At 44.8% G+C, this 57671-nt stretch carries 57 protein-coding genes and 1 riboswitch (1 of these 58 only partly in view); of the genes, 52 read left to right on the forward strand and 5 right to left on the reverse strand.

Annotated features, from left to right (window positions below; translation table 11 throughout):
- From JOE45_RS19725 to JOE45_RS19740, 4 genes are all read left to right on the forward strand, one after another.
- On the forward strand, positions 1–1549 hold the 3' portion of the coding sequence (locus JOE45_RS19725; RefSeq protein ID WP_210022724.1) for an ABC transporter ATP-binding protein. It extends 284 nt beyond the left edge of the window; 1549 of the gene's 1833 nt are visible here — the last part of the coding sequence; its start codon lies off the left edge, out of view; the stop codon is at positions 1547–1549.
- Positions 1550–1627: 78 nt separating this feature from the next.
- A riboswitch (guanidine-I (ykkC/yxkD leader) is annotated at positions 1628–1725 on the forward strand.
- Between the two features lie 87 nt (positions 1726–1812).
- Complete coding sequence (locus tag JOE45_RS19730; RefSeq protein ID WP_210022723.1) at positions 1813–2160, forward strand: DMT family transporter; 348 nt, start codon at positions 1813–1815, stop codon at positions 2158–2160.
- Entirely contained in the window at positions 2157–2471 is a 315-nt protein-coding gene (locus JOE45_RS19735; protein ID WP_210022722.1) for a DMT family transporter, read from the forward strand. Before JOE45_RS19730 ends, JOE45_RS19735 begins: the two co-directional genes overlap by 4 nt.
- A gap of 214 nt (positions 2472–2685) precedes the next feature.
- Positions 2686–2976: a hypothetical protein gene (locus JOE45_RS19740; protein WP_210022721.1), complete on the forward strand. Its 291-nt coding sequence runs from the start codon at positions 2686–2688 to the stop codon at positions 2974–2976.
- Positions 2977–3000: 24 nt separating this feature from the next.
- Here the strand turns inward: JOE45_RS19740 and JOE45_RS19745 are convergent, their stop codons facing one another.
- Positions 3001–3768: a sulfite exporter TauE/SafE family protein gene (locus tag JOE45_RS19745; protein ID WP_210022720.1), complete on the reverse strand. Its 768-nt coding sequence runs from the start codon at positions 3766–3768 to the stop codon at positions 3001–3003.
- 323 nt (positions 3769–4091) lie between these two features.
- On the opposite strand from JOE45_RS19745, the gene JOE45_RS19750 reads away from it, so the two are divergent.
- Positions 4092–4715: a DUF3298 and DUF4163 domain-containing protein gene (locus JOE45_RS19750; RefSeq protein WP_210022719.1), complete on the forward strand. Its 624-nt coding sequence runs from the start codon at positions 4092–4094 to the stop codon at positions 4713–4715.
- Positions 4716–4779: 64 nt separating this feature from the next.
- Here the strand turns inward: JOE45_RS19750 and JOE45_RS19755 are convergent, their stop codons facing one another.
- Both JOE45_RS19755 and JOE45_RS19760 read right to left on the reverse strand, forming a co-directional pair.
- Positions 4780–5454, reverse strand: a complete 675-nt coding sequence (locus tag JOE45_RS19755) for an IS3 family transposase (protein WP_280874754.1) — start codon at positions 5452–5454, stop codon at positions 4780–4782.
- On the reverse strand, positions 5415–5594 hold the full coding sequence (locus JOE45_RS19760; protein WP_210022718.1) for a hypothetical protein: 180 nt from the start codon (positions 5592–5594) through the stop codon (positions 5415–5417). The genes JOE45_RS19755 and JOE45_RS19760 overlap by 40 nt, the downstream gene beginning before the upstream one ends.
- A 411-nt stretch (positions 5595–6005) precedes the next feature.
- Here JOE45_RS19760 and JOE45_RS19765 point away from each other — a divergent pair, with 411 nt between their 5' ends.
- From JOE45_RS19765 to JOE45_RS19885, 25 genes are all read left to right on the forward strand, one after another.
- Positions 6006–6314 carry a hypothetical protein gene (locus tag JOE45_RS19765; protein WP_210022717.1) on the forward strand — a complete coding sequence of 103 codons (309 nt, stop codon included), beginning with the start codon at positions 6006–6008 and terminating at the stop codon, positions 6312–6314.
- A gap of 186 nt (positions 6315–6500) precedes the next feature.
- Positions 6501–7160 carry an NAD(P)H-binding protein gene (locus JOE45_RS19770; RefSeq protein ID WP_210022716.1) on the forward strand — a complete coding sequence of 220 codons (660 nt, stop codon included), beginning with the start codon at positions 6501–6503 and terminating at the stop codon, positions 7158–7160.
- Positions 7161–7556: 396 nt separating this feature from the next.
- The gene (locus JOE45_RS19775) at positions 7557–7853 is read left to right on the forward strand and encodes a hypothetical protein (protein ID WP_210022715.1); all 297 of its coding nucleotides are present in this window, start codon (positions 7557–7559) and stop codon (positions 7851–7853) included.
- Between the two features lie 34 nt (positions 7854–7887).
- Positions 7888–8454 carry a UbiX family flavin prenyltransferase gene (locus JOE45_RS19780; RefSeq protein WP_210022714.1) on the forward strand — a complete coding sequence of 189 codons (567 nt, stop codon included), beginning with the start codon at positions 7888–7890 and terminating at the stop codon, positions 8452–8454.
- Between the two features lie 63 nt (positions 8455–8517).
- Positions 8518–9954, forward strand: coding sequence for a UbiD family decarboxylase (locus JOE45_RS19785; RefSeq protein WP_210022713.1), 1437 nt, complete (start codon positions 8518–8520; stop codon positions 9952–9954).
- A 62-nt stretch (positions 9955–10016) separates the two neighbouring features.
- The gene (locus JOE45_RS19790; protein WP_210022712.1) at positions 10017–10172 is read left to right on the forward strand and encodes a hypothetical protein; all 156 of its coding nucleotides are present in this window, start codon (positions 10017–10019) and stop codon (positions 10170–10172) included.
- 36 nt (positions 10173–10208) lie between these two features.
- Positions 10209–11843 (forward strand): UbiD family decarboxylase, encoded by a 1635-nt coding sequence (locus JOE45_RS19795; RefSeq protein ID WP_210022711.1) that lies wholly within the window; start codon positions 10209–10211, stop codon positions 11841–11843.
- A 124-nt stretch (positions 11844–11967) separates the two neighbouring features.
- Positions 11968–13143: an ABC transporter substrate-binding protein gene (locus JOE45_RS19800; RefSeq protein ID WP_210022710.1), complete on the forward strand. Its 1176-nt coding sequence runs from the start codon at positions 11968–11970 to the stop codon at positions 13141–13143.
- Between the two features lie 56 nt (positions 13144–13199).
- Positions 13200–14381, forward strand: coding sequence for an ABC transporter substrate-binding protein (locus JOE45_RS19805; protein WP_210022709.1), 1182 nt, complete (start codon positions 13200–13202; stop codon positions 14379–14381).
- Positions 14382–14426: 45 nt separating this feature from the next.
- Positions 14427–16160: an ABC transporter permease gene (locus tag JOE45_RS19810; protein ID WP_210022708.1), complete on the forward strand. Its 1734-nt coding sequence runs from the start codon at positions 14427–14429 to the stop codon at positions 16158–16160.
- A 19-nt stretch (positions 16161–16179) separates the two neighbouring features.
- On the forward strand, positions 16180–17625 hold the full coding sequence (locus JOE45_RS19815) for a UbiD family decarboxylase (protein ID WP_210022707.1): 1446 nt from the start codon (positions 16180–16182) through the stop codon (positions 17623–17625).
- A gap of 114 nt (positions 17626–17739) precedes the next feature.
- Positions 17740–18915 (forward strand): ABC transporter substrate-binding protein, encoded by a 1176-nt coding sequence (locus tag JOE45_RS19820; protein ID WP_210022706.1) that lies wholly within the window; start codon positions 17740–17742, stop codon positions 18913–18915.
- A 22-nt stretch (positions 18916–18937) separates the two neighbouring features.
- Positions 18938–20092, forward strand: a complete 1155-nt coding sequence (locus JOE45_RS19825) for an ABC transporter ATP-binding protein (RefSeq protein WP_210022705.1) — start codon at positions 18938–18940, stop codon at positions 20090–20092.
- Positions 20077–21804, forward strand: coding sequence for an ABC transporter permease (locus tag JOE45_RS19830; RefSeq protein WP_210022704.1), 1728 nt, complete (start codon positions 20077–20079; stop codon positions 21802–21804). Before JOE45_RS19825 ends, JOE45_RS19830 begins: the two co-directional genes overlap by 16 nt.
- A 7-nt stretch (positions 21805–21811) precedes the next feature.
- A complete protein-coding gene (locus tag JOE45_RS19835) occupies positions 21812–23302 on the forward strand; it encodes a UbiD family decarboxylase (protein ID WP_210022703.1) in 1491 nt (496 codons plus the stop codon).
- 17 nt (positions 23303–23319) lie between these two features.
- Positions 23320–23472, forward strand: a complete 153-nt coding sequence (locus JOE45_RS19840; RefSeq protein WP_210022702.1) for a hypothetical protein — start codon at positions 23320–23322, stop codon at positions 23470–23472.
- Between the two features lie 63 nt (positions 23473–23535).
- Complete coding sequence (locus JOE45_RS19845; RefSeq protein WP_210022701.1) at positions 23536–25458, forward strand: TRAP transporter permease; 1923 nt, start codon at positions 23536–23538, stop codon at positions 25456–25458.
- 56 nt (positions 25459–25514) lie between these two features.
- Positions 25515–27140 (forward strand): UbiD family decarboxylase, encoded by a 1626-nt coding sequence (locus JOE45_RS19850; RefSeq protein WP_210022700.1) that lies wholly within the window; start codon positions 25515–25517, stop codon positions 27138–27140.
- Between the two features lie 25 nt (positions 27141–27165).
- Complete coding sequence (locus tag JOE45_RS19855; protein WP_280874745.1) at positions 27166–28260, forward strand: TAXI family TRAP transporter solute-binding subunit; 1095 nt, start codon at positions 27166–27168, stop codon at positions 28258–28260.
- A gap of 306 nt (positions 28261–28566) precedes the next feature.
- Positions 28567–29781: an ABC transporter substrate-binding protein gene (locus tag JOE45_RS19860; protein ID WP_210022698.1), complete on the forward strand. Its 1215-nt coding sequence runs from the start codon at positions 28567–28569 to the stop codon at positions 29779–29781.
- A gap of 95 nt (positions 29782–29876) precedes the next feature.
- Positions 29877–30752 (forward strand): branched-chain amino acid ABC transporter permease, encoded by an 876-nt coding sequence (locus JOE45_RS19865; protein ID WP_210022697.1) that lies wholly within the window; start codon positions 29877–29879, stop codon positions 30750–30752.
- Positions 30753–30767: 15 nt separating this feature from the next.
- Entirely contained in the window at positions 30768–31781 is a 1014-nt protein-coding gene (locus JOE45_RS19870; RefSeq protein ID WP_210022696.1) for a branched-chain amino acid ABC transporter permease, read from the forward strand.
- A 1-nt stretch (position 31782) separates the two neighbouring features.
- Positions 31783–32553 (forward strand): ABC transporter ATP-binding protein, encoded by a 771-nt coding sequence (locus JOE45_RS19875; RefSeq protein WP_210022695.1) that lies wholly within the window; start codon positions 31783–31785, stop codon positions 32551–32553.
- Positions 32553–33287, forward strand: coding sequence for an ABC transporter ATP-binding protein (locus JOE45_RS19880; protein ID WP_210022694.1), 735 nt, complete (start codon positions 32553–32555; stop codon positions 33285–33287). Before JOE45_RS19875 ends, JOE45_RS19880 begins: the two co-directional genes overlap by 1 nt.
- Positions 33288–33313: 26 nt before the next feature.
- Positions 33314–34174 carry a DMT family transporter gene (locus tag JOE45_RS19885; protein WP_245247406.1) on the forward strand — a complete coding sequence of 287 codons (861 nt, stop codon included), beginning with the start codon at positions 33314–33316 and terminating at the stop codon, positions 34172–34174.
- 25 nt (positions 34175–34199) lie between these two features.
- Here the strand turns inward: JOE45_RS19885 and JOE45_RS19890 are convergent, their stop codons facing one another.
- On the reverse strand, positions 34200–35102 hold the full coding sequence (locus JOE45_RS19890) for a LysR family transcriptional regulator (protein ID WP_210022692.1): 903 nt from the start codon (positions 35100–35102) through the stop codon (positions 34200–34202).
- A gap of 141 nt (positions 35103–35243) precedes the next feature.
- Here JOE45_RS19890 and JOE45_RS19895 point away from each other — a divergent pair, with 141 nt between their 5' ends.
- The 22 genes from JOE45_RS19895 to JOE45_RS19995 all read left to right on the forward strand — a co-directional run bounded on the left by JOE45_RS19895 (position 35244) and on the right by JOE45_RS19995 (position 56920).
- Positions 35244–36503 carry a Rieske 2Fe-2S domain-containing protein gene (locus tag JOE45_RS19895; RefSeq protein ID WP_210022691.1) on the forward strand — a complete coding sequence of 420 codons (1260 nt, stop codon included), beginning with the start codon at positions 35244–35246 and terminating at the stop codon, positions 36501–36503.
- Between the two features lie 33 nt (positions 36504–36536).
- Entirely contained in the window at positions 36537–37631 is a 1095-nt protein-coding gene (locus tag JOE45_RS19900) for a zinc-dependent alcohol dehydrogenase (protein WP_210022690.1), read from the forward strand.
- 37 nt (positions 37632–37668) lie between these two features.
- Positions 37669–39099 carry a non-oxidative hydroxyarylic acid decarboxylases subunit C gene (locus JOE45_RS19905; protein WP_210022689.1) on the forward strand — a complete coding sequence of 477 codons (1431 nt, stop codon included), beginning with the start codon at positions 37669–37671 and terminating at the stop codon, positions 39097–39099.
- Between the two features lie 12 nt (positions 39100–39111).
- Complete coding sequence (locus tag JOE45_RS24280; protein WP_461479601.1) at positions 39112–39354, forward strand: non-oxidative hydroxyarylic acid decarboxylases subunit D; 243 nt, start codon at positions 39112–39114, stop codon at positions 39352–39354.
- 48 nt (positions 39355–39402) lie between these two features.
- Positions 39403–40368, forward strand: coding sequence for a TAXI family TRAP transporter solute-binding subunit (locus JOE45_RS19910; protein WP_210024695.1), 966 nt, complete (start codon positions 39403–39405; stop codon positions 40366–40368).
- 31 nt (positions 40369–40399) lie between these two features.
- Positions 40400–42274, forward strand: coding sequence for a TRAP transporter permease (locus JOE45_RS19915; RefSeq protein ID WP_210022687.1), 1875 nt, complete (start codon positions 40400–40402; stop codon positions 42272–42274).
- A gap of 31 nt (positions 42275–42305) precedes the next feature.
- The gene (locus JOE45_RS19920) at positions 42306–43517 is read left to right on the forward strand and encodes an MFS transporter (RefSeq protein WP_210022686.1); all 1212 of its coding nucleotides are present in this window, start codon (positions 42306–42308) and stop codon (positions 43515–43517) included.
- Positions 43518–43645: 128 nt separating this feature from the next.
- Complete coding sequence (locus tag JOE45_RS19925) at positions 43646–44788, forward strand: aromatic ring-hydroxylating oxygenase subunit alpha (RefSeq protein ID WP_210022685.1); 1143 nt, start codon at positions 43646–43648, stop codon at positions 44786–44788.
- 33 nt (positions 44789–44821) lie between these two features.
- On the forward strand, positions 44822–45310 hold the full coding sequence (locus tag JOE45_RS19930; protein WP_210022684.1) for an aromatic-ring-hydroxylating dioxygenase subunit beta: 489 nt from the start codon (positions 44822–44824) through the stop codon (positions 45308–45310).
- A gap of 24 nt (positions 45311–45334) precedes the next feature.
- A complete protein-coding gene (locus JOE45_RS19935; RefSeq protein WP_210022683.1) occupies positions 45335–46453 on the forward strand; it encodes a zinc-dependent alcohol dehydrogenase in 1119 nt (372 codons plus the stop codon).
- Between the two features lie 83 nt (positions 46454–46536).
- Positions 46537–47403 (forward strand): alpha/beta fold hydrolase, encoded by an 867-nt coding sequence (locus JOE45_RS19940; protein WP_210022682.1) that lies wholly within the window; start codon positions 46537–46539, stop codon positions 47401–47403.
- Positions 47404–47406: 3 nt separating this feature from the next.
- On the forward strand, positions 47407–48861 hold the full coding sequence (locus JOE45_RS19945) for a 4-hydroxyphenylacetate 3-hydroxylase family protein (RefSeq protein WP_210022681.1): 1455 nt from the start codon (positions 47407–47409) through the stop codon (positions 48859–48861).
- 25 nt (positions 48862–48886) lie between these two features.
- The gene (locus tag JOE45_RS19950) at positions 48887–49675 is read left to right on the forward strand and encodes an SDR family oxidoreductase (protein ID WP_210022680.1); all 789 of its coding nucleotides are present in this window, start codon (positions 48887–48889) and stop codon (positions 49673–49675) included.
- Between the two features lie 23 nt (positions 49676–49698).
- Positions 49699–50211, forward strand: coding sequence for a cupin domain-containing protein (locus JOE45_RS19955; protein ID WP_210022679.1), 513 nt, complete (start codon positions 49699–49701; stop codon positions 50209–50211).
- Between the two features lie 27 nt (positions 50212–50238).
- Positions 50239–51120 carry a VOC family protein gene (locus JOE45_RS19960; RefSeq protein WP_210022678.1) on the forward strand — a complete coding sequence of 294 codons (882 nt, stop codon included), beginning with the start codon at positions 50239–50241 and terminating at the stop codon, positions 51118–51120.
- Between the two features lies 1 nt (position 51121).
- A complete protein-coding gene (locus JOE45_RS19965; protein WP_210022677.1) occupies positions 51122–51907 on the forward strand; it encodes a 2-keto-4-pentenoate hydratase in 786 nt (261 codons plus the stop codon).
- Positions 51907–52812 (forward strand): acetaldehyde dehydrogenase (acetylating), encoded by a 906-nt coding sequence (locus tag JOE45_RS19970; protein ID WP_210022676.1) that lies wholly within the window; start codon positions 51907–51909, stop codon positions 52810–52812. Before JOE45_RS19965 ends, JOE45_RS19970 begins: the two co-directional genes overlap by 1 nt.
- Positions 52813–52851: 39 nt before the next feature.
- Positions 52852–53856: a 4-hydroxy-2-oxovalerate aldolase gene (gene dmpG / locus JOE45_RS19975; protein WP_210022675.1), complete on the forward strand. Its 1005-nt coding sequence runs from the start codon at positions 52852–52854 to the stop codon at positions 53854–53856.
- 17 nt (positions 53857–53873) lie between these two features.
- Positions 53874–54344: a flavin reductase family protein gene (locus tag JOE45_RS19980; RefSeq protein WP_245247088.1), complete on the forward strand. Its 471-nt coding sequence runs from the start codon at positions 53874–53876 to the stop codon at positions 54342–54344.
- A 3-nt stretch (positions 54345–54347) separates the two neighbouring features.
- Positions 54348–55292 carry a 3,4-dihydroxyphenylacetate 2,3-dioxygenase gene (gene hpaD, locus JOE45_RS19985; protein WP_210022673.1) on the forward strand — a complete coding sequence of 315 codons (945 nt, stop codon included), beginning with the start codon at positions 54348–54350 and terminating at the stop codon, positions 55290–55292.
- 43 nt (positions 55293–55335) lie between these two features.
- Positions 55336–56217 (forward strand): VOC family protein, encoded by an 882-nt coding sequence (locus JOE45_RS19990; protein ID WP_210022672.1) that lies wholly within the window; start codon positions 55336–55338, stop codon positions 56215–56217.
- A gap of 172 nt (positions 56218–56389) precedes the next feature.
- Entirely contained in the window at positions 56390–56920 is a 531-nt protein-coding gene (locus JOE45_RS19995; RefSeq protein ID WP_210022671.1) for an FAD synthetase family protein, read from the forward strand.
- Between the two features lie 35 nt (positions 56921–56955).
- On the opposite strand, the gene JOE45_RS20000 is transcribed toward JOE45_RS19995, so the two are convergent.
- Positions 56956–57612 (reverse strand): GntR family transcriptional regulator, encoded by a 657-nt coding sequence (locus JOE45_RS20000; RefSeq protein ID WP_210022670.1) that lies wholly within the window; start codon positions 57610–57612, stop codon positions 56956–56958.
- Between the last annotated feature and the right edge of the window lie 59 nt (positions 57613–57671).

Below are 57671 nucleotides of genomic sequence, written 5' to 3' on the forward strand. Positions count from 1 at the left end.
CGGTCTTCTAGGCGTTTGGCAGAACCACGAGAATACGAAGGTCGGACAGGGTGTGATGCGGGACATGAGGCAATCGCTGTTCGCCAATCTGCAGAGGCAGTCCATGAGCTTTTTCACGGATGCCAAATCCGGTGAAATCATCCAGCGGTTAACCGGTGACGTTCAGGCCGTTCAGAATGTGGTGACGACGCTGATCGTCTCTGCGGTTACTCAGTCTGTAATCGTGGTTACATCGATCATCATCTTGTTCGTGCTCGACTGGCGATTGGCCATACTTTCCACCGTTATTCTGCCATTATTTATTCTGCCTGTTCGCAAGGTATCTGAAGTGCGCAAACGGCTGCGCGGCGAAACCCAGAAGGTTCGCGGAGATATGTCCGCAAGGCTGGGCGAGATTTTTGGCGTGTCCGGAGCGCTGCTCACCCGCATTTTCCAGCAGGAGCCGAGCCAGCAGAAACAGTTCACCCTTCTTAATGAGAAGGTGATGAACCTGGAGCTGAGGCTCAATCTGGTCGGCCGCTGGTACGGTATGGTCATCGGAGTGCTGGGACCGATTGGAACGGCTTTAATCTATTTGTACGGCGGTTGGAAAGTCATTGAAGGGACGATGACGATCGGCAGTATCATTGCCTTTGCCGCTTATCTCGGACGCTTGTACGGCCCGGTGGGAACGCTGCTCAATCTGCGGGTAGAGGTCGGAACTGCACTTGGCGTGTTTCAACGGCTGTTTGAATACGAAGACTTAGAGCCCGAGGTAAAGGACTCGGAGCAGGCTCGTCCGCTTCCGCCGGTCCGGGGGGATGTCGAATTCCGCAATGTTTCGTACGCTTATCAGCCAGAGCGATATGCGCTGCAGAACGTGTCCTTCGAGGCCCGTCCCGGAGAAGTGGTCGCGATCGTCGGACCAAGCGGAGCGGGCAAATCAACACTGATCGGGATGCTTGCCCGGTTGTATGATCCGACGGATGGAGCCATTACAGTGGACGGTTACGATATCCGGGAGGTGTCGCTGGACAGCCTGAGGAAGCAGGTCGCGTTCGTCACCCAGGAATCGTTCCTGTTTCACGCCACCGTGGGGGAGAATTTACTCTTTGCCCGCCAAGAGGCATCGCCTGAAGAAGTGGAGGAAGCATGCCGTAAGGCTTACATTCATGAAATGATCGCAGCCCTGCCTCAAGGCTACGATACAACGGTCGGTGAGCGAGGTCACCGCTTGTCCGGCGGGGAGCGGCAGCGGCTTGCGATTGCGCGGGCCATCCTGAAGAACCCGCGTATTCTGATTCTCGATGAGGCGACGTCTCATCTCGATTCCGCATCGGAGGCTTACGTCCAAGCCGCGTTGGATGAGCTGATGCGCGGCCGCACTACGCTCGTCATTGCCCACCGGCTTTCAACGATATTATCTGCGGACCGTATCGTTGTGCTGGAGGATGGGAGAGTCGCCGAAACCGGACGCCACGGGGACCTGCTCGAGCGAGGTGGATTATATGCTAAGCTTTACCGAACGCAATTTAACAAAGCTTCCTCCGTGAAGCATGAGTTACAATGATGAAGCACTCATTCACTTTATGCCGGTGATACAGGCTTGAAGTTTTCGACCAGGAGTGTATAATAAGCATCAATTGTATAAAAGGTTTTCTAGGGTTCCGCAACGTTAGTTGGACTGGTCCGAGAGGAAACTCACAGCTAATCGCTGTGCCACGGAAGGATAAAAACCTGGGAGGATAACGGCCGCAAATGGCAGTTAACTCCGAGGTTTTTATTTTTTCATATGAGAATATCGCATCTTTGGTAAGGGGGAAGTATGTTTCTATGGGTAAACAATGGATACAAGTATGTATAGCCGCGTTATTTGAAGTGATATGGGTTATTGGCCTGAAGCATTCTGATGATTTTTGGAGCTGGTCTGGCACAGCTATTGCTATCTGGATTAGCTTTTACTTGTTGATAAGAGCAGGAAGAGAACTTCCTGTCGGAACGGTTTACGCTGTATTTGCGGGACTTGGGACTGCCGGAACCGTTCTCTCCGAAGTGTTGTTTTTCGGTGAGCCGCTAAAGATAGCGAAGCTTATTCTTATTGCGGTTCTATTGGCAGGTGTAGTCGGCCTAAAGCTTGTCACCCCGGATAAGCACAGAGTAAAAGGAGCTGAAGCGGAATGAACTGGGTTTTCCTTATGCTAGCTGGTGGATTTGAAATGTTCGCTGTGGCGATGATAAATAAAGTAAACAGAGATCGTAATTGGCAATCCATGCTTTTGCTCGTTGCCGGGTTCGGTGCAAGCTTTTTATTTCTCTCCTTAGCTATGAAGGGCTTACAAATGAGCACAGCATATGCAGTTTGGACTGGAATAGGCGCTTCAGGCGGGGCGATCTTGGGAATGATTTTCTATGGTGAATCTAAGAATATTATGCGGATCCTTTGTATTGTGGTGGTTCTTGGAGCCGCGGTAGGGCTGAAGCTGGTATCTTGAGAATCAGCTAGAATCCCTCCAAAATAAGTGGAGGCACGTTACATTTTTTCCCATAAAAAATGAGGTGAAGAGTTTTCTGCATAAAAAAGCTGAAAAGCAAGCCATTCCTGTAAATAGTTCACATAAACGGGTTCGTCCGCATATATAATGGGTATTACTCTTTTAATAAGTAAATTAAGCGACATCGAGTACAGCCATGAAAGGAGCTATGTCTATGCGTCAAATCAGACATGTTAATATTGCCGATGAGAGCAGCCGTGTGTATTGCTGCTTACGAAATAAAGTAGTCAAGCTCGATGAGGAACAAAAGAAAGATTTTTGCGGAAAATGCCGTATGTATGCGGGGGATGCCGGAGGTCAAGGCGTAGAATGTGTCTGGGAGGATATGCGCCCTGTAGGCAATCCTCACTTGGTGCGGAATCCGGCAGCAGAGCTGCATAGCAACCAAATCAAGCCCGTAGCGAATCATGATCATCTGGCTACATGTATTGTTGTTGCCGGATAAAAAAGAGGTCCGAAGACCTCTCTGCTAGGATAGGAATAAATCCCAAAGCTGTTTTCCTATCAGAAGAGTAGTAACGAGAATAAACAACGGCTTAACATATTGGGAGCCTTTACGGATCGCGAACTGCGTACCGACAAGCGCTCCTGCGATCATGGCCAGGCCCATCGGGAGGCCGTAACCCAGGTGCACGGATCCAAAGACAAAGAACGAAGCCAAACTGGCGATGTTGCTTGCAAAATTTAGCACCCTTGCATTCGCCGATGCGCCTACGAAATCATAGCCAAGCAGCAGAAACACAAACAGCAGGAACGATCCGGTACCAGGACCGAAAAAGCCGTCGTAAAAACCGATTACCAAAGCACAAACGGCCGCAGCCAACTTGTGGATGAACGTCAACCTGACGGGGTGGCCTGTTCCGTTCCAGTTCTTTTTGAACAAGGTATAGATCAGCACGACAATCAGCAAAACGACCACGAGCGGCCGCAAGAAAGTGGATGGAAGCAAGTGAACCGTATACGTGCCTAACGTCGATCCTATGAAGGATAACGGAAACAGCGCGAGTACTATGCGGATGCTGATTTTGCCGGAAAATAAAAAAGAAGCCGTACTGGTAAAGGACGACAGCGTTCCTCCTAATTTGTTCGTGCCGAGCACCATGCTGGGAGACAATCCAGTCATCAGCAGCGCAGGTACCGAGATAAGGCCGCCCCCGCCTACCACGGAGTCGATGAAAGCCGCGATAAAGCCGGCAACGACGAGGAAAACGAGCATATCTAAAGATGGCAGTTCCACGAAACTCATTCTCCTTCAATCCATTAGCTTTGGAAGACTATCTTCCAGACAACAGATAGAGTATATCTGAATTCCATCATTCCGACAACAGCTAATCCTATTCTATTTGTCTCATTGCGCATATGTCGTATCCGTCATATCTTCGTCTCAAGTATTTATTTATACATCATTAATTACATAATCAGGTGAGAGGTATGTTTTGTTCCAGCCTGCAGGAAGTTAGAGGGCGGCTTGGTTTATATATTCCGTGTCTTTCACACCATAGAGTATCCGCACGCATATACTGGGCGTAACCATACGGATGCAGTTGGGAGTGTGAGACAATGGAACAAGCATATATAGAGGAACATGCAAGAAAGGAAAGGATTATCACGCGAAGGCTGGTGAAGCCGCGGTTGGATATCAAATATCCTCAGGTGGTGGGTCTTCGGAACGGTTTTGTTCGCCGAATGATAAACAACTCGATATTGGATACGGTATACGATTTAATCCGAATGCAGGGCTACGTGCAGGACCCGACCAAATCTTTAACAGGCGGCTACCATATCAAATTGCACCAAAACGGGCTGCTCAGCCTGCTGTACGATAATTACGGCTATGCTAAAGGAGCAGCTCATGGTATTACGTATCAAAGCTCGCAGACGTTTAGTACGGAGGACGGTACCGAATACAAGTTGGGAGACCTGTTCAAGCCTGGAAGCGATTATATTGACCGTTTGTCAGATATCATCAAACGAGAGTTCAAGGCACGGGACATCCCCATGATTGCGGAGTTTCAATCTATCGGTGAGAACCAACCATTCTATTTGACCGAGCAAGCGGTTGTAATCTACTTTCAGCTGTATGAATATACCCCTTACGTGTATGGTTTTCCTACGTTTGAGATCCCTTTTCGGGAAGTGATGGACATCATAGAACCGAACGGACCGATAGGCAAGCTGTTGTAAATAAATAAAGAAACCGGACCCCAGAATTGGTCAAGACCCCATTTAGTAGACATTAAAAAAGCCTCTAGGCTGCAAGCTGGCGTCGGTACTCTACCGGCGTCAGTTTTTTTAATTTTCTTTGTGGTCGCTTTTGGTTATAAAAATGAATATATTCCTCAATTCGCCTTTGTGCCTCGTCCAAACTTCGTATATCATAAGGATAGAGCCTTTCCGTTTTGAGATGCGAGAAGAAGCTCTCCATCAAGGCATTGTCATAACAATTGCCCCTCCGAGACATGCTGATTTGGACGCCAACCTGTGGCAGCATGTCGTGGTAAGCGTAGGACGTGTACTGGAACCCTTGGTCGCTGTGAACGATCAATCCAGTCACGTCTTTCGTCTTTTCAAAGGCTTTCGCAAACGTCTCTAGGACGAGCTGGTTATCGTTGCGTAAGCTCATCTGGTAAGCCACGATCTCGTTATTGAACAAATCTTTAATCGCGGAGAGATACAGCCAGGTGTCTGCTACACGGTACTGGGTGACATCGGTAACCCATTTTTGATTGGGGGCATCTGCTTCAAAATTATGCTGAAGTACATTCTCCGCAACTCGGTCTCCTACGGATGAAGCGTAGTGACAACGATGCTTGCGACGAATTCGAGAACGTAGTCCCATTTCCTGCATGAGACGCAACACCTTCTTGTGGTTGATCCAGACCCCTAGGCCATATGCCCCAAGCTTCTTGTACTTTCGCTCCAAATCTTAAGTCGTCCTTCGTCATGAATATCTAACTGCTTCATAATTTCTCGATGAGTCATTCCATCTAATTTCATCTGAATGGCTTTCATCTTCAACTCTTCACTATACTGCTTCAACTTCTGACCTTTTTTTACTGGCATAAAAAATGCACCCCTTAGATTTTCATCGGATTAACCTAGGGGTTTTCCAATGTCTATTCTAAGGGGTGCACTTTAATGAGGTCCTATGGTCTTTTCTAAGGTCTATTGAATAACTAATTACGGCTTGTGGAAAAGTAAACATACAAATCAAATTTAGTCACAAGAAGGAGATATGAAGTGCTTACTTATTTACTTTCATTGGCTTTCATCGTTTGCATCGTGTCCCTGATTTGGTCATTGGCCACAATACGCAAACAACGAAATAAGGAATTAGATAAAGGCTTGAATCCAACAACGGTTAAGCATCAAATTTTGGCAAACCCTATACTCATAGCGTATGTATTGTTTCCAATAGTCGTTGCGTTAGGGGCAGTTCTAGTCATGTATTTAAATCGTTAAGTGGAGGATACTATGAACAAATCCAAATATTATGTTTCGGTACAGGCGGCTACCATATTAGAAAACCAAGGTGATGCGGCATACGAATTTGAGATAGAGGCTACACCTGAGGAAATTTTAAAACTTGAAGAACTGTTTGAGGAACGGCTGGACATTGAGGATGATAATTATATTAGAGCTCACATCCCGGGGGTTCCCTATCATCATGATGCGCCGAATGATCAATATGAGCTTAGCTTACACGACATTTATTCATTGGTCTATGATTTGGGTACAGCAGAAACCAAAAAGCATATTGAGAGCATGCAAATTTTAACCTGAAGCGGCTTAACCCAATCAAGAAAATGGTTTCGTCATACGTGAAGGCCCTAAATGATAAACCGCATAGGGCTTTTTGGTATACTTGTTTGGTTGCTGTAGGTTGAGTTTATGAAGCGATTCTATTACTATTAATGATATCAGGGTAGGGAATGTCACTTCACGAAGGATGTTATCATGGGGGATAGGATGAACAAAACAGCGATTGTAGCCGGGGCGACGGGGCTGGTTGGCCGCGATTTGGTGAAGCTTCTTCTGTCGGATCCTGAGTATGGCAAGGTCATCGCTTTAGTCAGGCGCCGGGTAAACTTGGATAATGAAAAGCTAACTCAGGTGCTTACTGATTGGGAAGAGGAGACGCTTGAACAAGCTTTGAAGGATGATCTGAGAGATTCCCATGTATTTTGTGCTCTAGGAACGACGATACGGAAGGCCAAAACCAAGGAACAATTCCGCAAAGTAGATTTCGATTATCCTATGCTGCTTGGAGTGCTATCCAAGAAATACAGGGCAGCTTCATATTTGATTGTTTCTGCCATAGGGGCTTCTAAAGACTCTATGTTCTTCTACAGTAAAGTTAAGGGAGAAGTGGAGGAAGGCCTCAAGGGCTTGAATTTGCAGGCATTACATATCTTCAGACCCTCGCTTTTATTAGGTCAACGTGATGAATTCCGGTTCGGAGAGAAAATGGCAGAGATCCTTGGCGGTTTTTTTTCATCCCTTATGATCGGGGGCTTGAGTCAATATAAACCCATAACCGGTACAGCCGTGGCTCAAGGAATGATTCGTGCTGCTAAGAACGGAGATGCAGGTGTACGGCTGTACCGGTCTGACCAAATCAAAGGTTGATAAGATTAAACTAAGGGATCCGCCGCGTGCAGATCCTTTTCACATTTCATTCCCAATTGTAATCACATACGGATGTTCCTACGAAGCCAACTTTTTTTATTTCGTAATATTCATGTTGACAAGGCAGAGCAAGAAAGTTATATTTAAAAACAACAACTAAGATACTAGTATGCCGGTATTTAGCGTCATTAACCTATTTTTATTTTAGTAAAGTGATTCTAAAAAGGGGGATTCATATTATTCAATCCTATCGTTCAATGGGCACACAGTAAAATTTCATTTGGAAACCTTGATCCTCGACAAAGGCACAGAATCGTTCTTTTTTACGGCAAATTGTAACCGCATACAATTGGCAAGGTATGAAATCGGTCTGAAATATATCTGATGGAGGATGCTATGGATCAAAGAATAAAAGTGTTTATTGAATATAAAATCAGAAATGAAAAAATGACAGATTATAAAAAGATGATCCCCAAAATACAAGAGATCTATTCTGAGAAGCAGTATTCTGCTTATGAAGGCGTGGATCAGCCTGGCTTGATTGTGGAAGAATTCTTTGTTTCCAATATGGAAGAGTATTCCGAAACCAAAAACAATCGTCTTACCGGATCAGACCCTATATGGATTGATTTAGCCGACTGCATTGAGGGTGGAGCCAAAAAAATGCATATATGGGCCTTTGCGCAAATGTAAAGACTAAACATAGGCATCAGGAGAGGTGAACTAGATGAAAAAAATTATTGTGGGTATGTCGGGAGCAACCGGAGCCATTTTTGGAATCCGAATTTTGGAGGTTCTAAAAGAACTGAACATAGAATCCCATCTAGTCATGTCCAAGTGGGCAGAGACGACAATTCGTTTAGAAACGAAGTATTCCGTTGACGAGGTTCTTAAATTGGCTTCCGTTGTTCATGGGCCGTCGAATCAGGCGGCTTCCATTTCGAGCGGTTCGTTTCGTACGGATGGTATGATTATAGCTCCTTGCAGCATGAAGACCTTGGCCGCGATCAGTGCGGGATATGCCGATTCCTTAATTGCGAGAGCTGCTGATGTGATATTGAAAGAACGGAGAAAACTAGTCATCATGGCCAGAGAAACTCCGCTCAATGATATTCATTTACAAAACATGCTGAATTTATCTAGAGCCGGAGCGTTGATTTTACCTCCTATGCCTGCATTTTATAATAATCCGGAAACGCTAGATGATATGATTAATCATATTGTTGCCCGTACGTTAGATCAGTTTGATATTGATAATTCATTAACGAAACGATGGATGACACAGAATGTTTAACTTAACGGCAGCATAATCTTCTATATAAAAATACTAGAATATAACTTTGGAGGTATAACGAAAATGAGCCATCCCAAAAATATGGAACAATTTATCAATGAATATGAAAAGGTGCGGCCTGAAGATGTAATTCGAATTACGAAGCCGGTCGATGCCAAGTTTGAAATTACCGCCATTGCCAAGCACTTCGAGGAGCAGAACAAATTTCCGCTCATCGTTTTTGAACAAGTGCTTAATGCCAAGGGCGAGATTTCTCCGCATCCCGTTGTCATTAATATGCTCGGTGACAGGCATAAATTAGCCTATGCCATAGGCTCTAATTATTCAGAAGTCGCGCTCGATTGGTCCAGAAAAGTCGAGCAATCCGAACCGCAAAAGCCGGTTGTAGTCCAGCATGGAGAGGCTGCTTCTCAAGAGGTTGTGCTTAAAGGCAACGATATTGATTTGCTGTCTTTACCTATCGTACATCATCACGAGATGGACCCTGGACCCTACATCACCGCAGGCATGTTTACCTGCCACGATCCCGAAACCTGGAGTGCGAACATGGCGTTTCATAGAGGCTTTATTTCCGGCCCTCGGGAAATTCGCGCCTACCTCAGTCCCGGAAGCCACAATTTTTGGAATCTCAAGACCCATGAAAACTTAGATAAAGAAATGAAAGTAGCTTTCTGGATAGGGCATCACCCCGCACACATTATGGGGGCGCATTGTCATATGAGCTATCCTAAGGATCATTATACTCCGTCGGGCACCTTAGCCGGACAACCGCTCAGGCTGGTTCCTTCCCAGACGCTTGGAGACGACTTTTTGGTTCCTGCGGACGCGGAGTTTGTCATTGAAGGCATTATGAGACCGGGGGATCGAGCTTTGGAGGGGCCGTTTGGCGAATACCCTCGTTATTACGGTCCTCAGCAAAAGAGCCCGGTGATGGAAGTGACGGCTGTAACCCACCGTAAAAACGCGATGTGGTATTCGTTTATGGTTGGAATCAACAATAACTATTCGTCGGTACGCGTGGAGCGGGACATGTATGCGGCTATAAAGAAAGCGGTTCCACAGGTGGAACGGGTGGCTATGCCGGTGTCAGGCTGCGGGATGTTCCACTGCTACGTCCAGCTGAAGAAAACGCATGACGGCCAACCGAAGCAAGCGATTATGGCGGCCCTGGTCGCATCCGAATGGGTCAAACACGTGATTGTCGTAGACGAGGATATCGATATTTATGATGATCGCTGGGTGCTTTGGGCCGTAGCGACCCGAAGTCAATGGGATAAAGATATATTCGTCGTTCCGGACAGCTTTGGAGCTCATCTGGATCCGTCTGCCGGACGGAATGCCATGAGTGCCAGAGGAGGAATTGACGCTACCAGACCAGCACCGCCGGAAAGATATCCGCTTCGCTTGGATGTGCCTACGGAAGTCAAAAGTCGGATACAGCTGAAGGATTTTATTGATGAAGAAAAACTGGCAAAGGTTCCAACGATCAATAAACATTAATCAACCCGCGCATTTGCTTGGGTCCAATGATTTTGAATGAAATTACAGGAGGGCTAATATCCATGGCTGAGAAATTAAGAGAGATATGGTTTAAATGCACGGAGTGCGAAAAAGAGTCGTATTGTGGCGGAGAGTTTGGCGACGATCCCGAATCCGATGTCATGTGCCCATTTTGCCGCCATGAAATGAAGTTAAGCGAAGCTCGTCTTAAACAATAAGGGAAGTAAACCGAAAACCAATGGGAGGCAAAGCAAATGACGGATTTACGGGCGCATTTGAAAAGGCTGGAGGAGCAAGGAGATCTGGTCAAAATTTCAAGGGAAATGAATAAAGATACAGAAATTCATCCTTTGGTTCGTTGGCAATTTCGAGGATTGCCCGAATCGGAAAGAAAAGCGTTCCTATTTGAAAATGTGGTTGACAGCCGAGGCCGGAAATATAACTTTCCGGTAGTTGTCGGCGCCCTTTCGGCGTCGGAGCGAATTTATAACACCAGCTTGGGTGGAGAGGATTCAGGGGAGCGGTGGAAACATGCTTTCGATCATCCGATTCCTCCTCGTATTGTAGAATCCGGCCCCGTACAAGAGGTTGTACATATGGGTGAATCTTTACTTGAAGATGGCGGCCTGGATGAATTGCCCGTTCCGATTTCTACCCCAGGCTTTGACAACGCTCCTTATTTTAATTCCGCGATTTGGATCGTTCGCGACCCGGAAACAGGTATTATGAATGCAGGCGTATATCGCTCGCAAATCAAAGATCAATTAAGAACCGGGATCTATGCCTTTGGCAATAACAATTTAGCCCGGATATGGGAAAAGTGCAATGCGATGGGGGTTCCTTTACAAGCGGCGGCGGTCATTGGAGCCGATCCTAAAATTTATTTTTCGGCGATTCAATTGGCTGCTATGGGCGTAGATGAAATGGGGCTTGCCGGTGCTCTTAACGGTTCGGCTATAGAGATGGTTCGCTGCAAAACAATCGATTTGGAGGTTCCCGCTCATGCGGAAATCGTGATTGAAGGCACGATAAGGACCGATGTATTGGAACCGGAGGGTTCTTTTGGAGAAGCGCACGGCTACTCGGACCCAAGAGCATTAGGATTTGTTTTTGAGGCATCCTGCTTTACACACCGCAAAAATCCCATTTATTTATCCATACTCAGTCAAGTTACGCCAAGCGAGAGCAGCAAATCCAAACAAAGCGGATATGAAGCGGATGCTCTTCGTTTTTTGCAAAAGGAATGCGGCTTAAAGGGTGTGCTTGAAGTCGTTTTGGTGGAAGAGCTCATGAACCGGCAAATGGCGGTTATCCGAATGAAAAAAACAAGTCCATACGAACCGAACAGCGCCTTGCATGCTCTTCTAGGCCGAAGACAACCGCCTAAATTTGCGGTAGCTGTTGACGAAGATATTGATCCCCGTGATGCGGTGGCCGTCAATTGGGCTATTATTAATCGCTGTCAGCCCCATAGGGATGTAGAAATTGTACGCCCACGTCCACATCCGTTCGGACCCTTAAGATTGGTGGCGGACGATATTAATTATGATCGATATGATTCAAGTATCTTGATTGATGCTACGAAGAAAAGAGATCTGCCTCCGGTAGGGCTGCCCGCTAAAGAATATATGGAGAATGCCCGAAAAATATGGGAAGAGCTGGAGATGCCTTCATTGCAGCCACGCGCTCCTTGGTATGGATACTCTTTAGGATTCTGGCCGGAAGAGAGCCAGCGAGAGGCTGAATTGGCGACGCAGGGCAAATATTTTGAAACAGGGGAAAAATTATCCCAACAACAAGTTGCAGTAGAGCCAGGAACGATACTCGCAGAAATTCGCGGTAAGTGGCAGAAGGAATATTCTGTATATGAGAGCATCAGGAAGAAATAACTGAACGGGGGAAGCAGCCCCAAAATTCAACCTCCAATGTACAGTGAACCTCATATTGGGGGTTGAACCATACCAGATGTTCCTTGTGTGAAGGTCAACTGGACCAAATGAGGGAGGGAAATGCATGTTAAGGAAAATCAGGAGAACAAAAGTTAATTTTTTTATCGCCGTATTAGGCTGTGTGGTTTTAGCTGCTACCGCTTGCAGCAGCGGTCAGTCCTCCAGTCCCAGCGCAGACAATAATCAACCGCCGACACCGAACACTTCACAATCCGGAACAGCAAATGTGAATTCAGAATGGGAAAACATTGTGAATGAGGCGAAGAAAGAAGGAAAAGTGGTTATATCCGGTTCGCCGAGCCAGCTTTGGAAAAAATCGTTGGTGGATGCTTTTGAAGCGGAGTATCCGGGAATCAAGGTTGAATATACAGGCGCCAATGGAAGGGACTTCTGGCCCCGCGTCAAAAAGGAACAGGAGCTCGGGCAATATTTGTGGGATCTTCGAGCAGGTGGAGCTAGCGGGGATACCTTCAACGCCAAAAATTCGGGGTTATTTGATCCCATTAAACCGATCATTAATGCGGAACTTACCAAAGATGATATTTGGTTTGGAGGCTATGATAACGCCTTTATTGATAAAGAAAAGCAATTTATGTTCAGTTATTTTGCTTTCGAAGAACCGACCACCTTCATAAATCGCGATATTATTCCAGAATCTGAACTATCTTCGACAAAGCAGTTATTAGATCCAAAATACAAAGGGAAAATATCGATACAGGATTTGCGTGGGGGTGCGAGCCAAGCCTCCATGGGAGCTCTTTTTGAGATGTATGGAGAAAGTTTTGTTGAGGATCTTTTGAAAAATCAGGAACTGGCCTTCACCGCGGATAAACGTCAACAAGCTGAATGGTTGGTTAGGGGCAGATATCCTATTACGATAGGGATCAGCGCCACGGAATTGGTTCCATTTATGGATCAAGGACTGGGAAAAAACGTTGTGCCTTTAAAAGATGAAAGAGCCCCTCAAGGAATGGGACTTGGCGGAATTCAGGTTTTGAAGAATGCCCCTCATCCCAACGCGACCAAAGTATATGTGAACTGGCTTCTCTCTCAAAAAGCACAGCAGCAGCTGGTGGATAACGTTCAAATGAACAGCCGCCGGGTGGATGTCAAGCCTGGGAATGAAGCGACGAAGGTAGATCCGCAGCAGAAGGATGAATATTTACCTACCTATGTAGAACATACCGCTGAAATTCACCTTTATATCCTCAAAATGGCAGACCAATTGCTGAAAAAATAGCCCAGAATGCATTTGTTCCTTTGAACCTTTGGTAAAAGAATGTGAGGGGAATAAACATGTTAGGGAACGTTAGAGGGAAAAGAACTCCGTTATGGATTGCTGCAGTATTAGGTTGTATAGTGTTGGCATCTGCCGCTTGCAGCGGACAAAATGCCAGTCCCCAATCAGACGGCAATCAAAAGCAGGCTGCTCCTGCTAACACTACACCATCAGGTTCTGCCAATGTGAATCCAGAGTGGGAGAACATTGTGAACGAGGCGAAGAAAGAAGGAAAAGTGATTATATCCGGCTCGCCGAGCGATCTTTGGAAGAAATCATTGGCGGATGCCTTTGAAGCGGAGTATCCGGGGATCAAAGTTGAATATTCCAGAGACAATTCCAGAGACTTTTGGGCCCGGGTTCGAAAAGAACAGGAAATGGGGCAATATTTGTGGGATCTTCGTGTGGGGGGAGCTAGCGGAGATGTTTACAGCGCCAAAAATCAAGGTTTATTTGATCCCATTCAACCATTTATTAATCCGGAACATACCGATGACAGCATTTGGTTTGGCGGGTTTGATGGGGCATTTATTGATAAAGAAAGCAAATATATGTTTAGCTTCTTAGCCTTTGAAGAGCCGACTACATTCGTAAACCGGGAATTGATCTCAGAGGCCGAGTTATCTTCAACGAAACAGTTAACGGATCCCAAATTCAAAGGGAAAATAGCGATACAGGACCCACGAGGCGGAGCGGGCCAAAGCTCGGCGGCAGCGCTCATGGAGATGTATGGAGAAGATTATATTACCAATCTTTTCAAAAATATGGACATAGGCGTAACCGCGGATAAACGTCAACAAGCCGAATGGTTAGTCCGAGGAAAATACCCTATAACGATCGGGTTTAATGTTACTGAATTGCTGCCTTTTTTAGATCAGGGACTTGGCAAACAGGTTGTAGCTTTACCAGATGATGTACCACCGCAAGGAATGGGGCTTGGAGGGATACAAATCATGAAAAACTCTCCTCATCCCAACGCGACCAAAGTATATACGAACTGGCTGCTCTCTCAAAAAGCTCAGCAGCAGCTGGTGGACAGCGTAAAATTGAACAGCCGCCGGTTGGATGTTAAGCCTGGCGATGAAAAGACGGTATTGAATGAACAAAACAAGGATAAGTATTTCCTTCATTACAGAGAAGAATATGTGGATTTGAAATTACGTATTTTTGACTTGCAAAATGAGTTGATTAAAAAGTAGTTCATCTATTTCTATACAAAAATGTTGTCCCCCGGAGATGATAATATGGCCAAAATCGTCAATGAGATCCCAATGGATCGAGTTAAACGTCATGGCGCAAAAATTGAATTGAGTTTTGTATTTTGCACCATTGTATTGGTATTGTTGGGCTTATTGATTTTATATCCCGTAGGGATGCTCGTAATTAGTAGTTTTAAGGTGAAATTGGCTGACGGCAGCGTTATTTATGGTCTGACTCATTGGGCTCAAGCATTGTCGGATAATGGAATGATGCATGCTATTCTGAATACCTTTAATCGGGTTTTCATTTCTATTCTCATTTCATTTCCGTTAGGTGTGATGATTACCTGGGTATTGACCCGTACGGATGTCCCAGGCAAAAATCTATTTGATTTTTTCATGTGGCTCGGTTTTTTTCTTCCCACCTTACCCATTCTAATGGGTTGGATTCTTATGTTGGATCCAGAGTTTGGTATTGCTAATCAATTGTTCATGGATTGGTTTGGTTTAGAGAAGGGCCCTTTTGATATTTATTCATTTTGGGGTATTGTATTTGCGCATATTACCATTCGAATGGTCGCTGCCAAATATATTTTCTTAGGCCCGGCTTTTCGTAATATGGATTCTTCGATGGAGGAGGTATCAAGAATATCAGGTCGGAACAGCTTCAGCACCTTCCTGCGTATAATGCTTCCAATTATGATTCCGGCGATACTGGTGACCCTCACGATTTCGATTATTCATTCCATTGAATCCTTCGAGATTGAAGAAGTGCTTGGAACGCCGATTGGATTTCATGTGTTTAGTACCAAGATCTATGAAATGGTCAGTGAGGATAATCCTGCTTTTGAAGTTGCAACGGTCTTGGGTATCATTATTCTCTTGGCTATGATTCCGTTAATTTTCCTGCAGCAGTACATTAATCGAAAAAAGAGTTATGCAACCGTTTCCAGTCGATTTAAAAGAGCAGTAACCAAAATTGGTATCTTGAGATGGCCTGTATTTGCACTTATTTTGGGATATTGTCTGTTTACGATTGTGTTGCCGCTGATCTTTTTATTTATGAGCACATTTATGACGCTTTTCGGTTTTTTCAATATTGAGCAGGTATGGACGTTGAACCATTGGAAAACGGTACTTTCCGATAAAGACATCGTCACCTCCAGCTGGAATACACTGAAATTAGCCGGAGGAGCCGCATTACTAGGAATGATTTTTTATACTTTGATTGCCTATATCACCATCAAAACGAAGTATGCTGGACGTGGATCTATTGATTTTATCAGCTGGCTTCCCATTACCATACCTGGTATTATTTTAGGCCTTGCTTTTTTATGGCTGTTCCTGGGAGTCCCCGCGCTGCGTGTTTTATACGGTACGGTATTTAGCTTAATCATTGCGGTGGTGGTCACGAGTATGACTACGGGTGTTCAATTGATCAAAAGCAACATGGTTCAATTAAGTACGGAATTGGAGGAGGCTTCCTCTGTTTCCGGAGGGTCGTGGCTCTATACGTTTCGCCGTGTCATTATGCCGATTTTAACCCCGGTTATTCTATCGGTCGGAACGTTGACGTTCATATCCGCTGCACGAAATGTAGCGAGTATTGCTATGATCACCACAGGAAACAACCAGCCCCTTGCGGTATTACAGCTCGGTTATATGTTGGATGGAAGTTACGAAGCTGCGGCTATAACAGGCGTGTTTGTAGTAGCCTTTACTGTCGGAGTGGCACTCATTGCAAGGGCTATTGGAAAGCGGATTGGAATTAATATTTAGAACGGAAAGGGTGAGTTGCATGAGATTTAAATCTTTGCAGGACTTTCTCGAGGTGGCTGACAAGGAAGGGGAAGTGGCACACTTTAACGGTGTTCATTTGGAATCGGAAATCGGAGTATTGACAGAGCTTACGGCTGAACAAGGCGGTCCGATGCTTCATTTTGATCATTTTAAAGACTATCCCTCAGGCTATCGTATCGTATCTAATGTCATCAATACGCCCAAACGATTTGCCATGGCCTTGGGGCTGCCGACCGATTTGCATCCCATTGAGTTGATCAAACGATGGAGACAGGAGCTTAAAGGTCTAAAGTATATTGATCCGATAAAGGTAACGACCGGACGGGTTTTGGAGAATGTCGTCTTGGAGAAGGATGTGGATTTGTCCATTTTTCCAGCCCCTAAATGGCATGATTCGGATGGAGGAAGATATATTGGTACAGGGGATATGGTCATTATGCGTGACCCGGATACCGGTTGGGTGAATCTGGGGACCTATCGCTGCTGCATTCAAGGATCATCTTTGGTAAGTTTATGGATTATTGCTGCCAAACACGGAAGAATGATTGCACAAAAATATTGGAAGCAAGGAAAGGATTGTCCCGTTGCCATTGTTCTTGGATCAGACCCGTTAACTTGGCTTGCTTCCTGCAGCGGTGTGCCGGCTGGGGTATCCGAATATTCCTATGCCGGCGCACTGCATGGCTCGCCGGTAGAAATCATTGAGACGCCTATTCATCGTCTGCCTGTACCTGCGGGGGCTGAAATTGTGCTTGAGGGAGTCATACCGAATCCGGAACACGAGTCGATTCATGAAGGGCCTTTTGGTGAATGGCCGGGTTATTATTCGCATGAAGGTCAAGAATGTGTGGTAAAAATACAGTCTGTTTTACATGCTGACAATCCCATTATTTACGGAGCGCCTCCTTTGAGGCCGACAGGTTTGGCCTATGGGGTTCCACGTTATCTTGGCGCACTATGGGATCACCTGGAGAATGGAGGGATAACCGATATTCAAGGTGTATGGGGCTTTTGCAACTCATTAATGATTGTCATCTCCATTAAACAACGTTATGCCGGGCATGCCAAGCAAGCCCTATTAGCGGCATCGGGCTACAGGGGACCCGCAAGTATGTACCGCTATTATGTTGTCGTTGACGAAGATATTGATCCCAGCAATTTGGATGATGTTCTGTGGGCCATGTGTACACGTGCGGAGCCCTCTACATCCATTGATGTTATTCGAGGTGCTTGGGCAACTGGCTTGGACCCGCGTTTATCGCCTATGCAGCAGCAGTCGGGCGATCTCACGAGCGGAAGGCTCCTTATTGACGCATGCAAACCTTACCATTGGATAGACCGCTTCCCGGCTTCTAATAAATTCGAGACTTCACAGCGAAGAGAGGTTGCCCAAAAATGGGAAGAGACGTTAAATCAGTTTAAATTTAATTGGTCAAAAATATAGTTTGTTTCTTCAAAGGACCTGTTCACATAGCGTCCAATTCTCCTACAAAATCGGGACAGTAATCCTTTATATTTAGGGTCTTAGGGTCTTAGGATCAATGGAGGAGGGATTTGTGTGCAAAAGAAACCTTGGCTGTTCGTATTGAAAAATATCATCATGGTGATCGTATTAACCGGACTTATAGCCTGCGGACAAGGATCCATTCCGTCTGCGATGGATGAACAGGGTAAGAAGCAAGCGAGCACAGAACAAGGTGAAAAACAGGATCAGCCGCAAAAATCGACTAACGAAGACGACTGGGAACAGACGCTAGCTGCTGCTAAGAAAGAAGGAGTAGTTGTCATTTCTGCTATCGCAGATACGGTGATGCGTAATGTTTTTACAAGTTTTTCAGAAGACTATCCTGAAATCAAAGTTGAATATACAGGAAGCAACGGAGCATCGTTTTGGCCTCGAATCAATAAAGAACGTGAGGTAAATCAGTATTTGTGGGATGTGCGAATAGGTTCCCCAAGTTCAGAAGTATATATCGCCAAAAATAACGGCTTTCTGGACCCGATTCGTTCTGTCCTTAAACCTGAAATTACCAACGATGGCACTTGGATTGGAGGCTTGGACGGTATTTTTGGCGACCATGAGAAAAAATACGTTCTCCATTGGGCAACGACCAAAATTACTGGTTTTAACGTGAATCATGATTTTATTCCAGAAGGTCAGATCAAATCAATGAAAGACTTACTTGATCCGCAGTATAAAGGGAAAATCGTCCTTTTTGATCCTCGTTCCGGAGGCGGGTCAGGCAATGAAGCGATGGCGTCTTATCTATTAAGTTACGGGGAGGACGTCATTAAGGAACTGTTTACTAATCAAGATCTGGTGGTTAGCAGTGACAAACGTCAAATGGCGGAGTGGGTAATCCGCGGACGTTACCCAATCGCCATAGGGTTAACCGGTACCACGATGATTGAATTCACAGAGAAGGGACTCGGCAAAAACGTGAAGACCATAACAGAACCTGGATTTGCCGGTGGGGAAGCTCTTATTCTTTTTAATAAGGCCCCAAATCCCAATGCCGCCAAAGTATTCATCAACTGGCTGCTCAGTGAAAAGGTTCAAAACAAGTTTTCTGAGGCTACGCATATCAATAGCAGGCGCACAGATGTAAAACCGGTAGATAATACCAATGTTATCAATTCGGAACAGGCGAAGGATATTACGTATATGCCGTATGAGAAAAACATGCAGGCTAAACTGGATGTGGCGGAATTGGCCAAGAAATACTTGAAATAACCCAGGTGAAGGAGGAAGAAGCATGTCGCAGGCCATAGTAAAGACATCTTTCCCGAATGATGAAGGCATTAATGAACAAACTGGGAAAAAGGATATACTCCGTTTAGATAAAATCACCAAATTTTTTGGAAATAATAAAGCTGTGAACGAGCTGAGTTTGAATATCCAAGAAGGGGAAATTTTTACCCTGCTCGGTCCAAGCGGATGCGGCAAGACCACAACCCTACGGCAAATTGCCGGACTCGAGCAGCCAGACTTGGGAACCATTTATTTTCGCGATACGGTTCTGGTTTCTCCTTCGGATAAAATCGTTGTTCCCCCTCATAAAAGGCAGATGGGGATGGTGTTTCAGTCCTACGCTATCTGGCCACACCTGAGTGTTTTTGAAACGGTAGCGTACCCCCTTCGGGCCCGAAAGGTAAAGAACGCGGACATACGTAAGAGGGTAATGGAAACGCTGGATTTGGTGGGTCTAAGCGGTATGGAAAATCGGCCGGGACCGGCGCTAAGCGGTGGTCAGCAGCAGCGTGTAGCCGTTGCCAGGGCACTTGTTTATGAACCGGAAATTCTGTTGCTCGATGAGCCATTTAGTAATTTGGACGTCAAGCTGCGCGAGCAGATGCGTATCGAACTGAAGCTGCTTCAGAGAAGAATTGGAGTTACGGTCATTCTTGTCACCCATGACCAAATGGAAGCGCTTAGCTTCTCGGACAGGTTAGCGATTATGAACCAAGGCAAAATCGAGCAAGTAGGAACGCCGAAGGAGCTGTATGAGAAACCGGATACCATATTTGCTCGTGATTTTATTGGAAAAAACATAACGCTAGAAGTAGAAATCGAAAGCGTAGACCCAAAGGGAATACGCGTCATTTTGGGTGAAGGGAACCGGATTGCTTTATCGGCGGAAAACAATTTTGTTTCCCAACCGAGCAAAGGACAGAAAGCGGTCGTCTCTATTCGTCCGGAAGATATTGTGGTGAGCAGCGAAGCGGAACATAATGTATTGGAAGGGGAAATTGATGCACTTCTCTTCATCGGAGACCGATTTGAGTGCCATGTCAAGATTGGGGATGAAGCAATTCTTGTATATGCCCCGCGCAACCAAAATTTAGTAGAAGGGCAGAAAGTACGGCTTTACTTTCCTCCGGAGGTGTTATCCGTATGGCCCAAGTCGTAAAAGAACAGAACCGGCGTTCCATGCAAAGATTCAAAGTAGAAGCCGGAGCTATCTTTTACACTTTGATGCTGGCGGTTTTGTTAATCGTGATCGTTTACCCGCTCGGGTTACTTCTGATCAACAGCTTTGTTGTTACACTTCCCGACGGAACGGAACAAATTGGGTTCGGCAACTGGACGCTGGCCTGGTCCCAGGCCGGCATGCTCGAATCCATTATCAATACGTTTAATATGGTTTTCGTGACAATGGTTATCGTCTTCCCGATTGGTATTTTATTTGCCTGGCTTTTGACTCGTACGGACATTCCAGGCAAGGAATATTTGGATTTTTTTATGTGGTTGGCATTTTTTCTGCCTACGTTGCCTATATTAATGGGCTGGATTCTTTTGTTGGATCCTGACTTTGGATTAGTTAATCAATTGATCATTCGTTTGTTTGGTATTGAAAAAGGACCATTTGATATTTACTCCTTCTGGGGAGTTGTATGGGCACATATTGTCATCCGTGGTGTGGCGGCGAAATATATTTTTCTTGCCCCCGCCTTCCGCAATCTTGATTCTTCTTTAGAAGAGGCTTCACGAATCTCGGGGAGAAGCATGATGGGGACTTTATTACGGATTGTTGTGCCGGTGATGACCCCAGCCATTCTTATTACTCTTATTATCTCCTCTATTCACGCGCTGGAATCTTTTGAAATCGAGAAGGTTCTGGGACCACCCTTCGGTTTTTATGTGTTCAGCACGAAGATTTACCAGTTAATCGCGGAGGAGCGGCACCAGTTCGGTGCAGCAACGGTACTGAGTATCGTAATTTTGATAGGTATGCTGCCTCTCATTTTGTTCCAGCAGTACATCAATACCAAACGTAGTTTTGTAACCGTAACAAGCCATTTTAAGCGGAACGTCTTTCGCTTAGGGGCCATGAAGTGGCCAGCTTTTATCCTCATATTTGGATTCTGTTTCATTGTTACGGTAGTGCCGATCATTTTTATGGTCATGGGCACATTTATGAATGCATTCGGATTTTTTAACATTGAAAAGGTTTGGACCTTAAGTCATTGGAAGCAGATTCTAAGTGACCCCATTTTGGGTAAATCACTCTGGAATACAATCAAAATGGCAGGGAGCGCAGCCTTAATCGGAATGATCTTGTATACGGTTTTGGCGTATATTTCAGTCCGGAGTAAATACGCTGGAAGAGGGGTTATCGATTTTCTAACCTGGCTGCCTGCTGCTATACCGGGCATCATTTTAGGCCTTGGCATGCTTTGGATGTTCCTGGGCACCCCTTTCTTACGCCCGCTTTACGGAACGATATTTATTTTGATTATCGCGGTCCTTATTAATTCAATGACGACAGGGGTACAACTCATCAAAACCAACATGGTTCAGTTAGGCAGAGAATTGGAAGAGGCGTCTTCGGTGTCGGGAGGTTCCTGGTTATATACCTTTCGTAGAATTATTATGCCTATTCTCGCGCCCATCCTTCTTTCTGTTGGTATTCTTACCTTTGTCACAGCATCGAGAAATGTGGCTAATATTGCCATGATTGTTACGGGAGAGAACAGACCGATTGCGATGCTGCAGCTGGATTATATGGTGGATGGAAATTACGAGGCTGCGGCGATCACTGGCGTATTTGTCGTACTTTTGACCATCGGTGTATCCATTATTGCAAAATGGGTCGGAAAACAGATGGGCATTCGCATTTAAACTGACGATGGACAAAATCGAATACATTTTAGGAGGTTTTGTGGTGAGTGAGACTATTTTTAATGACCTGCGTTCGTTCATTCAAGCATGTAAAGAATTAGGTGAATATCAGGAAATTAGAGGAGCAGATTGGGATAAAGAGATTGGTGCTATTACTGAAGCGGCTGCTGAATTAATTCCCACCCCCCCGTTGCTGCTATTTGATGAAATTAAAGGATATGCCGAAGGATTTCGTATGGTCACGCTTCCATTCGGATCTCATAAAAGGGTCGCATTAAGCTTAGGGCTTCCTACAGATAAATCCAAGTTAGAATTACTTCGCCTCATGGCCCGGAAGATGAAGGAAGCCGTACCGATTCCACCCGTTGAAGTCAACCATGGCCCGGTCATGGAGAATGTTCTGATGGATGAACAGATTGATTTGTTCAAATTTCCGTCTCCTGTTCATCATGAATCTGACGGAGGACGCTACATAGGAACAGGAGATTTGGTTATCAACCGAGACCCTGAGTCAGGCTTTGTAAATATGGGAACGTATAGAATTCAGGTACATGATTCCAATTTGCTTGGTTTGTGGATGAGTCCAGGACAGCAAGGCCGACAAATATGCGAACGTTATTGGGAGCGGGGTGAAAGCTGCCCAATCGTTGCTGTTTTTGGAGGCGATCCTTATACCTTTGCTGCCGCCCATACAAAATTACCATGGGTAAAATCCGAATTTGATTTTGCAGGCGGATTACAAGGTAAACCTATAGAGGTGATTAAGGGTCCTATTACCGGCCTGCCCATACCAGCTCATGCGGAAATTGCGATAGAGGGTGAGGTTCCCCCTCCCTCAGAGCAAGCACATGAAGAAGGACCGTTTGGAGAGTGGACCGGATATTACTCAGGAGGAACACGCGGTACGGGAAAATTACAGCCTGTGATTCGAGTTAAAGCGATATATCATAGAAACGATCCGATTATTCATAATTCCAGCCCGATGTGGTCCGGCGCTCCTTTTGAAGGCTTGGAAGTTCGAGCGGGCTTGTTGTGGGATCAGTTGGAAGCAGCCGGAATTCAGGATATTGCCGGAGTCTATTGTCATACAGCATATATGGTAGTTGTCTCGATACGCCAACGCTTCGCCGGTCATGCAAAGCAAGCAGGACTTGCCGCTGTCAGTTGTGCGGCAACGGCACGAAACGGTCGATATGTTGTGGTGGTGGATGAAGACATTGACCCTACGGATATGAAAGAAGTGCTTTGGGCTATGGAAACGAGAGTCGATCCGATCAATGATATTCAATTAATTGATGATTGCTGGAGCACACCTTTGGATCCGCGTATGTCTCCTGAAAAACGAGAGTCGGCGAATTATACGAACAGCAGGGCCATTTTTTACGCCGTCAAACCGTTTGGATGGAAAGATAAATTCCCTCAAGTCAGCCGTACATCGAGGGAATTGAGAAATGAAATCGTTGAGAAATACAAATTCATACTGGATTTTCCAAAATGATAACAGGAGGGTAATCCATGGCTGAGAAATTAAGAGAAATATGGTTTAAATGCACGGAGTGCGAAAAAGAGTCGTATTGTGGCGGGGAATTTGGCGATGATCCCGAATCCAACGTCATGTGCCCGTTTTGCCGCCATGAAATGAAATTGGATGAGGTTCGAATAAAGTAATTCATGAAAAATCATTTAGGTAAGGGTAAGGGAGAGAGAAAATTATAATGGGTGGGATGCAAAATGGCCTATATTTGGGCTTATCTACAAGGAGGATCAACACGTACCCTAACGGGAACCTGGTCTAAAGTCGTTTGGATATCGAGTGTGCTCATTGGCATTTTCCAAATTTGGACCGCTTTATATGGGAGATTAGAGCCTTATGTTCATGTGGTCCAGTTCTTATGTACGATGCTGTACTTAACGTTTTTCATATTTCGCCCAACCCAAAAAAGTAAAGACGGCCCTCCTGGTTACATCGACATCTTTCTAAGTACTCTATCTTTAATCATAGGATTGTATCTATATCTTGAAGCTCCAAGATTGACTACACGCTGGCCGTCAGTTGATCCCTTATCCATGTGGGATATCACGTTCGGGGTCATGCTTGTGCTGCTGGTTTTGGAAGCGACTAGAAGGAGCTTAGGTCCTGGTTTGACGTCACTAGTCCTTCTGTTGATTGCCTACTCGTTGTGGGGACATTACTTACCTGGAGAATTCTATCATCAACAAATCACGATGACGTCATTTGTTGAACAAATGGTTCTAACCTACAATGGTTTATTCAGTTCCGTAACCCGGATCGCCGCAACCTATGTATTTATGTTTATTTTGTTAGGCTCTTTTCTTGAATACTCGGGGATTACCAACTTCTTTAACCAGTTTTCTTTGGCTATTGCCGGTCGTGCTACCGGTGGCCCGGCAAAAATAGCCGTCATCTCCAGTGGACTGTATGGCAGCATTTCCGGCAGTCCTTCCGCGGATGTGGCGACAACAGGCTCCTTTACGATACCTATGATGAAAAAGATGGGATACCAGAAGAAGGAAGCAGGGGCCATTGAAGCGGTGGCCGGGACGGGAGGTAGCTTATTGCCCCCCGTTATGGGTTCCGCTGCATTTATTATGTCTGATATGACAGGGCTTGCTTATTCTGCCATCGCAGTCGCTGCGCTCATTCCGGCTTTGCTTTATTATTTTGGAGCGTATATGCAGGTGCATTTTCTTTCTGCCAGTAAAGGAATGTCCGGGGTTCCTTCTGAGGATATTCCAAGGCTGAAGGATGTGTTATTCAAAAGCGGGTATTATTTGATACCGATCATTATTTTGGTTTATTTATTGCTGGATGGATATAGTTTGGCGTATGCAGCTGCGATCGCGTTATTATCCACCATTGTCGTAAGCTGGTTTAAGAAAGAAACGAGAATGGGCGTTAAGCATATTTTGGATGCGATTGCTGCCGGTACCCTCCGGATTGCAGCGTTAGCTGCGGCAGTTGGAGCCGCAAGTTTAGTCGTGGGAGGCTTAACGGTAACAGGGTTGTCCAATAAGTTCCTGAGCATCATTCTGGGCATATCGGGAGATTCCATCATTATCGCGTTATTGCTAGTGATGCTGGTTTGTCTTTTGCTTGGAATGGGTGTGCCAACTCCTGCAGCTTATATGCTTACGGCCGCCATAGGGGGGCCATTGCTGATCAGTCTGGATATCCCTTTAATGGCCGCTCACATGTTTATTATGTATTATGCCGTCTTATCGGCTATTACTCCCCCAGTTGCCGTGGCAGCTTATGTGGCCGCACCTATAGCGCAAGAAAATCCGATGTCCATCGCATGGGAAGCATGCAAAATTGGTGTTGTCAGCTTCATCATTCCGTTTATGTTTATTTTTAATCCGCCGTTGTTAATGGAAGGGGCTTGGTACGAAATTATTATAGCCTCCTGCATTGCAATCATTGCAATAACCGCTTTTACGTCTGCGGTATCGGGATTTTTATTCCATCCAGTCAACGCTCTTAATCGAGTGCTGCTTTTGGTTACCGGTGTTCTGCTTATTTTCACGCACTGGCTGGTCATAGTGCTAGGACTGCTTATGGCTTTCATCGTTTTTGGGTTGAATTATAAACCCCGTCGTCCAAGAGCATCATTAGAAAGTAAGATAGAAACCTAACCATGGATTTATAACATTCATATAAATCAATCACCCTACTAGGAGGAAAAACGTTCATGGCTTATCAAGATTTCAGAGAACACTTAGCAAAATTGGAAGCAGCGGGGAAACTAGTACGGATTAAAGAGGAATTCTGTAAAGATACAGAAATTCATCCGTTGGTAAGATGGCAGTTTCGCGGACTACCCGAGGAAGAGAGAAAAGCATTTATTTTTGAAAATGTAAAGGATGCTAAAGGGAACAAATACAACACTCCAGTGGTTGTAGGTGCATTAGCCGCATCCAAAGATATTTTCTGCATGTCGATGGAATGTGAACCTGGACAATCCATGCATAAAATTTCGGAAGGGCTTCGCAATCCGATTAAACCGATTTTGGTTGAGGAAAAGGACGCGCCTTGTCAAGAAGAAGTCCATATCGGGGAAAATCTATTAGAGCATGGTGGAACAGGAGAGTTTCCTATCCCGATCTCCACTCCCGGCTTTGATTGCGCTCCTTATACGACCTATTCGCATTGGGTGACTAAGGATCCGGAAACAGGCGTTTATAATATTGGTAATTATCGCGGTCAAATCAAAGCCCCTGATCGTACTGGTGTTTATGTTCATCCGACACAGCATTTAGCCATGCATTGGGAAAAGTGCAGGAAGATGGGGATTCCATTAGAAGCCGCTTTAGTGATTGGAGTAACCCCCAATGTGACTTTTGCAGCGAATACGAAAGTTCCCTATGAAGCGGACGAATATGATGTAGCCGGGGGTATAGCAGGAGAAGCGGTTAAAGTAGTTAAATGTAAAACGATTGATCTGGTCGTGCCTGCAACAGCTGAGGTTGTTTTTGAAGGAAAGATTTCAACGGAATTTATGGAGCCTGAAGCGCCATTCGGGGAAACATCAGGCTTTATGAGTCAAAAAGTAAATAATGGCGTGTTTGAAATTACAGGGATTACTCATCGCAAAAATCCGGTGTGGGCTTCGATCATCAGTCAGTTTCCGCCTAGTGAAAGCACTAAATTACGTCAAATGTCGTTTGAACCCACATTCTTTAAGTACCTTAAATATGATTGCAATATTCCAACCGTACTTGATGTCTCGTTCCATGAATCGAGCAGCAGCTACTTTTACTGCGTGATTCAAATGAAAAAGAGCAATCCGGCTCAACCTTGGCAGGCGCTCAATGCGGCGTGCGCTTTTGATACCGGAATTGGTAAGGTCTTCATCGTAGTCGATGAAGATATAGACCCAAGAGACCCTGATTTCGTCAACTGGGCAATTAGCACCCGCTGCTTACCTGAACGAGATGTGCAAACTCGTACAGGCAGATTGGCCGTACTTGAATATTCTGCGGTTCCTCCGCACAAGGAAGGCATGGGTGCCGACACCGTTTATCCGGGACCCAACGGTTCCTCCGCTTTAGTCATCGACGCAACTCGCAAATGGGACTATCCGCCGGTGGCCTTACCGAAGAAGGAATTCATGGAAAATGCTAAAAAGCGTTGGGAAGAACTGGGACTTCCTACGTTAAACCCGAAATCACCATGGCATGGTTATGATCTGGGTTACTGGACGGAAGAGGATGAGGAAAAAGCACAGTTAGCGGTTCGAGGGGATCATTATGTAACAGGCGAAAGAAATAAGCAAAACCGGGTAAAGGTCGATGATACGTATAAATTAAGCAATTAAAATTAGAGTAAGGGATGGGTCATATATGAAAATAATAAGGAAATTAACCTATCTACCTTTTCTTTGTTTCATTCTTATATTGGCCGCATGCAGTAATTCAGCAAATACTTCACCGAGCGCTTCGAATAATACACAGGGCTCATCAACTCCAACTCCTACTGCCGGAGCAAGTAATGAGAACTCAAAACCTCAAGGCCAGCTAGAGATGAAAGATCCTATTAATCTCACTATGTTAATGGCTACGGCGGGAGGCACCTGGCAAGCACATGCGACCTCTTTTTCTGAAGCCATAAAGAAGGGGCTGCCTCCAGGCTCGACGGTTACAGTAGTGCCAGGACAGGATGGAGCCAACGCAGTACAGGTTTCCCAAGGCAAAGCGGATATCGCACTGAACATGGGACCGAGTGTGCAGTTGGCGCTTAATGGCGAAGAGCCCTTTAAAGAAAAACTAGAAAACTTAAGAGCGTTGTATACGTTTCAAACGGGCGCTTTCCAAATGGTCGTAAAGGATACAGTTCCGTATGATACGTTGGATGAAGTGATTGCAAATAAATATCCGCTAAAATTTTCCGTCAATACTCCGAATAGCTTGCATGATCTCACCATGAGAAAAGTGTTAAACGAATTTGGTGTGACCTACAATGATTTCAAGTCATGGGGCGGAGAGGTGCATCAGCTCAGCTTCGGTCCTAGTTTTGAACTGTTGGATAACCGAAAATTAGAAGGAGTATTCAGCATCGGTTTTTATCCCATACCGGCTTATATCGAAAAAGCACAGCATCACAAATTCAAGCTGCTGGGTATTAAGGATGGAAAAGTAACGGATGCTGTCGCAAAATCGTATGGTTTTGAACCACATACCATCAAAGCTGGCGCCTATGAATTTTTGGATAAAGATTTGTATATGCCGCCGGTGTTTGAAACTGTCATCGTTTCCAGCAGCATGAAGGACGAAGTAGCATATACGATCGTCAAAGCGATTGAAGCCGAATTGGGATCAATCCGGCAGGTGACCAAATCGATGGCCGATTTGGACTTGAAAAAGATGGCCAATGTAGGTCAATTGCCCATGCATCCTGGTGCGGAAGCCTTTTATAAGGAAAAAGGAATAACGAAATAATGGATAAAGCGGGAGCCATATTCAACCGACCTCATATACAGGTCAGGTGAATATGGCTCCTTCTCTTACTACAAATATCAATATTATTTTACAAAGATTGACGATCATGTTTACGGGTGCTATAATTCAATTAAGATACTAAGATATTAGTTTACCTGTATCAAAATTGAATCATTGGAAAGGAGTGACGTTGCAATTAAGAAACAAAATGACAGCGTTTACAAAATATCGTATTACTCTTTATTCTCTTAAGTTGAAGCGGAGTACAAATTCAGTACAAATTCATTGCATAGGGGGATCATCGGGATGAGGAAACATTTTCGTACCTTTTCATTTCATTTACTGTTATTGGCCTTGGTAGTTGCTATATCAGCATGCAGTCAAGGTTCTGCACCGACGAATTCAACGCAAAGTTCAGAGCAGGCTCCTAAAGATTCGGCTGCATCCACCACGACTGGCCAAAACGAGAAAATCAAAATCGGTGTTATCGTAGCCGAAACAGGACCCGCATCTCCATTAGGAAAGCCGGAAGCGGATGCAGCCAAACTGATCAAGAAAAGGCTTGAAGCTCAGGGAGCCGTAGGCGGGAAAGAAATTGAGGTTATCATTAAGGACTATGAAACGAATGATACCAAAGCGATTATGGCAATGAAGGAACTTATTTCTAAAGATAAGGTAGTAGCTGTCGTAGGAGCAACACAGGTAAGCGCGAACATAGCGATACGAAATGTCGCATTAGAAAGCAAGATTCCATTGATATCACTGGCGCAGATCCCCGAATATGGTGATTATGTGTTTGGCGTAGTTCAGACTCACGAAGCCGTTCTGATGAAAATGATCAATTACTTGAAGAAGAATAACATCACAACCGTTGCCTGGACGAATGCAAGAGACGGATTTGGACAAGAAGGTCTGGAACCGTTCAAAAAATTGGCAGCTACTCATGGCATCGAGATTGTCGCAGTGGAAGAATTTGATCCTAATGCTACAGATATGACGGTGCAGCTGACCAAAATCAAACCGAAGAATCCGGGTGCTATCCTGGTCTGGTCGCGTGTTCCTGCAGCGGGGATCATCGCTAAAAACTACAAACAATTAGGCTTCACGGTTCCTATGATTCAAAGCCACGGTTCGGCTAATGTAGGCTTCTTAAATCAGGTTGGAGCTGAGGGTGATGGCATATTAGTCGTAGGAAGCAAGCTCGACGTTACGGATCAACTGCCGGATTCGGATCAAAAGAAAATGTTGAAGGAGTATAACGAAAACTTCTTTAACGAATATAAATATGCCGGAGGCATGTTCAGCGCGTACGCTTACGATGGACTAGAGCTTTTTATTAAAGCGATTTCCGAAGGAAACGATACCCCAGAGAAGATTCGCGACTATCTCGAAAACGGTGTTGGCACTTATAAAGCCATAAGCGGGACATTACAACTCAGCAAAGATAATCATAATGGAATGGATTCTGACGGCATGGCTTTGCTCCAAGTAAATAATAAAAACTGGAAATTTATTGAGTAAAATCTAAGGATGATATGACAGGAGCTGCAGCTTCTATCTTGCTTTGGCACCTGCCATATCATTCTTCATCACATTAACTGCGGGGAGACAAGAAGATGGACAGCCAACTCATACAATTCCTGATTACCGGCATAACCACCGGGAGCATATATGCGTTCATTGCCATAGGATTCGTAACTGTATATAATGTCACAGGTATTTTGAACTTTGCTCAAGGGGAATTTGTAGCCATAGGCGCGCTTACCTGCATCTCCTTGGTGAAAATGGGATTACCCCTTCCTGTGGCTATATTGTTGGCCGTTGCGATAACGGCATTGGTCGCTATCATCATGGAGCGAACAACGATTGCCCCGGCTAGGCACTCATCCTTATTTATGTTAATCAGTATAACCATTGGCGTTTCTGTACTGCTTAAGGGAATCAGTTTACTCATTTGGGGAACAAACCCTCTTACACTCGATTCTTTCTCTAATATCCAACCCATTCAAATCTTTGGTGCCGTGTTGATATCGCAAAACATATGGATCATATTTACATTAGGCTTAATACTAGGCCTGCTGTACCTGTTTTTTGAAAAGACGGTCTTGGGATCGGCACTAAAAGCATGTGTGATCAATCGGAAAGCGGCACAACTAATGGGAATCAATACGGAAAAAATGTCCGCACTGGCATTTGCCATGAGTGGGGCGATCGGAGCGCTTGCAGGCATTCTGCTTGCACCGATCAGCAGTGCGACTTACGATATGGGACTGCTATTGACATTGAAAGGCTTTGTAGCTTTAGTTCTTGGGGGGATGCATAGTGTTTCGGGAGCCGTTGTCGGAGGGCTTTTGTTAGGTATTATTGAAGCTTTTTCCTCAGGGTATATTTCCACTACATATAGTGAAGCCTTTAGCTTCATCATATTGCTTTTGGTTCTCTTCCTATCGCCTAACGGGTTATTAGTTAAAGTTAGTGGAAAAAGAGTCTAGAAAGGGGGGGAAGTCATGGGAGCGAACCGTATATTGCATGGAAACCGCTGGAGAATTATGCTCATATTGCTAGCATTAGTTATTATCGTTTCTATTATATTTGGTTCTTCATACACACTTAACCTGTTTATTTTGATCGGTATATACAGCATTATAGCAATAGGGCTGAGCTTGCTTATGGGATACGCAGGGCAAGTTTCTCTTGGACATGCTGCGTTTTTCGGCATAGGGGCGTACACTTCCGGTATTTTGACAACGACCTATGAGTATTCGCCGTGGCCCGCCATGCTCATAGGCATGGTCATCACAGCAATCATTGCTTACATCGTTGGTATTCCGACGTTGAAACTGAAGGAGTTTTTTCTGGCTTTAGCAACGATGGGATTCAATATTATTGTATTTATCCTGCTGATGGGCATGAATAAGCACACTGGAGGATCAGCCGGGCTGACCGGCATTCCAAAACTGACTATTTTCGGAATGCCTCTTGGCAATATAGGAATTTATTATTTTATATGGGGGATCGTACTGCTTCTGACCCTATTTTCTTTAAACATCGTGCATTCGCATATAGGAAGAGTATTGCGCGCTATTCATGACAGTGAGATTGCAGCTTCCACCCAAGGCGTCGACGTTGCCCAATATAAGCTGCATATTTTTGTGCTAAGTGCCGTATTCGCCTCTTTGGCAGGAAGTCTTTATGCCCACTACTTTAACTTCATCGCACCTTATACCTTCTACGTTACTGTTTCGATTCATTTGTTAATTATGGTGATCGTTGGGGGTGTAAGCATCATTTGGGGGGCTATATTAGGAGCGTTTGTCATCACGATGCTCGGACAGCTGGTTACAACGACGCTTCCTCTATTTTTTGATGTAGGCGGCCAGGTTGAGATCGTCATTTTTGGATTGCTACTGGTTCTTGTGATGATATTTATGCCGAAAGGACTTGCACCTTATCTGATTCAACTTTCAAAGAAAAAACAAAAAAGAGTCGTGCCATCGTCCAAGTCGGGGGAGGTTAATTAATATGGTTAATAAGCTGCTTGAAATCCACCGACTCACCAAGCAGTTCGGCGGAGTAGTAGCCGTTAACGATGTGAGCTTCGAGGTGAATCCCGGGGAAATCATCGCTCTGATCGGGCCTAACGGGGCGGGAAAAACCACATTGTTTAATTTGATTTCCTCTGTTATTTCGCCAACATCCGGTGAAATTCGCTTCAAAGGAGAGAGGATTGACGGCAAAAAAACGCATGAATTGTCGAAAAGAGGAATTTCGAGAACATTCCAAAATCTTCAAATTTTTAACCATATGACAGTTCTCGAAAATGTGATGCTGGGAACGCATATTAAACTAAAGACTAACCTGCTCTCGGCAGGATTGCGGCTTCCCGTCGTACGCAAAGAAGATGAACTATCCGTGAAGCTAGCTGAAGAAGCTTTGGAATTGGTTGGTCTGAAGAGCTATGGGGGGGATATTGCGGGAACCTTGCCCTTTGGACTGCAAAAATTACTGGAAATCGCTAGAGCTATCGTTTCGGAGCCTTCTTTAATCCTGCTGGATGAACCTATGGCTGGCCTAAATGACGGAGAAAGCCGTACGCTGGCCCTTTTCCTTTTGGAGTTAAAACAGAAAGGGTATTCTATTCTTTTTGTCGAGCATGACATGGCAACGGTGATGAAGATCGCTGACCGCATTGTCGTTATTGATTTTGGTAAAAAAATTTCCGAAGGGACACCTGGGGAGATAAGCAAAGACCCTAAGGTGATTGCGGCATACTTGGGAGAGGAGGTTTTCTGATGCTTCAAGTCAAGGAACTGGTTACCTATCACGACCGTATCCGGGCACTAAACTCGGTTACACTCCATGTGGATCAAGGCGAGATTGTTTCGATTATCGGTGCCAACGGAGCTGGCAAAAGCACGCTTCTTGGAACGCTGGCTGGTCTCTATCCGTCGACGGAGGGAGAGGTCATCTTGGAAGGGAATTCGATAACCGGGTTGCCCGCTTACATGGTTGCCCGCAGAGGAATTAGTCTTGTCCCCGAAGGAAGGCAGGTCTTTTCCAGCCTGACCGTGCGCGAAAACCTGGTGCTCGGAATGTACTATAAATACAGCAAAGAAAAACGAAAGGTAAATTCCAAAGTGGAGCAAATGCTTCAGCTGTTTCCAGGCCTGGAAAAACATCTGAATAAACCAGGCGGAAATATGAGCGGAGGAGAACAGCAGATGTTGGCTATTGCCCGGGGAATTATGTCCGATCCCAAAATCCTAATGCTGGATGAGCCATCCATGGGGCTGGCGCCGATCATTGTAAGTGATATTATGCAGATTTTGAAGAAAATCAGAGAAGATCTGGGGATGACCGTCATTCTTGTAGAGCAAAATGTGAAGGCTGCGTTAAAAGTGGCGGACCGCTCTTATGTCATGGATAGGGGACAATTTGTATTGGAGGGCAATTCAGCGGATCTGATTGAAAATCCGTTAATTCAATCCACTTATCTTGGCTATAGGGACGATAGAGGCGTTATTTAATGCACGCCCTCCGTCGCCCTTATGTCATGTTCCTGCTGCTGATCTTGATTTGGGGGTCGGGGTTTCCTATTATCAAGATAGGGCTTGCGTATGCCCCTCCTATTTTATTCTCAGGCATTCGTATGTTTCTCGGGGGTCTAATCATGGTTGTGATAGCCGCGATATGGGGCGGCGCTCTTCGTATTTCTCGCATCTGGCATATCTACTTGTTATCTGCCTTATTCAATGTCGTGTTATTCATCGCTTTACAGACCTACGCGCTCTATTTTTTAACATCTGGCTTGGCGGTGCTGCTCATCTACTTACAGCCCATTCTCGTCGGAATACTTGCCTGGTTTTGGCTGGGAGAAACGCTTTCGGCACTCAAGATAACAGGACTGCTTCTAGGTTTGGTCGGCGTTGCCTTGATCAGTACGCTGGGGGATGTACCCCATGGGACAACCCCCTTGGGTATTGCGATTGGTGTGGGTGCTGCACTGGTTTGGGCTATTGGAACCGTGTATTTTAAAGCAATACAGAATAAAGTAACGATTCTATGGCTTGTGGCCGGCCAATTTATGATTGGAGGATTCCTGCTGCTCATCTTGGGCTTGTCGCTTGAACCATGGTCGGCGATTCAATGGAAGGGACCATTCTGGTTCAGCCTGCTCTATACCTCGTTCATCGGGGTTGCCGTTGCATGGGTATTATGGTTTGGGCTTATTCAAGCAGGCCAAGCAAGCACGGTATCCGCTTACACTTTTGCTGTTCCTCTTGTTTCCATCCTCATGGGTACGATTCTATTAAATGAAGAGGTGACTCTTTCTATATTCTTAGGTGCCGCATGTATTGTATCTGGTATTTACTTTGTAAATCGCCAACCGGATAAAAAAATATGGAAGTCATAAGGTCGGTTTTCAGGGAGGCTGCAGTTTAACTAAATGAACTGTAGATATCTTTGGTTTTCTTCTGAATAAAGCTAATGAGTTCCGGCTGCCCCAAATCATTATTGAAAATCAAATAGGTAGTTAATTTGGGGATTTCCGGAGCTAAAGGAATAATTTGAAGCGCACCTCGATTCATTTCCTTGATGACACACATCTTCGTAATTAGTGTGACGACCTCCGGATTCTCCATTACTACATTTTTAATCGTTTCAGTGCTATTAATTTCAACCTTATTCCCGATATGAATTCCTTGCTTTGTTAGAAAGCGAAAAACCGATTTCCAATAGGTAACGGCCGAATCGACATAAAGAACGGTTTCGTTTTGTAATTCCGTCAAGTCTACGATTTCTTTACTTGCCAATCGATGGTTGGGATGGGTGACAAGGACAATAGGCTCGGTAAACAAAGGGATGACTATTATATTCCGTTCATTCTTTTTAATATTATTGACAAACCCAAGCTCGATTTTTTTTTCTGCTACCATTTGAAATACATCTTCGGAATATCCTCTGGGTAAGACCGTGAATTTTACTTGACTGAAGGTTTTATATAAATCGGGAAGAAGATAAGGAAGAATACTCATATCAAATGGATTCGTCGCTTTAAATAAAATTTCTTTTTTGGTGAGTCCCTTTTGTTCTTTAATGTTCGTAATGGCATCATTAATTTCGGCTAATCCTCTTTTCACATGATAGAAGAGGATCTCACCATTGGGGGTTAGCTTGGTTTCGCCCTTTAATCTGAAAAATAAAGAAAATCCCAGTTCTTTCTCTAGATTTTGTATTCTTGAGCTGATCCCCGGCTGAGTTAAATGTAATTTTTCGGCAGCTTTCGAGAAACTTCTAAGTTCGGCTACGGCAATAAATGATTCCAAAAAACGAAAATCCATCGGTGAACACCGCCTTAACATACGATATGTGAAGTATAACGTTTCTTTATAGTTATATCATAATAAGTAATTTGAATATTTACAATATATTGCATAGAATTTATATATGAAAATGCTTACAAGGAAAAAGGAGGAAGTAATATGTTGAAAAAAGAAGATAACGAACTATTGACTCAGACAGGATCTGACACTCCGATGGGGCAGCTGCTAAGAAGATACTGGATACCTGCTTTACTACCTGAAGAACTCCCGGAACCGGATTGTACTCCCGTTAGGATCAGACTTCTGGGTGAAGATTTGCTGGCTTTTCGCGATACGAATGACAACATAAGCTTGATAGACGAATTTTGTCCCCATAGAGGCGTATCGCTTTACTTTGGCCGTAATGAAGAGTGTGGTCTAAGGTGTGCATACCATGGCTGGAAATTCGACACCAATGGAGATTGTGTCGATATGCCATCCGAGCCGGAAAGCAGCAACTTTAAGGATAAACTTAAATTGAAGGCGTACCCTTGCAGGGAAAAAGGTGGAGTGATTTGGGCTTATATGGGTCCTAAAGATCTTATGCCTGAATTACCCGAGCTGGAGTGGATGAACGTACCTGAGAGTCATCGGTATATCTCTAAGCGCATTCAGGAAAATAATTATTTTCAAGCTGTTGAAGGAGGAATAGATTCCAGCCATGTTTCTTTTCTCCATAGACAAGGGGTCAGCAATCTTGGTGAATCAAGTGAAGAAGTGGCCAAATATTTTCAACAGGATACTTCCCCGAGATTCGAGGTTGCCACAGCGCCTCACGGATTGTTAATCGGTGCAGGAAGAAAGGCCGACGAGAACAATACGTATTGGAGAATTACTCAATTTATCATGCCTTGGTATACCTTAGTGGCGCCTACAGGCAGTGAGACCAGAGGTGGGCACGCTTGGGTTCCAATGGATGATGAGACGTGTTGGACTTGGAGCATGAACTATAATTGGGAAAGACCTTTAACAAGTGATGAACTAAACAAATATACATCAGGCTTAGGTATTCACGCCGAACTGATTCCGGGAACCTTCAAGACCCAGCTAAATAAGGAGAATGACTATCTTATTGACCGCGAGCTCCAAAAAAGCGGTAAATCGTATACCGGCATTAAAGGGATTGGGATGGAAGATGTTGCTGTTCAAGAAAGTGCCAAAAAAATTGTGGACAGAACAAAGGAACATCTGGGAACCAGTGATTCAGGACTTATTGCTGCGCGGCGTTGTCTGCTTAATGCAGCAAAGGATTTACAAAAAGGAATAGAACCGACTAATGCTCATCCCTCGGCTCACAAAGTGACTTCTGTTGCTGTCATTTTACCAAATGACGTACCTTTTCAAGAGGGCGCAAGTGAAAAAATGAAGGCTAACGTATAAGCAGTATTTCCAACATGACATTGGAGGGACAACATGTCTCAAAAGATAAAATCTGCGGTTGCCGTAGACCGAAAAGTGACAGAAATTCGAGAGTTTGATTTTCCGGAAATTACACCGGATGCCGGTCTTTTGAGAGTGGAAGTCGTAGGCGTCTGCGGTAGTGACTGGCCGCTGTATAAAAACTTAAAAGAACCGCAAGTTTTAGGCCACCATACGGTTGGACATATTGAAAAAATCGGAGCGGCTGCTGCAAAGAAATGGGGGGTTAAGGTAGGCGACAGAGTCGCATTGGAGGAATATCTTCCTTGTGGGCAATGTGAACGATGCAAAAGCGAAGATTATCGTTTGTGCGATTTCACCGACCCGTGGCTGAATGGTGTCCGCTATGGCTTTACCCCTGTGTCGGTTAACCCTTTATTGGGAGGATACAGCCAGTATCTATATCTTCATCCCAACACCATGCTGCATAAGATGCCAGACCATGTCCCGGCGATTGAAGCCGCGTTTACATTGCCGCTTAGCAATGGATATGAGTGGGCATGCAAGGAAGGAGGTGTCCGTAAAGGAACAACCGTCGTCATACAGGGGCCGGGACAGCAAGGATTGGCCTGTGTGCTGGCTTCTAAAGAAGCGGAGGCCTCCTGTATTATTGTTACGGGTTTGACTTCCGATCAATTGCGCTTAGAGACAGCCCAAAAATTGGGGGCAGATTATACGATTGATATACAGCAAGAAAATCTTCTTGAACGTGTCGCTGAAATAACGGCAGGAAAAATGGCGGATGTCGTCATCGACGTTTCTTCCGGCGGGATCTCGGCCGTCACATCGGCTATCGAATTAGCAAATAAGAAAGGAACGATCGTTCTAGGGGGCTTTAAACATGAACCGATCCCTGAATTTTATAGTGACACCTTAATCGCAAAATACCTTACGGTCAAAGGTGTGAGAGGGCACAGCTATGAATCCGTTGAAAAGGCTGTTGAATTTATAGCATCAGGGAAATATCCTCTTCATGAATTATGTACTCATCAATTTGGATTGAACGAGGTCGATGAAGCGATTAAAACGAATGGAGGGGAAGGTCAGCCTAATCCCATTCTAGTCACCGTCTTCCCTTGGAAATCATGATGTGAAGTCTGCGGAGATGCTTAAGGGAGGAATGGAAATGTCGATCGCGATCAACTCATTACGGGACTTTCTACAATTACTATCAGATCATAAGCAATGTATTACTTGGCCGAACGAGGTGATGCCGGAACCGGATATTCGTAATATCGGAGCTGCTGCGGGCAATGATGCAATGAACGGACCGGCGATTGTGTTTGACCAAATCCGTGGTTATCCAGGAAAAAAATTAGTTTTGGGCGTACATGGCAGCTTTACGAATCTGGCGCTTTTATTAGGACATGCAAAGGGCACTACCATTCAAGAGCTTTTCTATGATATGGCCGCTCGTTGGGATTCCCAAAAAGGCGAGATCCTCTATATCGACCCAGACAAGTCTCCTGTACATGAAGTAAGAATAGAGCAAGAAATTAATCTTTATGACTTGCTGCCACTGTATCGCATCAACGAATATGACGGCGGGTTTTATCTGGCCAAAGCCAGTGTAGTCTCTCAAGATCCCGTCGATCCTGATGATTTCAATAAACAAAACGTCGGGATATACCGTCTTCAAATCCACGGACCTGATTTGCTGTCGCTGATGACGATTCCAAGCCATGATATCGGCAAGCAAATTATGATGGCTGAGAAGAACAACCTCCCGCTTAAAATTGCGGTCATGCTCGGCAACCATCCCGGAATGACGCTGTTTGCAGGAACACCGCTGCATTATGAGGAGTCAGAGTACTTATATGCTTCAGCGATGATGGGGAATCCGATAAAGCTCACCAAATCCGGTAATGGACTGGATATATTGGCTGATTCCGAGATGGTGATTGAGGCCGAGCTGGTTCTTAACGAACGGATATTGGAGGGACCCTTTGGCGAATTCCCAGGAACCTATAGCGGTGTTAGAAAGGCCCCTGTATTCCGTGTAACGGCTATTTCTCATCGTAAGGATCCGATTTTTGAGAATATTTACATCGGAAAAGGGTGGACGGAGCATGATACGTTAATTGGATTGAATACGTCCGTCCCGATTTATTCAACCCTCAAAAAAATGTTCCCTGAAGTGAAGGCTGTCAACGCCTTCTATCAGCATGGTCTAACCGCCGTGATCTCGGTTGAGAACCGATATGGAGGATTTGCGAAATCGGTTGCTATGAGTGCTTTAGGAACACCCCACGGTTTAATGTATTTAAAAAATTTGATCATGGTCGATCAGGACGTGGATCCGTTTGACCTCAACCAAGTGATGTGGGCTTTATCGACGCGAACAAGAGCCAATGATATTATCGTCATTCCGAATATGCCCATGGTTCCGATCGATCCATCGGCAGAAGTGCCGGGTAAAGGACATCATCTGATTATTGATGCCACAAGCTTTGCGAAGCCTGATAAAATTGGAGAGGAATCGGCAATGATTACTCCTCCCGAAGGCAAAGCAATAGAAGATTTAACTAAGCTTATAAAATCTTTACAAGAAAGATAGGGTGGAATTATATTGGACATATTAAAAGAGCAAAAAGGTAAAAATAAGCCTTCTTGTCCAAGATGTAGTCATCCGGATGTTCGCATTGAACATAAAGGCAAGGAAAACCAAAAAATCATTTGGACCCTATTCTATTGCAAAAAGTGTTGTTTTGGATGGAGAGATTCGGAACCACAAACCACAATAGCGCAGCGAGAGCAAATTTTTCAAATTAATGTCGAACAGTTCGACAAATTTCCCGTTATTCTTCGTTAGTAAAGGAGTATTATATTATAAAACAAAGCATGGAGGGGTTACGAAGTGGTGAAGAGAAAGTTATGGTTACATGTGTTGATGGTTGGGGCCCTCATCGGAGTAACCGCCTGTGGTGGCGGACAGAGCTCATCAAACGCATCCGGCAATGAAATGAAAACGGTTACTATTGGTTCGGCAACTGCTGGAGGAACGGTGTATACGTTGGCTTTAGGTGTAGCTGATTTAATAAGCCAAAAGGCGCTGGGAGTTAAAGTGACAGCTGAAGAAACCGGAGGCGGTATGGAAAACTTTAATCTTTTAGAGAAAGGAGACCTGGACATCGCTCATAGTCCTCCGGATGTAGCCCTGAAAGCGCTCGCAGGAGCGGAGCCCTTTAAACAACCTCTTGACATTACATTAGGTTGGCGCTTCCCGGATACGACCCTTCACATAGCGGTAAAAGATACTTCGGGAATAAGTAGTATGTCGGACTTGAAGGGTAAACGGATTTCGATCGGTGCGGCGGGAGGAGCCACATTCCCGGTAAACACGGCAGTGCTTACGGCGCATGGAATTAAAGAAGGCGATTATACGCCCGCATACCTTAGCTTCACCGAGTCTGTAGAAGCCTTATCGGATGGAGCGATTGATGTGGCTTTGATCTGGGGATCGGTACCGACAGCTAATATCCAGTCTCTTGTTTCTCAAAAAGGCATCCATTTGCTCTCCGTTGATCCGGATAAGCTGAAGGGGATTAAGGATGTACCTGTTCAGGCGGATACGATTAAAGCAGGGACATATAACGGTATAGACAAGGACGTCATTGTCACATTGTATAGTAACTTCGCTTTTATTGATGCCAGTCTCTCAGAGGATGTTGTTTATGAGATGGCTAAGGCTCTCGATGGTGGAAAAGAAGAGCTGGCCAAAAGAGATCCACGCGGAAAAGATGTTCGTATCGCCAATGAAGAGGATGTTGAATTTATCGGAATCCAGTTACATCCGGGAGTAGCTCGTTATCTAAAGGAGAAATAAACCGATCGATCTTTCCACAATTTGAACGGAGGTGAATCCGCTGAACAGGCTCTTAAAAATTGAAGGTCATATCGCGACCGCTATAGCTCTTTGCATCACACTTCTTGTATTACTATTTCAAGCCACCTATTTTATTTCGGAAACGCAAATCCTCCCCATCTTTTTATCCATGATCCTGGTTTACGCTTTTTTGAAATATCCGCTTGCCGGGGGGAAAAAGTTATATTTAAGGATCGTGGATTGGCTGCTTATTATAGGCAGTGTGGTGACGGGATTGTATTTGTTCTTCAACTACTTAGAGGTAACGATGCGGACCGGCGTACCGACCCATATGGACGTCTTAATGGCTATGATATGCGTTGTTGTTTTATTGGAAGCGCTGCGTCGTTGTGTCGGATGGGGATTGACCGGAATAGCGATCCTATTTTTAATTTATGTGTTTTGGGGCAAGTATTTTCCAGGTTTACTGGAGCATCGCGGGTACAGTTTGGACCGGGTTAGCAGTCGGTTGTACATGGGTTCCGGTGGTATCTATGGTCTCACCTTGGCAACGATGTTCCGTTATGTGGTTATTTTTATTATCTTTGGAGCGATATTGGATAAAACCGGTGTGTCCGATTTTATGATTGCCCTGTCCCGCGCGGTTGCCGGTAGATTGCCGGGGGGAACGGGCCAGGTGTCGATTATTTCCAGCGGATTGATGGGTTCGGTATCGGGAAGCGCGGTGGCGAATGTCATGGTTGGCGGAAATGTAACGATTCCTGCGATGAAAAAATCAGGCTTTAAAGGGACGGTTGCGGGGGCAATTGAGGCGGTTTCGTCCAATGGCGGACAAATTTTACCGCCTGTCATGGGGGCGGCAGCGTTTTTGATGGCTGATCATTTGCAGGTTCCTTATATTACGATTGCACTGGCAGCCCTCATTCCAGCATTGTTATACCTTTTGGCTAATAGCGCGTATGTTCATTTTTATGCTCAGAAAAATGGAATACACGGTATTGATAAAAGAGAAATTACAAGTATAGGTACGGTGCTCAAAACCGGATGGCTATATACCGTCCCATTCATTGTGCTTTTCGTTATGCTGGTATGGGGTTATTCTCCAAGCTATTCCGGCCTTTGGGCAACCGTTGCGGCCATTATTTGCGGATTTCTTAACCCCTGGAACCGACTCAGTCTGCGTATGCTGTATGAAGCGGTGGTTGATTCCGGAAGAGGCGTTGTCATGCTATCAATCGCTTCGGCTGGAGCGGGCATTGTGGTCGGAGTGCTGACGCTGACGGGTTTAGGCAATCGAATGTCCTCGATCTTGATTGAGGTTGCCAACAACAACCTTATGATCCTGCTCCTATTGGCCACGTTGGTTAGTATCCTCTTGGGCATGGGAATGAGCACAACAGTGGTTTATATCCTGCTGGCGACAACGGTAGCGCCGGCGTTGATCGATATGGGCATTCTGCCGATAGCGGCCCATCTTTTCATTCTTTACTATGGGACGATGTCCACATTGACACCACCTGTTGCATTGGCTTCATACGCAGCAGCGGCTATATCGGGAGACAGTCCGGATAGGACCAGCTGGACCGCTTTTAAGATAGCTATACCGGCCTACATGGTTCCTTATTTCTTTGTATTTAACAATCATCTTTTAATGGAAGGTTCAGCTCTGTTGATTGTTACATCCGTTTTATGCGCGGTTGCGGGAATGATCTTATTTGCATCGGGGATGGTCGGTTTTTATAAGAGAAATTTATTTTGGCCGGAAAGGCTGCTGCTTGCTTTTGCGGGTTTATGTTTTATGACAGGCGGCCTATGGAGTGTGGGCGTCGCAGTAATTCTTCTTGTTGTGTTTTATTTCATTTATAAGGTGAAAGGCTCGCGGAATTTGCTCGATATGCCATCTTAGTTTTGTTTTATTCCGCAATAAGGAGATTACTATGGATCTTGAAGATAGAGAGGCCCCTTTATGGACTAAAAGTTTTGTGGCCGTTTGGTTTTCTAACTTTTTCCTCTTCATATCTTATCAAATGTTGATGCCCGTGTTCCCAATATACGTTATGAGTATGGGAGGAGACCAAACCGTTGTTGGCTTAGCGGTAACTATTTTTACCATTTCTGCCTTGATGATCCGGCCAGTTGCCGGCAGGTACCTGGATTTTTACGGTCGGCGTAAAGTGTTAACGATTGGATTAATCATTTTTGTTTTCTCCGCGGTCAGTTATTTTTGGATGGTGGCCATTGCTCTGATTTTTATTATTCGAGCTTTCCACGGGATAGGCTGGGGGATTGTTACCACAGCGAATGGAGCGATTGTATCCGATATTGTCTCCCCCGCAAAAAGGGGAGAAGGCATGGGATATTACGGCCTTTCCCAGAATCTTTCACTAGCTATTGGGCCCGCAGTAGGTATTTATGTCATGTATACATGGGACTTTCAAATCCTTTTTCTTGTTTCCGTGACATTGGCCATTTGTTCGCTGTTATTGTCCCAAATGATCCGTCTTCAGCCTTCGACTAAATCAAGCGTCTTACCCGAAATGAAAGTAAGCCTGTTTTCAACGAAAGGGCTTATCGAAAAATCCGCGTTGCTGCCGGCGGTGCTGATGACGTTTATGGCTTTTACGTATGGAGGGGTGATCAATTTCATTGCCCTTTTCGGTCAAGAAGCGGGGATTGAGAATATAGGTGTGTTTTTTGTCACCACGGCCGTCATATTAATGATCACCCGTACCTTCTCAGGAAAACTGTACGATCGCAAAGGTCATCCTTGGGTACTTATTCCAGGAGCAGTCTTTGTCGGGGCGGGATTGCTTATTCTATCCTTTTCAAATTCCATGGTGTCCTTAATAGCATCCTCTTTTTGTTACGGACTGGGCTACGGCATGATACATCCTGGTTTACATGCTTGGATTGTCACTGCGACCCCGTCTCATCGCCGGGGAGCTGCCAACAGTACCTTCTATTCTGCCATTGATGTGGGCATCGGCGGCGGAGCATTAATATCAGGAGCATTGGCCAAGCTCATAGGCTACGCTCTCATGTACAGGCTGCTTGTGATTTGGGTGTTATTATTTTTTCTGATTTATTTCATCCAATTACGAAGGGAGCGAGCAGTTGGACAAGAGAAGGGTATTAGTGCAGAGCATTGAATGGACAAAGGGCCAGAAATAATTTCCTTTAATAATGAACATGCCAATTGACAATCCAATGTTACGGTGTTAATCTTTAGGTAGGATACTAATATCTTAGTTTGATTATAATCAAATGGGGTGATTACATGTCAGTAATGGAAAATAAGCTTGTTTTCCAGCATGAGGATTTTAGCCGAATTCCGAAAGACGCGTATGTTCGTCAAGACATTTATGATTTGGAAATGAAAAAAATCTTTCAAGGAAAAACCTGGCATTTGGTAGGGCATGTCTCCGAGATTCCGAATGTAGGTGATTATCGTACCTCTCATATCGGCAATGTTCCAATCATTATCACAAGGGACAAAACAGAGCAAGTCCATGTCATGGTCAATTCCTGTGCGCATCGTTCAGCGGAGGTTGTTCGTTCGAATTGCGGGAATACAAAGCAATTTCAGTGTCTGTATCACAAATGGACTTATGATTTGAGCGGGAGCTTAATAGGCTGTCCGTATAAAGAGGATGTTCCTGACGGCGTTAACGAAGAAGAAATGAGCTTAAGGAAATTGAAGGTCGAGGTATTTAATAATTTAATTTTTGCTACCTTTGAGAAAAATATGATGCCGCTTGAAGAGTATTTGGGTGACGTCGTTGACGCCATTTCAGGAGGTCTCGAAGACAGTAAATTAGTACCTATTGGAAGCCATAAGGTCGTCTTTAATTGTAACTGGAAACTGTATTCCGAAAATATTTATGACGGTTACCATACAGGAATGCTCCATGCGGCATTTAGAATTTTGAGAATGTTTGCAGCAGGCGGAGAGTATACCGGATCTGAGCATGGCTCCGGATATTTTAGCTATAAAACTTTGCCTATAGAAGAAAATAACATATTAAATGACATGAGTGTTTTTAACAAAAACAAAGAGCTAAGCTACATTATGAATATATATCCTAATACAGTGGTTTCAACTCAATTGGAAACGATTGCACTTCGTTATGTCAGACCGGTCGACATCAGTACTACAGAAGTACAATTTCATTACTTCGCTCGTGAAAGCGATTCCAATGAAATGAGAGATTTACGTATCAAGCAGGCGAGTAATGTTTTTGGACCCGAAGGTATTATCACGTTGGAAGATGCTGCTGCTTTGGAGTCTGTTCAGAAGTCCATCGAAACGGAAGGTCAAACGATCATTTTAAAGCCAACCAAAGAAGGAAAGCCTCCGATCTATGCCGAGGTAGGCATTCGTGGATTTTGGAAAAAATGGCGGGAGCTAATGGAAATCTAATACATCTAATAATAAAAGAAGGTGAATGATTCGATGATCAATACGAAACCTTTGGATATAGTGAAAAGGAACGAAATTGAGGATTTACTTTATGAGTATGCTCAAATTGTCGACAATGGAGATATAACCAAGTGGCCCGATTTTTTTACAGAAAACGGATCGTATTATGTATATGCCAGAGACAATTATGATAGAGGCCTGCCTGTAGCCTTTATTATGGATGATCACAAAGGGAAAATTAAAGATCGTGTCACATTGATTGAAAAAATATGGACGTACAACTTTGTGTATCAGCGTCATCAGATATCCAATATTTTGGTTAAAGAAACGAATGATCAAAAGCTTAGCTGCAGCGCTAATTTCTCCATCTATACAACAAGTCGTGAAGGTAAGACCGATTTATTTGCTGTTGGCCGGTATGAGGATATCCTTGTATTTGAGGACAATAAACCGAAGATCGAACAAAGAAAAGTGATCTTGGACACCTACACCTTGCCTTCCTATTTTGTATATCCATTGTAATACCGAGGAGTTGAATTCATTATTATGCCAACTGATAAAGTGAAAGCGGCAGTAATGACGGCCCCCCGTACCATTGAATTCAGGGAATTCAATAAACCGAGAATTCTAAGTGAAGGGGCTCTAGTTCGCGTTGAAGCCTGCGGCCTTTGTGGAACGGATGCGGAACAGTACACCGGGGCAGTAAAATCATTGAATATTCAATACCCGATCATTCCAGGGCACGAAGTTGTTGGCATAATCGAAAGAATTGGTAAAAAATCAATGGAGCGTTGGGGTGTTCAAAAGGGGGATAGAGTCGTTATCGATTCCATTATCCCATGCCGGAACTGTGATAACTGTATGTCAGGCAAATTTAACCTGTGCATTGGTTGGAATAAGACGATGATGGGATATTCGTATATCAGCTCGGAAGATATACCTCATTTGTGGGGCGGTTACGCAACGCATATGTTTGTTCACCCCAATTCTTTAGTAAGAAAAATGGATCGTTCCATTCCTGCAGAGCATGCCATTCTTTTCAATGCTTTGGGTGGTGCTGTTCATTGGACGTATGAACTTCCAAATTTAAAATATGGTGACCGTGTGTTGGTTATTGCGGCAGGTTTAAGAGGCTTAATGTGTACGCTTGTGGCTAAAGCTATGGGAGCATCACAAGTCATACTGGCCGGAATTGAATCGGATAAAAAGAAAATGAACAAGGGACTTGAGATTGGCGCTGACCATATTATTAATGTAAGCCAGGAGGACATGGTCGCCCGGGTCAAGGAGTTGACCGGGGGCAAAGGTGTCAATGTCATTGTCGATTTGTCGCCTCACGCGACAAAGCCGATTTCTGACGCACTGGATTTGATTGCCAAAGATGGAGCTATTGTCTTGGTAGGATTGAAGAATAACGCGAGCATTGAAAATTTTGTGAGTGATAAAATGATCATGAAGGGTTCCCGGATCATTGGGGCTTATGGAGTTAGTTATACGGCCTTTAAGCGTGCTATATCGATGATTGAATCAGGTAAGCTGCCTTTAGATAAAATAAATACGAAAGTTTTTCCGTTGGAACAATGCAATCTCGCCATGGCTACCTTGGCTAAAGAAATCGTTGATGATGAAGTCAATAGTATCGTCATTAAACCGAACCTTTCTTAAAAATTTTTAATGACAAGTTGACAAAAGTGTGTTAAGGTTCAACTAAGATACTAGTATCTAACAAATGAGCTGAGGTGAATGTAATGGGTGAAAAAGTTGCGATATGGTCGCAATTGGTAGGACTGCCTTTGAAGCAGTACTACTTGGATGTGGATGGAATCCGAACAAGAGTCATGGAAGCTGGCGAGGGAGAACAAACCCTTATTTTCGTTCATGGTACTGGGGGCCATCTGGAAGCGTACTCGCGGAACTTTGCAGGACTTGCCGAAGAATGTAGAGTCATCGCTTATGATATGGTTGGTCATGGCTTCAGTGACAAACCGGATCGTCCTTATACCATTGATTATTTAAGCGATCATCTTGTTGGTTTGATTAAAGCTTTGAATTTGCAAAAGGTGAGCTTGTCAGGTGAATCGCTTGGTGGATGGGTTGCCGCTTGGACGGCTGCTTATCATCCCGAGCTAGTTGATAAATTAATCCTCAATACGCCTGGTAACATTACGAATAAACCGCAGGTCATGGAGCAGGTGAAAAATTCAACGATCAAAGCGGTGGAAGAAGCCACTTACGAAAATGTGCGTACTCGCCTGGAATGGTTGTTTCATGACAAAAGCTTTGTAACGGATGAGCTGGTGAGTATTCGCTATAAAATATATAAACAACCGGAATTTAAAAGAGCTGTATACAACATTGTAGCCATACAGGATTGGGAAATAAGAAAGAATTACGTATGGGGCCCGGAATGGTGTAACAAAATTACCTGCCCGACCTTATTATTATGGACTGACAATGACCCCACGGGAACGGTGGACGAAGCTTTAATTTTGAAGGAATGGATTCCAGGCAGCTTATTATATGTCATTAACGACTCCGGTCATTGGCCGCAGTGGGAAAGCACTGGAGAATTTAATCACGTTCATAAATCGTTTGTAAAAGAGGGGAGCTTTTAGATCATGGGAGCGCGCACAGGTAAAGAATATATTGAAAGATTAAAAAACCACCCACCGGAAACATGGGTTGGCAATGAAAAAATTACGGATCCTACGACACATCCATTGGTTGCACCGGCTGTTAAATCGATCGCCCGGTTATATGATGCACAGTGGGAAGCAGACAAAAAGGATGATATGCTTTTTAAATCTCCCAAAACGGGAGATATGGTTGGATCTTCATTCCTGGTTCCGAAATCGAGAGACGATTTGACGAAACGCAGAAAAATGCATCAAGTATGGGCAGAAGAAACCTATGGAATGATGGGGCGCTCCACGGATTTTATGAGTGCCATGATGACCGCCTGGTACATTAATTCCGATTTCTTCGGCGCTTATGCGGATAATGTTCGGAATTATTTTGAGTATATTCGTGAAAATGACTTATATCTGACGCACGTTTTGATTGACCCGCAAGTGAATCGGGGAAAAGCTCCTTCGGAGCAGCCAGATGAATTTACTTATCTTGGGGTCGTAAGAGAAACGGATAAAGGGATTATCGTACGCGGAGCCAAAATGCTGGCAACGGCCGGTCCTTATGCTGATGAGATGCTGGTATGGCCTTTCCATTTAAGAAAACCTACGGAAAAGGACTACAAATACGCCATTTCATTTGCATTACCAATGAATACCCCAGGAGTTCGGTTGATTGCGCGTGAGCCATTTACCCGTGATTCTGTGTACGATCATCCGTTAGCGTCTCAATTCGATGAACTTGATGGTGTAGTCGTTTTCGATGATGTGTTGGTTCCTTGGGAAAGAGTATTCATTTATCAGGATGTTGAAAAGGTGAATACGGTTTGGAAATTAAACTCCAATGCGTTTACAGGTCACCAAACGTCCATAAGACTGCAGACGAAATTGCAGCTCATTGCCGGGACGGTAATGAAAGCGACAGAAATGGTAAATACAAATCAATTCCCGCATGTTCAAGATATGATGGGCGAGATTACGACTTACATTGAGCTCATTCGAGCTGCGGTGCTGGCATCGGAAATGACCTCTGAACCTAATGAAGACGGGATATTCATGCCGAATGTTACTCCGCTCTATGCCGTCCGAAATTCAGGAAACCGGTGGTATCCACGCGTTCGGGAGATCGTGCAGCTCATCGTAGCCGGCGGTTTGATGTATCAACCGTCCAATGTGGATGTATTTAACAGCCCTATTGCCTCCGACATTCGAAAGTATTACAGGGGTGCTGAAGTTTCGGCAGATGATAAAGTGAAGTTATTCAAATTGGCTGCAGATATTGCCGTTTCCGATTTTGGTTCCCGTCACGAGTTGTATGAGCGGTTTTATGCCGGAGATCCTATGTTCCTGAGAATCCAAACCCAGTACTCCGGTTATGACAAGAGTCAGTGTCTAGCCTTGGTAGACAAACTGCTTTCCAAATATGGGATCAGCGAAAAAGTATAAAAACGAACTCGAGGAGATATAAGATATGCCTTTACACGGGAAAACAGCATTAATCACAGCATCCAGTTCAGGTATCGGAAAAGGAATCGCAGCAAAGCTGGCGCAAGAGGGAGCGACGATTTTTTTGAGCGGTATTGAAAAAGATCTGCTTCCTCAAACCGCCGATGAAATTGCTGAATCCACCGGAGCTAAGGTTCATTATTTAACCTCTGATTTTTCGAATCCTGATTCGATTGAAGAATTAGGGCGTAAAGCAGTTGAGCAGATGGGTTCTGTCGACATTCTGGTCTATAATACCGGCGGCCCTAAGCCGGGTGCATTTCTTGAATTAACAGACAAGGATTGGAGTTTTGCCTATCATCTCATTCTGGATGCGGCGATTCGATTAACGAGAATTGTGTTACCTCAGATGCAGCAAAATCAGTGGGGAAGACTTGTCTATATGACTTCTTCGTCGGTTGTCCGTCCTTTGCCGAACCTGCATTTATCCAATGTCATGAGGGCTGCTGTACAAGCGCTTGCAGAATCGTTAAGTGTGGAAGTGGGCGCCCATGGGATCACAACGCATGTTGTCGCTCCCGCCCATATAGATACGGCAAGAACGAGACAACTGGCGAGCTACAGAGCTGAGCAGGCTGGCAAATCCTTTGAAGAGGTTGTAAGAGAGGATCTTAAGGGCATCCCGGTCGGTAGATACGGAAAGCCTGAAGATATTGCGGCTTTGGTAGGTTTCTTGGCTTCCGATGCTTCCTCTTTTATGACGGGTTTAACTCATTTGGTAGACGGCGGTTTTACCAAAATCGGTCCCCTTTAATAGTCATGTAACGGAGGAGAGATATGGAAGCAAAATTGAAGCCCTCAACGGAAAAGAAGCTTGACGAATATATGATAAATTTAAAAAAATTAAAAAATCGCGACGATCAGAAGATTTCGGAGGAAGGTCTGGTTGTTCATTCTGAGGATGCGATTTGGCTGGATAGCAAAGTAACCGGTAATCCTGCAGAAATTGGTCTGCTGCTGAACGTTCCGACCAAATCGATGGAGTTTTATTTGCAAAAAATTCCGGTTGGCGGAAGCAGCGATTTACAAAGGCATGTCCATGAATCTATCCATTATGTTTTAAATGGTAGCGGTTACTCGGAAATTGGTAATCAAACTGTTCAATGGAGTAAGGGTGATTTTGTATATACACCTCCTTGGATCTGGCATAGACATTATAACGATGGCGCTGAGGATGTTGAGATGCTTCTGATTGAAAATTCCCGTCTTATGGATGGTATGCAAGGAAATCGTCGTGACAGCCTTGGAAATATCAGCTTTAAGGAAGCGTTCAAAGAATACTTGGAGTAAACAAAAATCTAAGGAGGCCAAACCAGCATGGGAATTTTGAAATTAGCGCATGGAATTTTAAATGTAAACGATTTATCCCGCAACCTAGAATTTTATCGTGAAGTCGTAGGATTGCACGAAATCGGTAAAGAGAACGGCATTGTCTATCTGGGCTGTGGTGCGGACAACAACTATGATTTGGCGTTAAAAGAAGGAGGCAGCGGCATCAGCCATTTTGCACTACAGGTGCATAATGAAGACGATTTGGCTTACTATGAGAAAAAATTGGCGGGACTCGGTGTGAAGACGAACCGTGTGACGGATGCGGAGCCTGGAGAGAAGGCAGCGCTGCAGTTCCAATCACCAAGCAATCACAATATCGAATTGGTATTGGTGGAAGATCGTCCGCATTATCTACATCCGGTTGTAGGCCGTAAACCAAGCCGAGGCATCGCACCGCTCGATGCGGATCATATCACGCTGAACGCAAAGGACGTCAACGGTTTGGCAGGATTTTTGCGAGATGCATTGGAATTCTCGATCGCAGACGTATTCGAGCCGGTCGCGGGTGTTTGGGGAGCTGCGTGGACGCACGGAAGTGATTTCCACCATGATGTAGCTATCGTAGGTACACGTGATGAAACGACATTGCATCATTATGCATTCCTGGTTGCGGGAATCGATGAGATGAAACGGGCCTGTGACGTATTGGGGCAGTATGGGTACAAAACGGAAACCGGTCCGGGAAGACATTCCGTAGGCGGAAACCTGTACACGTATTTCCTGGATCCAAGCGGCAACCGCATCGAATTGTCCGCGGAAATGCCTCGTGCGGACAAGTCACGCGAGCTCAATAGCTGGACCGATTTCCCGACAGCCTTCAGCGCATGGGGAGCCTTCCCGCCGGAGTCCTTCGCTAAGGGGTCTTAATATGAACGACAAACCCAATTTTCAATCCATTGCTCAATCATTATACGATTCCTTTGAAAGTAAACAGGCCATCTCGCCGATCACGGAAACTTATCCGTCCTTAGCAGCGGAGGACGCTTATCAAATTCAGAGGGAATTAATCAAGCTCCATCAACAACATGGCAGGATGGTCATAGGGAACAAAATTGGTTTGACCAGTGAAGGGATTCAAAAACAGCTCAATGTATATGAGCCAGATTTCGGCGTCATGTTTTCGGAATTTGCTTATGAGGATGGCGCAGAAATCGATACAAAACAGATGATTTATCCCCGTATTGAAGCGGAAATTGCGTTTATTTTGGATAAGGATCTGAAGGGGCCGAATCTAACGGCTGTGGATGTTTTGGCAGCTACCAAAGCGGTTGTGCCCTCCTTTGAGATTATTGACAGCCGAGTAAAGGATTGGAAAATCAAGATTTCCGATACGATCGCTGATAATGGGTCGCATTGGGGGATGGTCTTGGGAAGTCAGATTTCATCCGTTGATCAAGTGGATTTCCGTCATGTGGGGCTTGTATTGGAAAGGGATGGAAAAGTATTGGGTACAGCAGCTGGAGCTGCTGTACTGGGTCACCCCGCTCGCTCTGTCGCATGGCTGGCCAATAAGCTGTCGGAATGGGGAGAAACATTGAAAGCCGGAAGCATTGTGCTCTCAGGTTCTCTCACACCAGCCTTTGATTTACTTCCTGGACGGTATAAGGCTTCTTTTGGTGAAGGTTTGTCAAGTGTGGAGGTGAATGTAAAATAATGGAAAATAAAGTTAAAGTAGCTATCCTGGGCTCAGGAAATATCGGAACCGATTTAATGTATAAAATATTGAAAAATCCCGGTTCCTTACAGCTGTCGATGATGTCCGGGATTGATCCGGAATCCGAAGGACTAGCCAGAGCGAAGTCCTATGGATTGGACATTAGTGCTGAGGGGATTAATGGGATTCTCCAAGATCCCGATATCCAAATCGTATTTGACGCAACGAGCGCAAAGGCTCATATCCGGCATGCGAAGTTGTTAAAGGAAGCCGGTAAAATGGCGATTGATTTAACACCTGCCGCTGTTGGCCCTTATGTTGTGCCGCCAGCCAATCTTACGGCCCATATGGAAGAAGATAATGTGAACTTGATTACGTGCGGCGGGCAAGCGACGATTCCTCTCGTACATGCGGTTAGCCGGGTATGTAAAGTCAAATATGCTGAGATGGTATCGACTGTTTCCAGCAGCTCGGCAGGGCCCGGTACACGGCAGAATATCGATGAATTTACATTTACCACGTCTCGTGGTCTGGAGGTTATCGGGGGAGCCGAAAAGGGAAAGGCGATTATTATTCTAAATCCCGCCGATCCGCCGATCCTGATGAGAAATACCGTATATGTCGCCTACGAACCCGGTCATGAAGACAAAATTGTTACATCGATCGAGCAGGTCATAGCTGAAGTGCAACAATACGTGCCCGGATATCGTTTAACCCGGAAGCCAATTTTTGATGTGAGAGATACTCCGGAGGGCAAATTACCTGTTGTCATTTTATTGCTGGAGGTTGAAGGTGCGGGGGATTATTTGCCAAGCTCGGCCGGTAACCTTGATATTATGACCTCGTCCGCCAAGCGTGTAGCAGAGGTTAAAGCGAGTCACTTATTGAAACAAGCCTTAAGCTAACCATGGATATTCTAGTAAGGAGGAAGGGATGGAACGATAATGACTCCAAAAAAAGTAAGGGTCATGGATACGACGCTTCGTGACGGCTCTCATGCCATTCGCCATCGTTTTACTAAAGAACAGGTTCATAATGTTGTGAAAGCGCTCGATGAAGCAGGGGTTCCCGTTATTGAAATCAGTCATGGCGATGGCTTGGCCGGTTCTTCTATGCAGTATGGCATGTCATTGGTTAATGAATTCGAACTCATAGAAGAAGCCGCCAAGACCAGTAAAAACGCAAAAATTGCTTCCCTGCTTATTCCGGGGATCGGTACGAGAAAAGAACTGAAGCAGGCCAAAGATTGCGGGATCAGCATGGTCCGAATTGCAACCCAATGCTCAGAAGCGGACATTTCGGAACAGCATTTTGGTGTAGCCAAGGAGCTTGGACTGGAGACCGTAGGTTTTCTCATGATGGCTCATATGCTGTCGCCGGAGGATTTGGCCAAACAGGCTAAGTTAATGGAATCCTATGGAGCGGATACCGTTTATATTGTAGATTCTGCCGGTACGATGATGCCCCGCGATGTTTCGGCTAGGGTGAAAGCGTTAACTAGTGAATTAAACGTTCCGATCGGCTATCATGCGCACAATAATATCGGATTAGCCATAGGAAATAGCCTTGCTGCAGTGGAAGCGGGTGCCGTCTGCATCGATACGAGCACGAGCGGCCTGGGAGCCGGTTCCGGCAATACACAGACTGAGGTTCTTACCGCCGCTCTGTCCAAAATGGGCTACGAGACGGGAATTGACTTATTTAAAATCATGGATGCTGCCGAATACATAGTTCAACCTATTATGGAGTATCCGATGACAATCAACCGTGATGCCCTGACGATCGGCTATACGGGTTTATATTCCACTTTCTTGATGCATGCCAAAAGGGCTGGAGAAAAATTCAATGTAGATCCGAGGGAGATCCTGCTGGAGCTTTCCAGGCGCAAGGCCGTTGCCGGACAAGAAGATTGGATTTTGGATGTTGCTGCAGAATTGGCGAATCAATAGAAAAAAGGAGAATGGGCATGATCGATCCTAGGGAATTCAGGAATACTCTCGGAAGATTTGCTTCGGGAATTACTATTGTGAGCACGGTTCATGAAGGTGAAGTCCATGGAATGACGGCGAATGGTTTCGTTTCGGTCTCATTGGATCCTCCGCTTGTGCTTGTTTCCATTGACCATAAAACTAAGATGCATCAGATTCTACCCAAAACGAAAAAATACGGAATTAGTATATTGAAGCACGATCAGCAGCAAGTATCACAGCATTTTGCCGGTCGGCCGCAGGAAAACCCGCCTGAGTTTTTTTGGGAAAATGACATCCCGCTGATTAAAGATTCGGTGGCTTATATCGTTTGCGATGTGGTGGATGAGCATCTGGCGGGGGATCACACCCTGTATATAGGCAACGTGAATTGGTTTTCGTATCAAGAGGAAGAACCATTGATTTTTTATGGGGGAAAATATCGTTCGTTAACTAAACCGGAGGTGTAGACATTGATTTTAAGACTAGGACATTGCGAATTGTTTGTAACCGATATGGAAAGAGCAAGGGAATTTTACATTGATATTCTTGGTTTTAGAGAGCACGATTCCGACAAAGATCACATTTATCTTCGCGGAGTAGATGAGTTCGACCTTCATACCTTGACTTTGACCAAAAATAAAACCGGAGGCTTAGGCCACTTTGCTCTACGGGTGTCTGATCCGGAAGATCTAGACCGGCTCGCCGATCACCATAAACGTCTTGGGGTTCCAACCTTAATGGTTCCAGAGGGTACGGAGCCAGGCCAAGGCAGAGCTTTACGTATCGTTGAGCCTAATGGCCATCCGATTGAGTTTTATCATGAAATGCAGCAGGTTAATGTATATAATCCGCAAGGCGGACTTAACCATTTGCCTATGCGCGCTACGCACCGGGATAAAGGGATTCCTCCATTGAGAATTGATCATATGAATATTCGTGTGGCTAGCGTGGACCAGGCCCTGAAATACTGGAGAGATGAGTTATCCTTCAGCGTATCGGAATATGTAGAAAAGGATAATGGCACTTTCGCCGCTTGGACAAGACGTTGTCAGGGTACTCACGATGTTGCGCTCGTTCAGTCCGCTTCCGGTGCAGGCCTGCATCATGTTGCTTATACGGTTCAGGGACCTGCTGAAATTATCAGAACTGCGGATCTTTTGGCAGATGCCGGCTACCAGGATGCGATTGAGTTTGGCCCTGGTCGCCATGGATTGAGCAATGCATTCTTCCTATATATTCGTGATTTTGATGGCAATAGAACGGAGATTTATACGGGAGACTACTCGAGAGATATCGACTTGCCGCCGGTAAAATGGACTTGGGAAGAATACGATAAGAGAGGAAGACTCTGGTGGGGGCCGGCTTACCCGGAAAAATTCCTGGAAGTTTCCCCTGTCAATAATCAGTGGATTTAAGCGGATTCGCTTTTTATTATAAGAATAAGGAGACGGAATGAGCATGGGAGTTTTGAAGTTAGCGCACGGGGTATTAAATGTAAACAATTTGGCGCAGAGTCTGGAGTTTTATCGTGAAGTCGTAGGATTGCATGAAATCGGTAAAGAGAACGGCATTGTCTATCTGGGCTGCGGTGCGGACAACAACTATGATTTGGCTTTAAAAGAAGGAGGCAGCGGCATCAGCCATTTTGCACTGCAGGTGCATAATGAAGACGATTTGGCTTACTTTGAGAAAAAATTGACTGGACTCGGTGTGAAGACGAACCGAGTGACGGATGCTGAGCCTGGAGAGAAGGCAGCGCTGCAGTTCCAATCACCAAGCAATCACAATATCGAATTGGTATTGGTGGAAGATCGACCTCATTATCTACATCCGGTTGTAGGCCGTAAACCAAGCCGAGGCATCGCACCGCTCGATGCGGATCATATCACGCTGAACGCAAAGGACGTCAACGGTTTGGCAGGATTTTTGCGAGATGCATTGGAATTCTCGATCGCAGACGTATTCGAGCCGGTCGCGGGTGTTTGGGGAGCTGCGTGGACGCACGGAAGTGATTTCCACCATGATGTAGCTATCGTAGGTACACGTGATGAAACGACATTGCATCATTATGCATTCCTGGTTGCGGGAATCGATGAGATGAAACGGGCCTGTGACGTACTGGGGCAGTATGGCTACAAGACGGAGACCGGCCCGGGAAGACACTCCGTAGGCGGAAACCTGTACACGTATTTCCTGGATCCAAGCGGCAACCGCATCGAATTGTCCGCGGAAATGCCTCGTGCGGACAAGTCACGCGCGCTCAATAGCTGGGCGGATTTCCCGACGGCCTTCAGTTCATGGGGAGCCTTCCCGCCGGAATCTTTCGCTAAAGGGTCTTAATTAAACTTTTAGGGATCACCCCCTACATGTAAGGGCATTGACTGTGAGGTCTGTGCCCTTTCTGTTTACTAACGAAGTGAAACAAATATGATGTATATGAGGGATTGCTATGCAAGTACGATCGGGCTTAAGCTTACATGATTTCAAAAAAGATAATGCGAAGGTTCCTTCCGTGATTACCATTGGAAATTTTGATGGTATCCATTTAGGGCATCAAGCTTTGATTCAGCAGGCACAAAAAATAGCGCGAGAGAAAGGGGATTTGCCATGTTACGTCATGACATTTGACCCTCATCCTCGCCAGTTATTCGGTCACAATGACTTTATGGCATTAATGTCTCTAGAGAGTAAGCTGGACATATTAGAGCAAATGGGAGTGAACGGCGTTTATGTGCTGCATTTTACGCGTCCGTTTTCTCAGCTTTCAGCTGAGGATTTTGTAAATCAATACCTGCTTGCGTTACATCTGGATGCCATTGTTGTGGGCTCGGATTTCACATTTGGTTATCAAGGGTTAGGTACTGTTGATACTTTAAAGGAAGCCGGGAAAGGCCATTTTTCGGTGGAGGCGGTAAAGCTTGTCCACGATCATCAGTTCAAAATAAGCAGTACGAGAATTCGTGGATTAATATCCGCTGGAAAAATAAACGAGGTTTCGGAATTGCTGGGTAGACCTTATTCCATGAATGGTCAATCCACATGAAAAAAGTCTGAGAATCATCTCAGACAAATGGCTCATTAATTTAAGATTTTTGAATTGCCCACGATTGCAGCAAATTTTAAGATATGGCTTTCCATGATTGAACGGGCACCTTTAGAATCCCGCATTTTTATTTTATCAATAATGGCTTTGTGCTCTTCAATCGTTTGACTTGGGTCATGCTCGAATAGTGAGACGTTAATTAAATAAAAATCATTCAGATCCCATTGATTTTTGGTCAGATTGTATATTTTTTCGGAACGGGCCATTTCGAGAATGGAATGATGAAGCTTTCTATTAATAACGAAATATTCATCTTTTGCAAAATTATCTTTCATAACCAATTGATGTAATTCGTCATTGATTTGATATAAATGATCAACTTCCGATTCTTGACCTCGTTCAGCCGCTAGTTGGGCGGCCATTCCTTCTAGAACCATGACCGTCAAGAAATGATCATACATTTGTTCTTTGGTGTAATTAATCACTCGGCAGCCGGTTTGCGGGACAATTTCCACGAAATTTTCAAGCTCCAACTTTTTCAATGCATCTATAATGGGTCTTCTGGAATATCCAAGTTCCTTGGCTGTTTCAATGACGGAAATCTCTTCACCGAACTTCCATTTTCCATCCTTTAGATTTTTTTTAATATATTCATAAGCATAGTTAGTTTTAGATAAATTGGTGTCTTCCAAATTATTCGGTCCTCCAAATGATAATGTTATGTTCATACAATTGAACTAATATCTTACCA

It is taken from the genome of Paenibacillus sp. PvR098, assembly GCF_017833255.1.
Taxonomy (GTDB): Bacteria; Bacillota; Bacilli; order Paenibacillales; family NBRC-103111; genus Paenibacillus_G.

Coding starts and splice junctions, on each gene's coding strand:
- JOE45_RS19930 (WP_210022684.1), top strand. CDS start 44,822: ATGATCAATACGAAACCTTTGGATATAGTGAAAAGGAACGAAATTGAG.
- JOE45_RS19880 (WP_210022694.1), top strand. CDS start 32,553: ATGCTTCAAGTCAAGGAACTGGTTACCTATCACGACCGTATCCGGGCA.
- JOE45_RS19950 (WP_210022680.1), top strand. CDS start 48,887: ATGCCTTTACACGGGAAAACAGCATTAATCACAGCATCCAGTTCAGGT.
- JOE45_RS19965 (WP_210022677.1), top strand. CDS start 51,122: ATGAACGACAAACCCAATTTTCAATCCATTGCTCAATCATTATACGAT.
- JOE45_RS19785 (WP_210022713.1), top strand. CDS start 8,518: ATGAGCCATCCCAAAAATATGGAACAATTTATCAATGAATATGAAAAG.
- JOE45_RS19795 (WP_210022711.1), top strand. CDS start 10,209: ATGACGGATTTACGGGCGCATTTGAAAAGGCTGGAGGAGCAAGGAGAT.
- dmpG (WP_210022675.1), top strand. CDS start 52,852: ATGACTCCAAAAAAAGTAAGGGTCATGGATACGACGCTTCGTGACGGC.
- JOE45_RS19825 (WP_210022705.1), top strand. CDS start 18,938: ATGTCGCAGGCCATAGTAAAGACATCTTTCCCGAATGATGAAGGCATT.
- JOE45_RS19865 (WP_210022697.1), top strand. CDS start 29,877: ATGGACAGCCAACTCATACAATTCCTGATTACCGGCATAACCACCGGG.
- JOE45_RS19960 (WP_210022678.1), top strand. CDS start 50,239: ATGGGAATTTTGAAATTAGCGCATGGAATTTTAAATGTAAACGATTTA.
- JOE45_RS19830 (WP_210022704.1), top strand. CDS start 20,077: ATGGCCCAAGTCGTAAAAGAACAGAACCGGCGTTCCATGCAAAGATTC.
- JOE45_RS19940 (WP_210022682.1), top strand. CDS start 46,537: ATGGGTGAAAAAGTTGCGATATGGTCGCAATTGGTAGGACTGCCTTTG.
- JOE45_RS19835 (WP_210022703.1), top strand. CDS start 21,812: ATGGACAAAATCGAATACATTTTAGGAGGTTTTGTGGTGAGTGAGACT.
- JOE45_RS19735 (WP_210022722.1), top strand. CDS start 2,157: ATGAACTGGGTTTTCCTTATGCTAGCTGGTGGATTTGAAATGTTCGCT.
- JOE45_RS19850 (WP_210022700.1), top strand. CDS start 25,515: ATGGCTTATCAAGATTTCAGAGAACACTTAGCAAAATTGGAAGCAGCG.
- JOE45_RS19780 (WP_210022714.1), top strand. CDS start 7,888: ATGAAAAAAATTATTGTGGGTATGTCGGGAGCAACCGGAGCCATTTTT.
- JOE45_RS19800 (WP_210022710.1), top strand. CDS start 11,968: ATGTTAAGGAAAATCAGGAGAACAAAAGTTAATTTTTTTATCGCCGTA.
- JOE45_RS19980 (WP_245247088.1), top strand. CDS start 53,874: ATGATCGATCCTAGGGAATTCAGGAATACTCTCGGAAGATTTGCTTCG.
- JOE45_RS19815 (WP_210022707.1), top strand. CDS start 16,180: ATGAGATTTAAATCTTTGCAGGACTTTCTCGAGGTGGCTGACAAGGAA.
- JOE45_RS19840 (WP_210022702.1), top strand. CDS start 23,320: ATGGCTGAGAAATTAAGAGAAATATGGTTTAAATGCACGGAGTGCGAA.
- JOE45_RS19970 (WP_210022676.1), top strand. CDS start 51,907: ATGGAAAATAAAGTTAAAGTAGCTATCCTGGGCTCAGGAAATATCGGA.
- JOE45_RS19890 (WP_210022692.1), bottom strand. CDS start 35,102: ATGGATTTTCGTTTTTTGGAATCATTTATTGCCGTAGCCGAACTTAGA.
- JOE45_RS19920 (WP_210022686.1), top strand. CDS start 42,306: ATGGATCTTGAAGATAGAGAGGCCCCTTTATGGACTAAAAGTTTTGTG.
- JOE45_RS19905 (WP_210022689.1), top strand. CDS start 37,669: ATGTCGATCGCGATCAACTCATTACGGGACTTTCTACAATTACTATCA.
- JOE45_RS19860 (WP_210022698.1), top strand. CDS start 28,567: ATGAGGAAACATTTTCGTACCTTTTCATTTCATTTACTGTTATTGGCC.
- JOE45_RS19855 (WP_280874745.1), top strand. CDS start 27,166: ATGAAAATAATAAGGAAATTAACCTATCTACCTTTTCTTTGTTTCATT.
- JOE45_RS19935 (WP_210022683.1), top strand. CDS start 45,335: ATGCCAACTGATAAAGTGAAAGCGGCAGTAATGACGGCCCCCCGTACC.
- JOE45_RS19895 (WP_210022691.1), top strand. CDS start 35,244: ATGTTGAAAAAAGAAGATAACGAACTATTGACTCAGACAGGATCTGAC.
- JOE45_RS19740 (WP_210022721.1), top strand. CDS start 2,686: ATGCGTCAAATCAGACATGTTAATATTGCCGATGAGAGCAGCCGTGTG.
- JOE45_RS19810 (WP_210022708.1), top strand. CDS start 14,427: ATGGCCAAAATCGTCAATGAGATCCCAATGGATCGAGTTAAACGTCAT.
- JOE45_RS19750 (WP_210022719.1), top strand. CDS start 4,092: ATGGAACAAGCATATATAGAGGAACATGCAAGAAAGGAAAGGATTATC.
- JOE45_RS19990 (WP_210022672.1), top strand. CDS start 55,336: ATGGGAGTTTTGAAGTTAGCGCACGGGGTATTAAATGTAAACAATTTG.
- JOE45_RS19760 (WP_210022718.1), bottom strand. CDS start 5,594: ATGCCAGTAAAAAAAGGTCAGAAGTTGAAGCAGTATAGTGAAGAGTTG.
- JOE45_RS19770 (WP_210022716.1), top strand. CDS start 6,501: ATGAACAAAACAGCGATTGTAGCCGGGGCGACGGGGCTGGTTGGCCGC.
- JOE45_RS19775 (WP_210022715.1), top strand. CDS start 7,557: ATGGATCAAAGAATAAAAGTGTTTATTGAATATAAAATCAGAAATGAA.
- JOE45_RS19870 (WP_210022696.1), top strand. CDS start 30,768: ATGGGAGCGAACCGTATATTGCATGGAAACCGCTGGAGAATTATGCTC.
- JOE45_RS19845 (WP_210022701.1), top strand. CDS start 23,536: ATGGCCTATATTTGGGCTTATCTACAAGGAGGATCAACACGTACCCTA.
- JOE45_RS19875 (WP_210022695.1), top strand. CDS start 31,783: ATGGTTAATAAGCTGCTTGAAATCCACCGACTCACCAAGCAGTTCGGC.
- JOE45_RS19790 (WP_210022712.1), top strand. CDS start 10,017: ATGGCTGAGAAATTAAGAGAGATATGGTTTAAATGCACGGAGTGCGAA.
- JOE45_RS19955 (WP_210022679.1), top strand. CDS start 49,699: ATGGAAGCAAAATTGAAGCCCTCAACGGAAAAGAAGCTTGACGAATAT.
- JOE45_RS19730 (WP_210022723.1), top strand. CDS start 1,813: ATGGGTAAACAATGGATACAAGTATGTATAGCCGCGTTATTTGAAGTG.
- JOE45_RS19945 (WP_210022681.1), top strand. CDS start 47,407: ATGGGAGCGCGCACAGGTAAAGAATATATTGAAAGATTAAAAAACCAC.
- JOE45_RS19925 (WP_210022685.1), top strand. CDS start 43,646: ATGTCAGTAATGGAAAATAAGCTTGTTTTCCAGCATGAGGATTTTAGC.
- JOE45_RS19765 (WP_210022717.1), top strand. CDS start 6,006: ATGAACAAATCCAAATATTATGTTTCGGTACAGGCGGCTACCATATTA.
- JOE45_RS19900 (WP_210022690.1), top strand. CDS start 36,537: ATGTCTCAAAAGATAAAATCTGCGGTTGCCGTAGACCGAAAAGTGACA.
- JOE45_RS19885 (WP_245247406.1), top strand. CDS start 33,314: ATGTTCCTGCTGCTGATCTTGATTTGGGGGTCGGGGTTTCCTATTATC.
- JOE45_RS19805 (WP_210022709.1), top strand. CDS start 13,200: ATGTTAGGGAACGTTAGAGGGAAAAGAACTCCGTTATGGATTGCTGCA.